This is a genomic window from Arthrobacter sp. AFG20, assembly GCF_002892795.1.
Classification (GTDB): Bacteria; Actinomycetota; Actinomycetes; order Actinomycetales; family Micrococcaceae; genus Arthrobacter.
Genome location: NZ_PJMC01000004.1, coordinates 1 through 56,645 on the forward strand (window position 1 = coordinate 1; position 56,645 = coordinate 56,645).

General features: G+C 67.0%; 48 protein-coding genes, 1 tRNA gene and 1 pseudogene (1 of these 50 running past the window's edge). 24 read left to right on the top strand and 26 right to left on the bottom strand.

Annotation, left to right across the window (positions count from 1 at the left end):
- A pseudogene (locus CXZ05_RS05355) lies at positions 1 to 481 on the bottom strand (pyruvate dehydrogenase (acetyl-transferring), homodimeric type); the annotation flags it as partial.
- 328 nt (positions 482 to 809) lie between these two features.
- Here CXZ05_RS05355 and CXZ05_RS05360 point away from each other — a divergent pair.
- The 5 genes from CXZ05_RS05360 to CXZ05_RS05380 all read left to right on the top strand — a co-directional run bounded on the left by CXZ05_RS05360 (position 810) and on the right by CXZ05_RS05380 (position 6,810).
- Entirely contained in the window at positions 810 to 2,378 is a 1,569-nt protein-coding gene (locus CXZ05_RS05360) for an NCS1 family nucleobase:cation symporter-1 (protein WP_102971600.1), read from the top strand.
- 32 nt (positions 2,379 to 2,410) lie between these two features.
- Positions 2,411 to 3,154: an aspartate/glutamate racemase family protein gene (locus CXZ05_RS05365; protein ID WP_102971601.1), complete on the top strand. Its 744-nt coding sequence runs from the start codon at positions 2,411 to 2,413 to the stop codon at positions 3,152 to 3,154.
- 45 nt (positions 3,155 to 3,199) lie between these two features.
- Positions 3,200 to 3,961 carry an SDR family oxidoreductase gene (locus CXZ05_RS05370; RefSeq protein ID WP_102971602.1) on the top strand — a complete coding sequence of 254 codons (762 nt, stop codon included), beginning with the start codon at positions 3,200 to 3,202 and terminating at the stop codon, positions 3,959 to 3,961.
- Positions 3,962 to 4,127: 166 nt separating this feature from the next.
- Complete coding sequence (locus tag CXZ05_RS23335) at positions 4,128 to 5,141, top strand: endonuclease domain-containing protein (protein WP_258006459.1); 1,014 nt, start codon at positions 4,128 to 4,130, stop codon at positions 5,139 to 5,141.
- Between the two features lie 190 nt (positions 5,142 to 5,331).
- Entirely contained in the window at positions 5,332 to 6,810 is a 1,479-nt protein-coding gene (locus CXZ05_RS05380) for a cation:dicarboxylate symporter family transporter (RefSeq protein WP_102971603.1), read from the top strand.
- A 169-nt stretch (positions 6,811 to 6,979) separates the two neighbouring features.
- Here CXZ05_RS05380 and CXZ05_RS05385 read toward each other — a convergent pair whose 3' ends face one another.
- Genes CXZ05_RS05385 through CXZ05_RS05395 form a run of 3 tightly spaced genes read right to left on the bottom strand, consistent with a single transcriptional unit; the run spans position 6,980 to position 10,020 of the window.
- On the bottom strand, positions 6,980 to 7,372 hold the full coding sequence (locus tag CXZ05_RS05385; RefSeq protein WP_102971604.1) for a sterol carrier family protein: 393 nt from the start codon (positions 7,370 to 7,372) through the stop codon (positions 6,980 to 6,982).
- A gap of 29 nt (positions 7,373 to 7,401) precedes the next feature.
- On the bottom strand, positions 7,402 to 8,418 hold the full coding sequence (locus tag CXZ05_RS05390; protein WP_102971605.1) for an asparaginase: 1,017 nt from the start codon (positions 8,416 to 8,418) through the stop codon (positions 7,402 to 7,404).
- A 24-nt stretch (positions 8,419 to 8,442) separates the two neighbouring features.
- On the bottom strand, positions 8,443 to 10,020 hold the full coding sequence (locus CXZ05_RS05395; protein WP_102971606.1) for a molybdopterin-dependent oxidoreductase: 1,578 nt from the start codon (positions 10,018 to 10,020) through the stop codon (positions 8,443 to 8,445).
- Positions 10,021 to 10,125: 105 nt separating this feature from the next.
- Between CXZ05_RS05395 and purD the strand changes: the two genes are divergently transcribed.
- Positions 10,126 to 11,457 (top strand): phosphoribosylamine--glycine ligase, encoded by a 1,332-nt coding sequence (purD, locus tag CXZ05_RS05400; RefSeq protein WP_102971893.1) that lies wholly within the window; start codon positions 10,126 to 10,128, stop codon positions 11,455 to 11,457.
- 3 nt (positions 11,458 to 11,460) lie between these two features.
- A complete protein-coding gene (locus CXZ05_RS05405; RefSeq protein WP_102971607.1) occupies positions 11,461 to 12,399 on the top strand; it encodes a phosphoribosylaminoimidazolesuccinocarboxamide synthase in 939 nt (312 codons plus the stop codon).
- 78 nt (positions 12,400 to 12,477) lie between these two features.
- Here the strand turns inward: CXZ05_RS05405 and CXZ05_RS05410 are convergent, their stop codons facing one another.
- A complete protein-coding gene (locus tag CXZ05_RS05410; protein WP_102971608.1) occupies positions 12,478 to 13,740 on the bottom strand; it encodes a helix-turn-helix transcriptional regulator in 1,263 nt (420 codons plus the stop codon).
- Between the two features lie 133 nt (positions 13,741 to 13,873).
- On the opposite strand from CXZ05_RS05410, the gene CXZ05_RS05415 reads away from it, so the two are divergent.
- Positions 13,874 to 14,107 (top strand): hypothetical protein, encoded by a 234-nt coding sequence (locus CXZ05_RS05415; RefSeq protein WP_102971609.1) that lies wholly within the window; start codon positions 13,874 to 13,876, stop codon positions 14,105 to 14,107.
- Between the two features lie 134 nt (positions 14,108 to 14,241).
- On the opposite strand, the gene CXZ05_RS05420 is transcribed toward CXZ05_RS05415, so the two are convergent.
- From CXZ05_RS05420 to CXZ05_RS05440, 5 genes are all read right to left on the bottom strand, one after another.
- Positions 14,242 to 14,318 (bottom strand) — tRNA-Pro (locus CXZ05_RS05420).
- A gap of 84 nt (positions 14,319 to 14,402) precedes the next feature.
- Positions 14,403 to 16,280: an ABC transporter ATP-binding protein gene (locus CXZ05_RS05425; protein WP_102971610.1), complete on the bottom strand. Its 1,878-nt coding sequence runs from the start codon at positions 16,278 to 16,280 to the stop codon at positions 14,403 to 14,405.
- Positions 16,277 to 18,094, bottom strand: a complete 1,818-nt coding sequence (locus tag CXZ05_RS05430; RefSeq protein WP_102971611.1) for an ABC transporter ATP-binding protein — start codon at positions 18,092 to 18,094, stop codon at positions 16,277 to 16,279. The genes CXZ05_RS05425 and CXZ05_RS05430 overlap by 4 nt, the downstream gene beginning before the upstream one ends.
- Positions 18,095 to 18,191: 97 nt before the next feature.
- A complete protein-coding gene (locus CXZ05_RS05435; RefSeq protein ID WP_102971612.1) occupies positions 18,192 to 19,139 on the bottom strand; it encodes a metallophosphoesterase in 948 nt (315 codons plus the stop codon).
- Between the two features lie 2 nt (positions 19,140 to 19,141).
- Entirely contained in the window at positions 19,142 to 21,490 is a 2,349-nt protein-coding gene (locus tag CXZ05_RS05440; protein WP_102971613.1) for a transglycosylase domain-containing protein, read from the bottom strand.
- Positions 21,491 to 21,527: 37 nt separating this feature from the next.
- Between CXZ05_RS05440 and CXZ05_RS05445 the strand changes: the two genes are divergently transcribed.
- The 3 genes from CXZ05_RS05445 to CXZ05_RS05455 are packed head-to-tail and all read left to right on the top strand — an operon-like array spanning position 21,528 to position 23,145.
- Positions 21,528 to 21,683 carry a DUF4177 domain-containing protein gene (locus tag CXZ05_RS05445; protein ID WP_003797879.1) on the top strand — a complete coding sequence of 52 codons (156 nt, stop codon included), beginning with the start codon at positions 21,528 to 21,530 and terminating at the stop codon, positions 21,681 to 21,683.
- Position 21,684: 1 nt separating this feature from the next.
- Positions 21,685 to 22,218, top strand: a complete 534-nt coding sequence (locus CXZ05_RS05450; protein WP_102971614.1) for a RidA family protein — start codon at positions 21,685 to 21,687, stop codon at positions 22,216 to 22,218.
- A 15-nt stretch (positions 22,219 to 22,233) separates the two neighbouring features.
- The gene (locus CXZ05_RS05455; protein WP_102971615.1) at positions 22,234 to 23,145 is read left to right on the top strand and encodes an NUDIX hydrolase; all 912 of its coding nucleotides are present in this window, start codon (positions 22,234 to 22,236) and stop codon (positions 23,143 to 23,145) included.
- A 245-nt stretch (positions 23,146 to 23,390) separates the two neighbouring features.
- On the opposite strand, the gene CXZ05_RS05460 is transcribed toward CXZ05_RS05455, so the two are convergent.
- Positions 23,391 to 24,068, bottom strand: coding sequence for a Crp/Fnr family transcriptional regulator (locus CXZ05_RS05460; protein WP_003797871.1), 678 nt, complete (start codon positions 24,066 to 24,068; stop codon positions 23,391 to 23,393).
- 192 nt (positions 24,069 to 24,260) lie between these two features.
- On the opposite strand from CXZ05_RS05460, the gene CXZ05_RS05465 reads away from it, so the two are divergent.
- On the top strand, positions 24,261 to 25,448 hold the full coding sequence (locus tag CXZ05_RS05465; RefSeq protein WP_102971616.1) for a MarP family serine protease: 1,188 nt from the start codon (positions 24,261 to 24,263) through the stop codon (positions 25,446 to 25,448).
- Between the two features lie 56 nt (positions 25,449 to 25,504).
- Here the strand turns inward: CXZ05_RS05465 and CXZ05_RS05470 are convergent, their stop codons facing one another.
- The 6 genes from CXZ05_RS05470 to CXZ05_RS05495 all read right to left on the bottom strand — a co-directional run bounded on the left by CXZ05_RS05470 (position 25,505) and on the right by CXZ05_RS05495 (position 32,886).
- Positions 25,505 to 26,593, bottom strand: coding sequence for a DUF2332 domain-containing protein (locus tag CXZ05_RS05470; protein WP_102971617.1), 1,089 nt, complete (start codon positions 26,591 to 26,593; stop codon positions 25,505 to 25,507).
- A 2-nt stretch (positions 26,594 to 26,595) separates the two neighbouring features.
- Positions 26,596 to 27,072, bottom strand: coding sequence for a type II 3-dehydroquinate dehydratase (gene aroQ / locus CXZ05_RS05475; RefSeq protein WP_102971618.1), 477 nt, complete (start codon positions 27,070 to 27,072; stop codon positions 26,596 to 26,598).
- A 181-nt stretch (positions 27,073 to 27,253) separates the two neighbouring features.
- The gene (locus CXZ05_RS05480) at positions 27,254 to 29,461 is read right to left on the bottom strand and encodes an alpha-galactosidase (protein WP_102971619.1); all 2,208 of its coding nucleotides are present in this window, start codon (positions 29,459 to 29,461) and stop codon (positions 27,254 to 27,256) included.
- Positions 29,462 to 29,594: 133 nt separating this feature from the next.
- Entirely contained in the window at positions 29,595 to 30,935 is a 1,341-nt protein-coding gene (locus CXZ05_RS05485; RefSeq protein ID WP_102971620.1) for a sugar ABC transporter substrate-binding protein, read from the bottom strand.
- A 48-nt stretch (positions 30,936 to 30,983) separates the two neighbouring features.
- On the bottom strand, positions 30,984 to 31,925 hold the full coding sequence (locus CXZ05_RS05490) for a carbohydrate ABC transporter permease (RefSeq protein WP_102971621.1): 942 nt from the start codon (positions 31,923 to 31,925) through the stop codon (positions 30,984 to 30,986).
- Positions 31,926 to 31,935: 10 nt separating this feature from the next.
- Positions 31,936 to 32,886: a carbohydrate ABC transporter permease gene (locus tag CXZ05_RS05495; RefSeq protein ID WP_102971894.1), complete on the bottom strand. Its 951-nt coding sequence runs from the start codon at positions 32,884 to 32,886 to the stop codon at positions 31,936 to 31,938.
- A 214-nt stretch (positions 32,887 to 33,100) separates the two neighbouring features.
- On the opposite strand from CXZ05_RS05495, the gene CXZ05_RS05500 reads away from it, so the two are divergent.
- Positions 33,101 to 34,318 carry a Gfo/Idh/MocA family protein gene (locus tag CXZ05_RS05500; protein ID WP_102971622.1) on the top strand — a complete coding sequence of 406 codons (1,218 nt, stop codon included), beginning with the start codon at positions 33,101 to 33,103 and terminating at the stop codon, positions 34,316 to 34,318.
- A 10-nt stretch (positions 34,319 to 34,328) separates the two neighbouring features.
- Positions 34,329 to 35,348 carry a LacI family DNA-binding transcriptional regulator gene (locus CXZ05_RS05505; protein ID WP_102971623.1) on the top strand — a complete coding sequence of 340 codons (1,020 nt, stop codon included), beginning with the start codon at positions 34,329 to 34,331 and terminating at the stop codon, positions 35,346 to 35,348.
- A gap of 47 nt (positions 35,349 to 35,395) precedes the next feature.
- On the opposite strand, the gene CXZ05_RS05510 is transcribed toward CXZ05_RS05505, so the two are convergent.
- The 5 genes from CXZ05_RS05510 to acs form a co-directional block, all read right to left on the bottom strand.
- A complete protein-coding gene (locus CXZ05_RS05510) occupies positions 35,396 to 36,178 on the bottom strand; it encodes a DeoR/GlpR family DNA-binding transcription regulator (RefSeq protein ID WP_102971624.1) in 783 nt (260 codons plus the stop codon).
- Positions 36,179 to 36,221: 43 nt separating this feature from the next.
- Complete coding sequence (locus CXZ05_RS05515; RefSeq protein WP_102971625.1) at positions 36,222 to 37,133, bottom strand: carbohydrate ABC transporter permease; 912 nt, start codon at positions 37,131 to 37,133, stop codon at positions 36,222 to 36,224.
- Entirely contained in the window at positions 37,130 to 38,101 is a 972-nt protein-coding gene (locus tag CXZ05_RS05520; RefSeq protein ID WP_102971626.1) for a carbohydrate ABC transporter permease, read from the bottom strand. The genes CXZ05_RS05515 and CXZ05_RS05520 overlap by 4 nt, the downstream gene beginning before the upstream one ends.
- Before the next feature lie 16 nt (positions 38,102 to 38,117).
- Positions 38,118 to 39,428 (bottom strand): ABC transporter substrate-binding protein, encoded by a 1,311-nt coding sequence (locus CXZ05_RS05525; protein WP_102971627.1) that lies wholly within the window; start codon positions 39,426 to 39,428, stop codon positions 38,118 to 38,120.
- Positions 39,429 to 39,613: 185 nt separating this feature from the next.
- The gene (gene acs, locus CXZ05_RS05530; RefSeq protein WP_102971895.1) at positions 39,614 to 41,611 is read right to left on the bottom strand and encodes an acetate--CoA ligase; all 1,998 of its coding nucleotides are present in this window, start codon (positions 41,609 to 41,611) and stop codon (positions 39,614 to 39,616) included.
- Positions 41,612 to 42,014: 403 nt separating this feature from the next.
- Here acs and CXZ05_RS05535 point away from each other — a divergent pair, with 403 nt between their 5' ends.
- From CXZ05_RS05535 to CXZ05_RS05545, 3 genes are all read left to right on the top strand, one after another.
- On the top strand, positions 42,015 to 43,535 hold the full coding sequence (locus tag CXZ05_RS05535; RefSeq protein ID WP_102971628.1) for an MFS transporter: 1,521 nt from the start codon (positions 42,015 to 42,017) through the stop codon (positions 43,533 to 43,535).
- Between the two features lie 114 nt (positions 43,536 to 43,649).
- Positions 43,650 to 44,501: an endonuclease III gene (gene nth, locus CXZ05_RS05540; protein WP_258006460.1), complete on the top strand. Its 852-nt coding sequence runs from the start codon at positions 43,650 to 43,652 to the stop codon at positions 44,499 to 44,501.
- Entirely contained in the window at positions 44,498 to 45,175 is a 678-nt protein-coding gene (locus tag CXZ05_RS05545) for a CoA pyrophosphatase (RefSeq protein ID WP_102971629.1), read from the top strand. Before nth ends, CXZ05_RS05545 begins: the two co-directional genes overlap by 4 nt.
- Before the next feature lie 58 nt (positions 45,176 to 45,233).
- On the opposite strand, the gene CXZ05_RS05550 is transcribed toward CXZ05_RS05545, so the two are convergent.
- Both CXZ05_RS05550 and CXZ05_RS05555 read right to left on the bottom strand, forming a co-directional pair.
- Positions 45,234 to 45,368 (bottom strand): DUF1508 domain-containing protein, encoded by a 135-nt coding sequence (locus CXZ05_RS05550; RefSeq protein WP_308410992.1) that lies wholly within the window; start codon positions 45,366 to 45,368, stop codon positions 45,234 to 45,236.
- Positions 45,369 to 45,764: 396 nt separating this feature from the next.
- Positions 45,765 to 47,588 (bottom strand): bifunctional 3'-5' exonuclease/DNA polymerase, encoded by a 1,824-nt coding sequence (locus CXZ05_RS05555; protein WP_102971630.1) that lies wholly within the window; start codon positions 47,586 to 47,588, stop codon positions 45,765 to 45,767.
- A gap of 247 nt (positions 47,589 to 47,835) precedes the next feature.
- On the opposite strand from CXZ05_RS05555, the gene ssd reads away from it, so the two are divergent.
- The 7 genes from ssd to CXZ05_RS05590 all read left to right on the top strand — a co-directional run bounded on the left by ssd (position 47,836) and on the right by CXZ05_RS05590 (position 53,706).
- Positions 47,836 to 49,146, top strand: a complete 1,311-nt coding sequence (gene ssd, locus CXZ05_RS05560) for a septum site-determining protein Ssd (RefSeq protein WP_374754625.1) — start codon at positions 47,836 to 47,838, stop codon at positions 49,144 to 49,146.
- Positions 49,143 to 50,666 (top strand): TadA family conjugal transfer-associated ATPase, encoded by a 1,524-nt coding sequence (locus CXZ05_RS05565; RefSeq protein ID WP_258006461.1) that lies wholly within the window; start codon positions 49,143 to 49,145, stop codon positions 50,664 to 50,666. The genes ssd and CXZ05_RS05565 overlap by 4 nt, the downstream gene beginning before the upstream one ends.
- On the top strand, positions 50,663 to 51,466 hold the full coding sequence (locus tag CXZ05_RS05570) for a hypothetical protein (RefSeq protein WP_102971632.1): 804 nt from the start codon (positions 50,663 to 50,665) through the stop codon (positions 51,464 to 51,466). Before CXZ05_RS05565 ends, CXZ05_RS05570 begins: the two co-directional genes overlap by 4 nt.
- 43 nt (positions 51,467 to 51,509) lie before the next feature.
- Positions 51,510 to 52,124: a type II secretion system F family protein gene (locus CXZ05_RS05575; RefSeq protein WP_102971633.1), complete on the top strand. Its 615-nt coding sequence runs from the start codon at positions 51,510 to 51,512 to the stop codon at positions 52,122 to 52,124.
- Between the two features lie 342 nt (positions 52,125 to 52,466).
- Entirely contained in the window at positions 52,467 to 52,754 is a 288-nt protein-coding gene (locus CXZ05_RS05580; RefSeq protein ID WP_102971634.1) for a DUF4244 domain-containing protein, read from the top strand.
- Complete coding sequence (locus tag CXZ05_RS05585) at positions 52,751 to 53,293, top strand: TadE family type IV pilus minor pilin (protein WP_308410993.1); 543 nt, start codon at positions 52,751 to 52,753, stop codon at positions 53,291 to 53,293. The genes CXZ05_RS05580 and CXZ05_RS05585 overlap by 4 nt, the downstream gene beginning before the upstream one ends.
- A 62-nt stretch (positions 53,294 to 53,355) precedes the next feature.
- Positions 53,356 to 53,706 (top strand): Rv3654c family TadE-like protein, encoded by a 351-nt coding sequence (locus CXZ05_RS05590; RefSeq protein WP_102971636.1) that lies wholly within the window; start codon positions 53,356 to 53,358, stop codon positions 53,704 to 53,706.
- A 38-nt stretch (positions 53,707 to 53,744) separates the two neighbouring features.
- Here CXZ05_RS05590 and CXZ05_RS05595 read toward each other — a convergent pair whose 3' ends face one another.
- Positions 53,745 to 56,141: a DEAD/DEAH box helicase gene (locus tag CXZ05_RS05595; protein WP_102971637.1), complete on the bottom strand. Its 2,397-nt coding sequence runs from the start codon at positions 56,139 to 56,141 to the stop codon at positions 53,745 to 53,747.
- A gap of 105 nt (positions 56,142 to 56,246) precedes the next feature.
- Positions 56,247 to 56,645 carry the 3' portion of a GNAT family N-acetyltransferase gene (locus CXZ05_RS05600; RefSeq protein ID WP_102971638.1) on the bottom strand. It continues 294 nt past the right edge of the window, so 399 of the gene's 693 nt are visible here — the last part of the coding sequence; its start codon lies beyond the right edge, outside the window — the gene reads right to left on this strand; it ends in the stop codon at positions 56,247 to 56,249.

Below are 56,645 nucleotides of genomic sequence, written 5' to 3' on the forward strand. Positions count from 1 at the left end.
CGTACATGCCCGGGGACGCGTGGCCCTGGAAGAACACCTGGTCCCCGCCGCCGGGGTGGTCCTTGCCGCGGAAGAAGTGGTTGAACCCGACCTCGTACAACGTCGCGGCGCCGGCGTAGGTGGAGATGTGCCCGCCCACCCCGATCTCGGGCCGCTGCGCCCGGTGCACCATCACGGCCGCGTTCCAGCGCATGTACGCCCGGTACCGGCGCTCGTACTCCTCGTTGCCCGGGAATTCCGCTTCCTGGTCCACCGGGATCGTGTTCACGTAATCCGTGGTGGTCACCATCGGAACCCCGACGCTCTGCGCGCCGGCACGCTGCAGGAGACTGCGCATGATGTATTGGGCACGCTCCGTGCCCTGTTCCCTGATCAGCGCATCCAGGGACTCAACCCACTCGGCAGTCTCTTCCGGATCACGATCAGGCAGCTGGTTAGTCAACCCGCTGAGGATATGGGAGGTATCTTCTCCTGCAGCCACGGCAGCCTCGTTTCATCTTTGAGTGTTGGGCTCATGTTTTCGTATTGTGAGAAAACATTCTTGCTGTTCGAGATTATCTGGCCGGCTGAACCATGGTCAAACTGCGTGCACCCCCGCGGCGCACTCCCGTCCGACGGCGAGCATCGGACGGATTGTGACCACGGACCCACCAGTGGCAGCCTTGACCGGAAGGTGATGCAGGTCATAACCTTATTTCACTATTCAACAAGTTTATTTCGCGATGTGGAATAACAGCAGTGATCGTTCGACCCATAGTCATCCGATCGAGGGCTCACCACCGCGGAAATCCCAGAAACTGGAGATCCAGATGCATACGACTCCACCGGTCGGCGTCGAACCGGCTCCTGCCCTGACAGCGTCGTCGGGCCAGCCCGTTCACCAGACCACTGCGACCGACGCCCTGTGCGAAGCGGCTAGCGCCGCAGCCGGCCGCGACATCAGCCCCAGCCTCTACAACACTGACCTCGCACCGACCAAGCGGCAAGGGCGCCGCTGGACGGGGTACAGCATCTTCACCCTCTGGGCGAACGACGTTCACAGCCTCGGGAACTACGCGTTCGCCGTCGGACTCTTTTCCCTTGGCCTCGGGGGCTGGCAGATCCTGACCGCCCTGGCCATCGGGGCGGCCCTCCTCTTCGTCCTGCTCAGCTTCTCCGGTTTCATGGGCCAGAAAACGGGCGTTCCGTTTCCCGTCATGAGCCGCATCAGTTTCGGCATCCGCGGCGCCCAGCTCGCCAGCCTGCTGCGCGGGGCGGTGGCGGTGGCGTGGTTCGGCATCCAGACGTTCCTCGCCTCGGTGGTGCTCCGCGTCATGCTGGTGGCCATGGTTCCGTCCCTTCATGACCTGGACACCAACTCCATCCTCGGCCTGTCCACTCTGGGTTGGATCTCCTTCGTGGGGCTGTGGATCGTGCAGCTCGTGATCGTCAGCTTCGGCATGGAGATGATCCGCAAGTACGAGGCCTTCGCCGGTCCGGTCATCCTGCTGACGATGGTCCTGCTTGCTGTCTGGGTCTTCACCGAGGCGCACGGCTCCATCCAGTGGACCGGCATCCGGGGCCTCGAGGGCGGCGAGATGTGGCGGACCATTTTCGCCGGCGGCGCCCTCTGGGTCTCCATCTACGGAACGTTCGTCCTGAACTTCTGCGACTTCACCCGCTCCGCGGTGTCCAAGAAGTCCATCGTGCGCGGCAACTTCTGGGGTATCCCCATCAACATGCTCCTCTTCGGCGCCATCGTGGTGGTCCTCGCCGGCGGACAGTACAAGATCAACGGGACCATCATCGAAACGCCGTCGGACATCGTCCAAAGCATCCCCAACACCCTGTTCCTGGTGCTTGCCTGCCTTGCGATCCTCATCCTGACCATCGCGGTCAACCTCATGGCCAACTTCGTCGCTCCCGTGTATGCCCTCACCAACCTTTTCCCCAAGCGGCTCAACTTCCGCCGCGCAGCGTGGGTGAGCGGCACCATCGGCCTGGTCATCCTGCCGTGGAACCTCTACAACAACCCGCTCGTGATCGTCTACTTCCTGGGCGGGCTGGGCGCACTGCTCGGACCCCTGTTCGGCGTCGTCATGGCCGACTACTGGCTGCTCCGCCGCGGTAAGGTCAACGTCCCCGAGCTCTACACCGAAAACCCTGACGGTGCCTACTTCTACAAGCGGGGCGTCAATCCGCGGGCCATCATCGCGCTGGTGCCGGCAGCCGTCCTGGCCATCCTCGTCGCCTTCCTCCCGGCCTTTGAGGCGGCCGCCCCGTTTGCCTGGTTCTTCGGTGCCGGCGTCGCTGCTCTCAGCTACTACGTGATCGCCGACCGCAGGCAGCGCTTCGAGGACGTCGACGGCGAAGCCATCGCCGTCGCCAGCACCCACTAACAGCCACCGACGGCCATCCCCCAGGAGGAACCATGCGCATACTCGTTGCGAACGTCAACACCACCCAGTCCATGACGGACTCCATCGCCGCTCAGGCGCGCAGCATCGCGGCGCCCGGCACCGAGATCGTCGGGATCACGCCGCGCTTCGGGGCCGACTCCTGCGAAGGCAACTTTGAGAGCTACCTGGCCGCGATCGCCGTGATGGACCGGGTGGTCAACTACCCCGAACCCTTCGACGCCGTTATCCAGGCCGGCTACGGTGAGCACGGCCGGGAGGGGCTGCAGGAGCTGCTGGACGTGCCCGTCGTCGACATCACCGAGGCGGCGGCCAGCACGGCCATGTTCCTTGGGCACAAGTACTCCGTGGTAACCACCCTGGACCGTGCCGTGCCGCTCATCGAGGACCGGCTGAAGCTGGCCGGCCTCGATGCGCGCTGTGCTTCGGTGCGGGCCAGCGGGATGGCCGTGCTTGAACTGGAGGAGGAACCGGAGCGGGCGGTTGAGGCAATCATCAGCCAGGCGCTGCTCGCGGTCCGGGAGGACAAGGCCGAGGTGATCGTGCTGGGCTGCGGCGGCATGGCGGGCCTGGACGAACAGATCCGGCAGCGGGCCGGAGTGCCCGTCGTCGACGGCGTGGCGGCCGCCGTGACCATCGCGGAGTCCCTGGTCCGGATGCAGCTCTCCACGTCCAAGGTGCGGACGTACGCCACGCCGCGGCCCAAGACCGTCATAGGCTGGCCGCTGGTGGTGAACGACGTTGCCGCCACCGCCTAGGGTTCCAGCAACCGCCCAGGTTCCAACAATTCCAGGAGAAGCAGCATGACCGTTCCACCCACACTGGGACGCGTTGCCGTCGTTACCGGCGCCGGTTCGGGCATCGGGCGCGCGGTTGCCCGGCAAATGCTGGCGGACGGTTACCGGGTGGCCCTGGCGGGCCGCCGCGAGCAGCAGCTCCTGGAAACGGCGGACGGGCACGCGGACGCGCTTGCGGTGCCATGTGATGTCACCGTGCCCGACGACGTCGAACGCCTTTTCGCTGCAGTCCTCCGGCGCTGGGGCCGGGTGGACGTCCTGTTCAACAACGCCGGCGTCTTCGGCCCGGCGGCGTCCGTGGATGAGATCAGCCTTGCGGACTGGGAGGCCACGGTGGCCGTGAACCTGACCGGCTCGGTGCTGTGCGCCGGGGCGGCCGTCCGGGCGATGAAGGCGCAGTCGCCGCAGGGCGGGCGGATCATCAACAACGGCTCGATCTCCGCGCATTCACCACGTCCGCGCACTGTTGCCTACGCCGTCACCAAGCACGCCATGACGGGCCTGACCAAGAGCATCGAGCTGGACGGCCGGGAGTTCGGCATCACCTGTGGGCAGATCGACATCGGCAACACCGCCACGGAAATCATGGACACCATCGGGGTTGGCTCGGGCGCGCTCCAGGCCGACGGCAGCCGCAGGGTGGAACCGATGTTTCCGGTGGACGACGCGGCCCGCGCAGTGCTGATGATGGCCGGGATGCCGCCGTCGGCCAGCGTGGGCTCGGTGGTGATTACGGCCGCCGGAATGCCCTTCATCGGCCGCGGCTGACCCTTTCTCCCTTCCGAGCGACCTTCCTCCCCTCCTCCCGGGTTTTTGTCCACATATCGCGACTTAGACGGCCCTCAGCGGCCAATATCTGTACAAAAACTCGCGGCCTCGAAGTTCGGCCTGTGGATAACGTCACGCCGGCCTCCTTGAGGTGCCTCAATGGAGCATGACCAGATTGTCACCGCTGCCCGAGGAAATCGGTAGCCGGCCCTTCGCCGTTTCCGATGCGGCCCGCGCCGGAGTCCCCGCCGGCAGGCTCTTTGCCCGCGACATGCACCGCCCAAGCAGGGGCATCCGCGTGCCCCGGTCCTGCGGTCCCGACCTGCCCGCGCTCGTCCGCTCGCACACCGCACTTGATGCGGACATCTTCGCCAGCCTGGTCACCGCGGCGGAAGTCCACGGCATTCCGCTGCCCCCATGGGCGGAGTTCAGGCCCGACGACGGCGGGCCGGTGACCGCCGTCGTCGAACCGGTGCCGTGGGGCAAGAAAAGCGGACCGCATTTCCGGGAGCCCGGACGGTTCCTTCATCTCTCCAGAGAGAATGGCGGCACGCTTCCGCGCCGGCGCGGCATCGCCGGGCACCGGCTCAAGCTCCGCGAGGGCGACCTCGTGGAGATCGGCGGGCTGAGGCTGACGTCCGTGGCCCGGACCTGGGTGGACCTTGGCTCTGTCCTGCCCATCGACGACCTTGTGGTGGCGGGCGACGCCATCGTCAGCGAGCATGCCAGGCACTTCGGGCCGCCGAAGGTCGCCATGGTTCCGCTGGCAGAGCTGCGGAAGTTCGTGGAAAGTGCCAATGGCATCCACGGGGTGCGGAAGGCGCGGCTTGCGCTCGATCTGCTGAGGGTCGGCGTCGACTCGCCGCCGGAAAGCAAGCTCCGCCTGCTGCTGGACGACGCTGGCCTTCCCGAGTTCACGCCGAATTGCCGCGTGGACGATGTGCTCAACAGGCCGGTCTGGACGGACCTGGGCTGCCCGAGGTTCCGGACGTGCATCGAGTACGAGGGGCTCCATCACCTGACCCCCGAACAGCAGGCGCTGGACTCCTACCGGGACCAGCGCGTAGCAGATGCGGGCTGGCGCCAGGTCAAGATCAACAGCATCGACATGAGCCATGGGCCGGAATGGGTGGTCTCGCGGGTGAGGCAGGCGCTACGCAAGCAGGGCTGGCAAAGGTGAGAGTTTTTGTCCAGATATCGGCCGCTGGTGGGGCACTAACTCCCAATAGATGGACAAAAACTCAATTGTGACTGGTGTATTTACTTCCGCATTGTGAAAACTGAATTTCCTCTTGCGGAATAGTGTGACCGGGGTTACGTTGGAGACAGACCCCGATCCGGGGCAGTTCCCAATTGATAGGTACAGATCAATGAAGATCCCAGATTCCTCGGCGCTGAAGGCGAGTTCGGTGCCGTCGAAGAAGAAGCCCCTGTATAGGTCGCTCTTCTTCCAAATTCTGATCGCCGTCGTGGCAGGTGTTCTCATAGGGCATTTCTGGCCGGACCTAGGCGCTCAACTGAGGCCGCTCGGTGACGGCTTCATCCAGCTCATCAAAATGATCATCGCGCCGCTGATCTTCCTCGTGATCGTTACGGGAATTTCGGCCGTCGGCGACGTCAAGGCGGTCGGAAGGGTAGGAGTCAAGGCTCTTCTCTACTTCACTGCGGCCACGCTTTTCGCCCTGGTCTTCGGCCTGATTGTCGGCAACATCGTCCAGCCCGGAGCGGGCCTGAATATCGATCCGAGCACACTGTCCCAGGAGGCTCTCGACGCCAAGACCGGCCACGCCGTGCCGAAGGACGCCGCGGCGTTCATCCTGGACGTCATCCCCACCAGCGTCATCGGCGCCTTCGCCAACAACAGCCTGCTGCAGGTCCTGTTCTTCTCTGTGTTCTTCGGTGCTGCGATCGTCGTCATCGGCCGCGAGCGGTGCCTGCCGGTGGTCAGCCTCATGGAGACGGTCCTGGAACTCGTTTTCAAGATCATGTCCTGGATCATGAAGGTCGCGCCGATCGGTGCCTTCGGGGCCATGGCCTTCATCATCGGCCAGTACGGGCTGGACACCCTCGGCACCTACGCGATGCTGATTGCCGCCTGCTACGGCGCGGCTGTTATCTTCATCGGCCTCCTGTTCGTCGTGGCCTGGAGCTTCGCCCGCGTTCCGCTGTGGCAGTTCCTCAAGTACACCCGCGAGGAATTCCTGCTGGCCCTGGGCACCGCCTCCACGGAAGCCGTGATGCCGCGCATCATGACCAAGCTGACGAATGCCGGATGCTCCCGGGCCACCACCGGCTTGGTGGTGCCCACGGGCTACTCGTTCAACCTGGACGGTGCGGCGATTTACCTGTCCATCTCCCTGCTGTTCCTCGCCCAGGCCTTCGGCCACCACCTGGACCTCGGCCAGCAGCTGGCGGCCCTCGGTGTCCTGCTGCTTACCTCGAAGGGCATGGCCGGCGTTCCCGGCTCGTCCTTCCTGGCACTGTCCGCCACGGCAGCCGCGCTCGGAATCTTCCCGGTGGCCGGCGTCGCCCTGCTCCTCGGGGCCGACAGGCTCATGGACTCCATGCGCGTGGTGGTCAACCTGCTGGGCAACTGCGTGGCAACCTTCGTGGTCTCCAAGTGGGAGGGCCAGTTCGACCGCAGCGTCATGGTCCGGGCGTTCCGCGGCGAGATCACTAACCACGATTCGGCCGTCATGCTCGGCGTGGAGGAGGACTTCCAGGAGCAGGAACTGGAGCGGATCAGCGGGGGCGGGGAGGCTTCGCCGAAGTTCCGCGGCGGCCCTAACCCCGGTGCGATGCCCGAGTTCCAGATGAGCAGGCCGTCGGCGGCCATCAACCACGAATAACGCACGGAGTTTTTGTCCAGATATCGTCCGCTGAAGGTCATTAAAGTCGCGATATCTGGACAAAAACTCCAGAGGATTGAAGGCAGGATCCCGTCCCCGGCTGAGCAGTTCGGTCTTGGGCGGGGTCCTGTCCCGTTAAGCCGGGTGCTGCTGCGCTAAGTCGTGCCGGTCAGAGGGGGAGCAGTGCCGACAGGTCCGCGCGTAGGCCGGAGGCAGCCACGCGACCGGCGCTGACGGCGTCCGCCCAGCTCAGCCGTCCCGTCACCATTGCTAGCCAGGTGGCGGCGTCGCACTCGATGACGTTCGGGGGAGTGCCGCGCGTGTGCCGAGGGCCCTCCACGCACTGGGTGACGCCGAACGGGGGCACCCGCACCTCCACTGAATTCCCGGGCGCGCGGGCGGTGACCTCCTCGAGCGAGTAGCGCACCGCCGTCGCAATCACCGAACGGGGCACCGCCGGCGCCGTCGGAGCAGCATCCGACGGCGGGACGGCACCCGCTGCCCATTCGTTCAGGGCCGCTGTGCCGTCGGCCGGGTCAATTCTGCGGCGCGCAACTGCCACCGGTGCCTCCTTGAAAAGCTAAAAGTACGTTAATCCAGCAGGGCCGAGACAGCATGGCCGAGGCGGATCTTGCCCACGGGGCGGCCGCCGCCGAGGACCGGCTCCACCACCTTCTCGAGCACGCTGGACACGCCAGGGATGTCGACCGCTCCGCAGGCGGCCAGCAGCGTCAGCCCGACCAGCGAGGTGGCCCGCAGGTTGCCGTCGAGCATCTTGAGTGCCACGGAGACCCCCTGGGACGTGGCCATGACCAGGATGCCCTCGGCGCCGATCTTGGCGATGACGTCGAGCTCCTCCATCACGATGGTGTTGGCTTCGCCCCTGCCCTGGACCGCCCACGGGTAGTCCAGCATGGAGGTGGCGATGGTGGCGGCGCGCGCGTTGGCGGATTTGTCGGACGGCGCCTTGGCGAGCAGGGAGTATGCGCGGGCCAGACCGGTCAGCGAGATGGCGGCCACCGGTGCGCCGCAGCCGTCGATGCCCAGGTGCGCGATCTGTTCACCGGAGTACTCCTCGATCACCGTGCGGATGCGCTGCTGCAGCGGGTGGTTGGGTTCCAGGTAGCTGTGCGTGTCCCAGCCGTTTTCGGTGCAGGCCCACAGGAAAGCCGCGTGCTTCCCCGAGCAGTTGAAGGCCAGCCGGGACTTGCCCCGCTCAGACTGGGTCAGCCAGGTGCGTGCCGTCTCGTCCTGCGGCCAGGCGGCGGGGCACTGCAGCTGGTCCTCCTTGACGCCCGCGGCCTTGAGCATGCCTTCGACGACGTCCATGTGGTCGAGCGATCCGGTGTGGCTGGCGCAGGCGAGGGCCACCTGGGCGCCCCGCAGCGGAACACCGGACTGCATGGCCGCCAGCGCCTGCAGGGGCTTGAGCGTGGACCGGGCCAGGATGGGGGTGGTGATGTCACCCAGTTGGGTGACAACGTGGCCGTCCGCGGCGAGCACCACGGCCGCCCCGATGTGGCGGGACTCCACGAATCCGCTTCGTTCAACCACGGCGAGTTCGACGGCGGAATCCACAGTGAACGTGGCGTGCGAAGTTAGGGCCATGGGCCCAGTCTATGGTGCCGGCCCCTACTCAACCGTGACCATGACCGACTGCCAGCCGGAGGCGCCGTCCGGCACGGGATCGGCGCGCTTCTCCGTCTGCACCTCGCCGGTCCCGTCCGTGGCGCGCACCTTGATGTAGTGCGCGCCGGGTGTGGCGTCCCAGGCGAAGGACCACTGCCGCCAGGTATCCACGGAAGCCTCCTCCGAGAGCACTGCCTCGGTCCAGTCACCGCCGTCGATCTGCACCTCCACCTTGGTGATGCCCCGGGTCTGCGCCCAGGCGGTGCCGCCGATGGCCACCTTCCCGGCCTTCACCACGGCGAAGGATTTGGGCACTTCCACCCGGGCCATCGTCTTGATGGGACCGCGCTCTGACCAGCCTCGCTGGGTCCAGTAGGCCTTGCTGTCGGCGAAGCGGGTCACCTCCAGGTCCACCACCCATTTCGTGGCGGACACGAACCCGTACAGTCCCGGCACCACCATGCGCACGGGATAGCCGTGTTCCAGCGGCAGCGGCTCGCCGTTCATGCCGATCGCAAGCATGGCGTCGCGGTCGTCCTGCAGGACCTCCAGGGGCGTGGAGGCGCTGAACCCGTCGATGGAGGTGGAGAGCACCATGTCAGCGCCGGCGGTGGGCCTGGCCCTCTTGAGCACCTCGCGGATGGGCAGCCCCAGCCACTTGGCGTTACCGGCGAGGTTGCCGCCCACGGGATTGGAGACGCAGGTGAGGGTTACATGGGACTCGATCAAATCGGCGTCGAGCAGGTCCTGGAAGGTGAGCCGGACCTCCTGCTCCACCAGCCCGTGCACGCGCAGTTCCCACTCCTCCGCCTTGATCTCCGGGACGCTGAGGGCGGTGTCAATCCGGTAGAAGTCCTTGGCGGGCGTGAGCCACGGCGTCACGCCGGGCGTAGCCGACTGCACGCCGGCGGGCACCGCGGCTGCGGGCCGGGCAGCCGCCGGCAGCCGGAGGGACTCGCGCGCCTGCGCCACATTGCTGCGCGCGGCGCTGAGCAGCCGGCCCCCGGTGGCGGCGATGCCCGCGGCGGCTGCCGTGAAGCCGGTCGCCGCGAAGAAGGCCCGCCGGGAGGTGGCCGGGCCCTCCGGTGCTTTGGCCGCAACGTTGGCCGGAGCATCCGGAAATGCCTGCAGCCGCCACAGCCGTGACACCAGCAGCCGCAGCACGATCAGCCCGGCCACGGTTCCGAGGAGCGAGGGCACGGCGTCCAGCGGCCTGACGCCCGCGCGGGTCACCACGCTGGCCACGATCACCGCGCCCATGAACAGCACGCCGGCCGCGCCCAGCGCCCATCTCCGGTACGCCACCACTCCCAGCGCGCACGCCAAAACGAAGATCGTCAGACCCATCCCGGCGAAAAGCGCGGCCTTGTCATTGGTGCCGAACGTCGCAATCGCGAAGTCCTTCAGCCGTGGCGGCGTGAAGTCGATGAACGTCGAGCCCAGGGCAAACAGGGGAGTGGCACGGGCGGTAAAGAACGCCCCCGCCAGTTCCGCAACGGAAAGTACGACGGCGGCGGCAGCCACCCCTGCCAGGGCCGCCAACGCGGTCGGTCCCCTGAACCACCTCATGAGCTTCTTCATGCCATTGGTTCGTAGCGGCGGGCCACCCGGATTGTCCGCCGGCCATAACGGTGAACCGGTCACAGCTTAGGAGCCAGCAGGGTGCACAAAGTACCCTTGGAGACTGTGAAGGTACTCGTCATTGGCCCCGGTGGCCGCGAACACGCCATTGTCCGCTCCCTCCTTGCCGACCCCAACGTTTCCGAAGTCCACGCGGCTCCGGGCAACGCCGGCATCAGCAAGCTCGTCCCCACGCACGCCATCAACGGGAACGATCCGGACGCGGTGGCGGCGCTCGCCACGCGGCTCGACGTTGACCTGGTGGTGGTTGGCCCCGAAGCTCCCCTTGCGGCCGGTGTGTCCGACGCCGTGCGCGACGCCGGCATCCCGGTGTTCGGGCCCAGCAAGGACGCCGCCCAGCTCGAGGCCTCCAAGGCATACGCGAAGCAGGTCATGGCCGAAGCGGGCGTTCCCACCGCCATGGCTCTGGTGGCTGCCAATGCAGATGAGGCAGCCGCGGCGCTCGACACCTTCGGCGCCCCCTACGTCGTCAAGGATGACGGCCTGGCCGCAGGCAAGGGCGTGGTGGTTACCAACGACCGGGACGACGCCCTGGCCCACGCCCAGAGCTGCTTCGACGCCGGCGGAACCGTGGTCATCGAGGAGTTCCTGGACGGCCCCGAGGTCTCGGTGTTCGTCCTGTGCGACGGCCGCAACACCGTGGCGCTGTCCCCGGCGCAGGACTTCAAGCGCATCTACGACAACGACGAAGGCCCCAACACCGGCGGCATGGGTGCCTACACCCCGCTCGACTGGGCTCCTGACGGCCTTGTCCAGGAGGTCATCGACCGCATCGCCCAGCCCACCGTGGACGAGATGGCCCGCCGCGGCACCCCGTTCGTGGGCGTGCTGTTCGTCGGCCTGGCGCTGACCAAGCGCGGCACGCGCGTCATCGAATTCAACGTCCGCTTCGGCGACCCCGAAACCCAGGCTGTGCTCGCCCGGCTTAAGACGCCCCTCGGTTCCCTGCTCCTCTCAGCCGCGAAGGGCGAGCTGGACCAGGCAGAAGAGCTGCGCTGGTCCAAGGACACGGCAGTCGCCGTCGTGGTCGCCTCTGAAAACTACCCCGACAGCCCGCGCACGGGTGACCGCATCCGCGGCCTCAAGAAGGTGGACGAGCTGGACGGTGTCCACGTGATCCACGCCGGAACCAAGCTCGACGGTGAGGGCAAGGTGGTCTCCGCCGGCGGCCGCGTGCTGGCCGTGGTGGCGCTCGGCTCCGACCTCGTCGAGGCCCGGGAAAGGGCGTACGACGGCGTGGAGCTGGTTCAGCTGGAAGGCGCCCAGTTCCGCACGGACATAGCCGGCAAGGCCGCACGCGGCGAAATCAAGGTGTCGTCCGCCGTCGCCGCCCCGTCGGCTGCCCAGGCCGGCTCCGCTTCGGAAGAAAAGGCGTAACCGGTGGCTGAACAGGAAAACACCCGCGGACTGGACACCGCCCACGCGGAGCTGCCCGGCTGGAAGCACGTCTACTCGGGCAAGGTCCGCGACCTGTACGTCCCGGCCAGCGACTCCATCAACGAGCAGTTCGGTCAGGAATGCGTGCTGGTGGTCGCCAGTGACCGCATCAGCGCGTACGACCACGTGCTCAGCAGCGAAATCCCGGACAAGGGACGCATCCTGACCCAGCTGAGCCTTTGGTGGTTCGACCAGTTGGACGTGGAACACCACGTCCTGGCGTCCACGGTGGAGGACGGCGTGCCGGCAGCGGTCGAGGGCCGCGCCATGATCTGCAAGAAGCTGGAAATGTTCCCGGTCGAATGCATCGCCCGCGGCTACCTCACCGGCTCCGGCCTCGTGGAATACCGGCAGTCCGGCACCGTCTGCGAGATCCCGCTGCCGGAAGGCCTGGTGGACGGCTCCCGCCTGGAGCACGCCATCTTCACCCCGTCGGCCAAGGCCGAGGTGGGGGAGCACGACGAAAACATCTCCTACGACGCCGTCGTGTCCATCGTGGGCGACGACATCGCCGCGCGCCTGAGCGAACTGACGCTGAGCATCTACACCAAGGCGGAGGGGATCGCCCGTGAACGGGGCATCATCCTGGCCGACACCAAGGTGGAGTTCGGCTACGACGTCGTGAACGGGGCCATCACCCTGGGCGACGAGGTCCTGACGCCGGACTCGTCCCGGTTCTGGGACGCCGCCACGTACGAGCCCGGCAAGGCGCAGCCCTCCTACGACAAGCAGTTCGTCCGGGACTGGCTGACATCCGCCGAATCCGGCTGGGACAAGGCCTCCGACACGCCGCCGCCGGCCCTGCCCGCGGAGATCGTGGACCGCACCAGGGCCCGCTACGTCGAGGCCTACGAGAAGCTGACCGGCCGCACGTTCAGCTAGGCGATCTGCGCCAACGACAAACGTCAGGCGCCCCCGGGACCAGTCCCGGGGGCGCCTGGCGTTTTTGCGCTGTGCCTGCTAGCTGGCTTCGGCCGCTGCCGCACGGCGCTGGGCGAGCCGGATCTCCAGCACGGCATCGAGGGCCTGCTGGACCCGGTCCTGCGCGCCGGCGGCACTGAATTCCTTCTGCGCCTCCTCCAGATGCACAAGCGCCTCATCCCCTTCGCCCGCAGCCTTCAGCGATTTGCCGAGAAGCAGCGAGACCTCGCCGGCCGTGTGCTTGGCCAGGTCCGTCCGTTCGGCGTGGATGTCGCGGAGCTTCTGGACGGCAGCCACGATGTCGCCGGTGAGGTAGAGCCAGCGGGCGCGGATGAAGGCGACTTCCAGCTGGTCCGTCTTGTTCCCGCCGACGATGGACAGCGCGAGTTCGGCGCGTTCAATGGCGGACAAGGTCTCCGGCTCAACGATTCCGGAGGAGAGGCGGACGGCAGCTGACGCCTTGTTGAAGCGGGCCCACAGCTCGATGTCGTTGGCGGGGGAGAGCAGCTTCGCCGCCCGCTCGTGGTGCTTGATGCCCTCCGGGTAGTCGTGCCGCATGAACGCGACATTGCCGATCACCCATGCCACCTCGCCCGCGAGCTGGGACATTGAATGCTCATCCATCTGCTCATTCATGTCCTCGCAGTACTTCCACGCCTCGTCGAGCCGGCCGCTCTCGGCCAGTGCTCCGATCAGCGCCCGGAGCGCCCCGATGATGAGTGTTGAGCCCTTGGGCAGCTGGGCGCACAGCTCCACGGCCTTCTCGGCGTGTTCGACGGCGGTGCCCAGCTGGCCCTGCCCGTGGCACAGGGCGGCGAGCATCTGGCGCGCCCGGACACCCAGACCGGCCGATTCCGTGGCCATGGGATGCTCGGACAGGTGCTCCATGATCTTCTGGCATTCCTTGAGGTGGCCCTGCTTCATGAGGCATTCGGCCTGCATGTAGGTCATGTTCCACCAGGCGCTGGTGTTTTTGCCGTCGAGGGCGATCCGGGCGGCATTGGCGGCGTGTTCGGCCGCGAGGGCGTAGTCACGCAGATCCCAAGCCTGCCGGGCATAGAGGCCAGCCAGCACGTATTCGGCGTCGCTGACCGAAATGGGCTGGCTCCACGCTTCGAGCGCCTTGGGCGCGAGCTCCAGCCTGCGGGCGAGCTCTTCGATGACGTCGGCTGTGGGTTCCCGCCGGCCGGTTTCCAGCAGGGAAATGTAGCTGGGGGAGTACAGGTCCCTGCCCAGTTCGGCCTGGGTCAATCCGCGTTCCAGCCGCTCAGCGCGGAGCTTTTCCCCGAATCCGTTACCCACTGGGGTTCCTCCTATTCCGGACAGCCTTTGTACAGAATGCTTGACACCCTCTGTGGAAAACATTTTACAATGTATGTCAACAAGGACTGTGCTGACTTGGTAACGAATCCAACTCGTATTGAGGAACCCTCACATGTTAAAGAAGATAGCAGCCGCTGCCGTTCTGGCGGGGGCCCTCGCATTTTCTGCTGCGGCTCCCGCCGTTCTGTCTGCAGGCTCGATCGCGGACAACGCGGGCACCTCGGTTGCCATTGGCAACTGGCCGGATCCGATGCGGGTCAAGGACGTGAACACGACCACTATCGGCAATTGGCCTGATCCCATGGTGTCAGAGACCACCATTGGCAACTGGCCCGATCCTATGTAAACAGCTTCCATGGGGAAAACGGCTCCGGAACATGCGCACATCATGTTCCGGGGCCGTTTTTCGTTCCCAAATGTTTTCTTGGAGTAGCCGAAGAAACAGAAAGAGGGCCTCCCTGGGGAGACCCTCTATCCTTTTGGTCGGGATGACAGGATTTGAACCTGCGACCTCTTCGTCCCGAACGAAGCGCGCTACCAAGCTGCGCTACATCCCGATCCGCTGCTGTGAAAGCAACTGAACAAGAATATCCGATACTGGGCCAACATGTGAAATCGGGGTCCGGACGAGCCGCTGCGGCTCAGACCAGCGAGTCCTTCCAGGCGGTGTGCAGCCGGGCGAAACGGCCGTTGCCACCGATCAGTTCGTCCGGGGTTCCGTCCTCCACCACCTGTCCGTCATGGACCACGAGCACCCTGTCCGCCGTCTCCACGGTCGATAGCCGGTGCGCGATGATCAGCGCCGTGCGCGCGGTTCCGCGGGCCGTTCCGTCCGCGGCCGGCGTTCCGTGCGTTGCGTCGCCGGCCCCGTCCGTTCCGCGCAGGAGCCCGGCGAGGCCGCTCTGCACGAGCCGCTCGGAGGGGATGTCCAGCGAGGATGTGGCCTCGTCCAGGATTAGGACCGCCGGCCGGGCAAGGAACGCGCGCGCGAAGCTGATCAGTTGGCGCTGGCCCGCGGAGACCCGGCCGCCGCGTTTGTTGACGTCGGTGTCGTATCCCTCGGGGAGCTCCATGATGAACTCGTGCGCACCCACGGCCTTCGCGGCCGCCTCGATCTCCTCACGCGGAGCCTCCGGCCGGCCCAGGGCGATGTTGTCCGCCACCGAGCCGCTGAACAGGAAGGCCTCCTGAGTCACCATCACAATGTTCCGCCGCAGGTCCGCGGTGGCCAGTTGCCGGACGTCCACGCCGTCGAGCGTCACAGAACCGGCAGACACGTCATAGAAGCGGGCAATCAGCTTGGCCAGCGTGGACTTGCCGGCCCCGGTCTGGCCCACCAGCGCCACGGTCTGGCCCGCCGGAATGCTGAGGTTCAGCGTGGGGATGATGAGTGGTCCGGTGCCGTAGCGGAACTCAACGTTCCGGAATTCGACGGCGCCGCGGGCGTCGCGGAGTTCCACCGCGTTCCGCGGCGGGCGCACTGTGGGCACCTCCTCGAGCAGGCCCGAGACCTTCTCCAGCGCGGCCTGGGCGCTTTGGAAGGAGTTGTAGAACATGGCCATCTGGTCCACCGGCTGGAAGAAGCGCTTCGTGGAGAGCATCAGGGCCAGCAGCACGCCCACGGCCAGATCACCGCTCAGCACCCGGAAGCCACCGAGCAGCAGCACGGCGGCCACACAGACATTGCCGATCAGCACCAGGCCGGGCTGGAAGACGCCGTTCAGGTTGATGGAGCGGACGGTCGCCTGCCGGTAGTCCTCGGCGAGTTCGCCGTAGCGGCCGGCGTTCTCGCGCTCTTTGCGGAAGGCTTTGACCGCGCGGATGCCGGTCATGGTCTCGATGAAGTGCACGATGAGCCGGGCCGAGACCACCCGGGACTGGCGGAACGCCATCTGTGAGTGCTTCTGGTACCAGCGGGCCAGGAAGAACATCGGCACGGCCGCGGCCAGCACCACCAGTCCGCTGCGCCAGTCGAGGGCGAAGATGGTGGCGGCGGTGAACACCATGAACAGCGCGCCCGAGGTGAGCGAGCTGACTCCCGAGTCCAGGAGTTCGCGCAGCGCTTCGAGATCCGAAGTTTGCCGCGCGATAATCCGCCCCGAGGTGTACCTCTCGTGGAATTCGAGGCTGAGCCGCTGGGTGTGGCGGAACACCCACAAGCGAAGGTCCAGGAGCATGGCCTGGCTAAGTTTCGCCGTCGACGTCACGTACAGGGCCGTCAGCCCGGCGGCGGCCAGTGCTGTGGCGAGGTACGCGACGCCGGTCAGCACCAGCGGGAGGCTGTTGCCGGCGCGGAGGGAAGGCAGCGCGTGGTCGATGCCGAAGGCGATCAGCGCCGGGCCGGCCACCCGGGCCGCCTGTGACAGGACCACCGTGGCGATCGTGAGCCAGAACCGCAGCCGCACGGGCCGGATCAGCGACCCCAGCAAGGCGAGCGACCGGCGCCGTACTGCTTTGCTGTCGCTCTTGCTCAGATTGGCGTTGTCCTCATTGGCGGTGCCGAACGCTGTGGTGCTCACCGGCTGACCTCCTCGGCGTCGTCGAGGGCCGACAGCTCGGAGTCCAGGTCGCGGGGCTCCGCCTCCAGGCTCGCGATGACGTAACGGTAATGGCTGTTGCCGGCCAGCAGTTCGGTATGGGTTCCGACGGCGGCGATGCGGCCGTCCTCCAGCAGCGCGACCCGATCGGCCAGCGCCACGGTGGACGGGCGGTGGGCGACGATCAGCGTCGTGGTGCCGGCCAGCACCTCCCGCAGCCGGTTTTCCACGAGCTCCTCCGTGTTCACGTCCAGGGCGGAGAGGGGATCGTCCAGGACCAGCACAGCGGGTGCGGCTGCAATGGCCCGGGCCAGGGCGAGACGCTGGCGCTGGCCGCCGGACAGGCTGAGGCCCTCCTCGCCGATGAGGGTGTCCAGGCCCTCAGGCAGCGAGTAGGCGAAGTGCGCCTGTGCCGTGTCCAGGGCCTCCGCGAGGATCTTTTCGCGGGTGTCGGTGTCTCCGGACTGGACGCCGAGCAGTACGTTGTCGCGCACCGAGCTGGAGAACAGGGTGGTGTCCTCGAAGGCCACAGCCACCAGGGTGCGGAGCTCCTCGACGCTGAAGTCCCGAAGGTCGACGCCGTCGAGCGTGATGGAACCCGCCGTGACGTCGTAGAGCCGGGGCACCAGCTGCAGCAGGGCACTCTTGCCGCTGCCGGTGATGCCCACAAGCGCCATGGTTTCGCCCGGGCAGATGTCCAGCCGGACGTCCGTCAGCACCGGCTTGTCCGGGGCGTCGTCGAACGCGAACGTTACGTTGTTGAAGCTCAGTGAGCCTTTGACGTCGGCGGGGCTGCGGGGTTGCGCCGCGTCCGTGATGGTGTTTTGCGAATCCATGACCTCGAAGTGCCGGTCCAGCGCGGTTTTCGCCGTTAGGGCCATGGCCAGCAGCATGCCGGAGAACTCGACGGGTGCGGCGATGACGGCGGCGGTGGCGAAGAAGGCCACAAGGGAACCGATGCTGAGCTGGCCATTGGCTGCGAGCATGATTCCAGTGACCAGGCCCGCGCCCAGCGCCAGCTCCGGCAGGAGCGTCACCACCATGCTGAAGACGGCCTGATGCCGGGCCTTGGCAATCTCCGTCTGGCGCAGTTCCTCGGCCTGGCCGTTGAAGGTTTCCAGAGCTTCGCGGCTGCGGCCGAAGGCCTTCAGGACACGAATGCCGTGGACGGACTCTTCAACCGTGGTGGCGAGGTCGCCGGCCTGGTCCTGGCTGCGCCGGGCAACCTTGCTGAAGCGGGTCCGGAACCGGAAACCGTAGACCATCACGGGTCCTGCTGCGGCCAGGAAGATCAGGGCCAGCTGCCAGCTCATGGTGAACATGACGACGACGCCGATCACCACCGTCAGGGTGGTCACCACCAGCATGATGGCCCCGAATGCCATCCAGCGCCGGATGAAGTTGAGGTCCGTCATGGCGCGGGAAAGCAGTTGGCCGGAGCCCCAGCGGTCATGAAAGGAGACGGGGAGGTCCTGCAGGTGGCCGTAGAGCGAGACCCGCATCCGGGTCTCCACGGTGGTGGCCGGGTTGATCACGAAGGTGCGGCGCAGGGCAACCAGCACGGCTTCGGCGACGCCCAGGGCAAGGATGAGGCCGGCCGAGCTCCACACGGCGTCCGCGGTGGCGCCGGGGCGGAGGGAATCGTTGATGAGCACGCGCAGCACCTGCGGGATGGTCAGGGCAACCACGCTGGCCAGGAGCGCCGACAGCAGGCCCATAAAGAGGCGCGGCAGGACCGGCTTCACGTGCGGATAGAGACGGCTGACGGATCGAAAAAATGAACTCTGCTTGGCCATGCCCGCTTCTTGAACTCAACTGTGTGAAATCAACCGTGGTGTAGTTTCCCGTAGCAACTACCCTATGCCATGGGTGGCACCCTTCACAGGTTGCTCGTCAGGCGCGCGGCGTGAGCGTCAGCAGGACGGCCTCGGGCTTGCAGGCGATACGGACCGGCGCAAAGCGCGAGGTGCCGATTCCGCCTGAGACGTTGACCGGCGTCGTACGCCCGTTGCTGCTCCAGCCGTTGAGGCCCTTGGCCCGCCAGGTGGGGATGTCGCAGTTCGCGACGACGGCGCCGTACCCCGGGATGCACAGCTGGCCGCCATGCGTGTGGCCGGCCAGGAGAAGGTCCGCGCCGTCCTCGGTGAAGTGGTCCAGGACCCGCTGGTAGGGGGCATGGATGACGGCGACGCGCAGGTGGTCCTTGGCGTTCTGGCCTCGGGTGCCGCGGGGCCAGCCGGCGTACCGTTCGCGGTTGAGGTGCGGATCATCCACGCCCGAGAAATCGAACCGCATGCCGTTGAGGACGATGGACTGGTGCCGGTTGGTCAGGTCGATCCAGCCGCCCATTCCGAAGCCGGACCGCAGGCGGGGCCAGTCAAGTTCCTCCCGGTCGGGTGCTGCCTTGGAGGGGCCCAGCAGGTAGCGGGCGGGGTTTTTCAGCTTCGGCGCGTAATAGTCATTGGAGCCCGGAACAAACACCCCCGGGAACTCCATGAGCGGTGCCAGCGCGTTGAGCAGCGGATCCACGGCCTTGGCGTGGCTGAGGTTGTCACCCGTGTTCACCACAAGATCGGGCCTGAGCGCCGCGAGCGACTGCAGCCACTCCGCCTTGGCCTTCTGGCCCGGCACGAAGTGGATGTCGCTCAGGTGCAGGATCCGGAATGGGGCCCTGCCCGCAGGAAGGATCGGGACGGTCTCCTGGCGGAGGACGAACTGGTTCTTTTCCCAGAGCCCGTAGGCCGTGGCGGCGAGGGCGGCCGCGGTCCCGGCGCCGGCGGTGACGGCAAAGCCGCGCCCGATGCTACGGACGCGGCTTGCCACCTGTGAAAGGTCAGTCACGGTCAGCCGTTCCCCTTGTTGCTGTTGCCGTTTCCATTGCTTTTGTTGTCGTTGTTGTTGCCCGTGCTCCCGGTGTTACCACCGCTGTTGCCAGTGTCCGTGTTTCCGCCGGTGTTTCCGCCCTGGGGCGGGATGTTCGGAATGTTCGGGACCGTGGGCACGAACTGCGGGGTGCCGTAGAGCAGGTTCGACGGCGGTTCCGGGAAGGGGTCGGTGCCGTAGCCGGGCGCGATCTGGGACATGAAGTTGGAGAACATTGGCCCGGCGATCATGTAACCGTCGATGCCGGTGTAGAACTTGCCGTTGACCGTCACGTTCTGGCCGGCTCGTTGCTGGGATCCGAGCGGATCGCCGAACCAGGCCGCCGTCGCGAGGCCCATGGTGTGGCCGACGACCCAGGTGGAGCCGTTGTTGTTGGACGTACCGGTCTTGGCAGCGATCGGGAAGTTGGTCTCGGTGGAGATCCTGGGCTGGATGAGTGAACCGGATCCCTCGTTGAGTACCTTCTGCAGCGCGTAGTTCACGCCACGCGCCACCTCGGGCTTGAGGGCGTCCCGGCAGGCAGGGGTCTGCGCCGGCAGCTGGGCGCCGGTCTGGTCGGTCACCGACGTGATGGCGATCGGGGCGCAGTACTTGCCGTCATTCGCGAACGTGGCAAAGGCCGTGGCCATGGTCAGCGGGGCCGTCTGCCGGGAGCCCAGCAGGTTGCCGATGGTGGTCATGGTGATCTTCGGGTTCGGATCCACCACCGCGTTGGTTTCCTTGTCGCGGGTCGGCAGGCCTTCGTGCAGTCCGACAGCGTCCACAACCTTCTGGATGCCGCACAGGTCAACCTGCGAGGCCGAGGCGAACGTTGCGGTGTTGATGGAGTTCTTCAGGCCGTCCAGCACGGTCATGGGCCGGTAGTAGCCATCTTCGGCGTTCTGCAGGTCCTCGGTGCCGTTGGTGCTGTCATACCAGCCCACGGTGGGGGTTTCGCAGGTGTTCGTCCACGGGAAATCCTGCGGGTAGCGGCGCTGGGAGGCATTGACGATGGTGTTCATCGACTTGCCCTCGTTCAGCCACTCGGCAAACGTGAACGGCTTCATCGTGGAGCCGGGCTGCGCGCCGCCGAGGCCGTTGAGGTCGTTGCCCTGCTCGTCGTACTGGTCAACGCTGAAGTTGATCTGGGAATCGAATTTGCCCTTGCCTCCAAACCAGGAAGTGTTCTGGGCCATGTTGGTGATCTTGCCGGTGCCCGGTTCAACGGAAACCATCGCGGCACCCCACTTGTCCGGGTTCGATCCGGCAGCGGCGTTCACCTGGTCCTGCGCGGCCTTCTGCGCCTTCGGGTCCAGGGTGGTCTTGATGGTCAGGCCGCCGCGGAACACCTTCTTCTCGCGTTCGGTGGCGTCCGCCCCGTAGGCCGGGTTGTTGAGCAGGAGGTGCAGGACGTAGTCGCAGAAGTACGGGGCGGTGGGCGAGTAGGCGCAGCCCTGCCGTGCCGGGGTCACCTTCGGCGCCACAGGGGTGGCAACGGCGGCGGTGTACTGGGCCTTGGTGATCTTGCGGTGCGTGAGCATTGCACTCAGCACCAGGTCCCTGCGCTTCTTGGCGTTATCCGGATTGGTGATCGGATCAAAGGCCGAAGGGCTGTTGACCAAGCCGGCAAGCAGTGCGGCCTGGGGGAGCGTGAGGTTCTTCGCGGTGGTGCTGAAGAAGAACTTGGAGGCGGCCTCGATACCGTACGCGTCACGGTTGAAGAAGACGATGTTCAGGTAGCCCTCAAGGATCTGCTCCTTGCTGAATTTCTTCTCCAAAGCAATCGCGAGCTTCATTTCGCGGAGCTTGTCGCCCACGCCCTTGTTAACGCCGTTGAGCTTAATCGCGTCGGAGTTGCCTTCGGCTTCAAGGTTGGCGTTGAGGACGTTGTTGACGTACTGCTGCGTGATGGTGGAGGCACCCTGTTTGTTGCCCCGCGCCGTGCTGACCAGGGCGCGGAGGATGCCTGTGGTGTCCACGCCGCCGTGCTCGTAGAACCGGCTGTCCTCAATGGCGATCACCGCGTCCTTCATGTACGGGGAGATCTGGTCCAGCGGAACGCGGGTGCGGTTTTCCGCGTACAGGTTGGCGATCAGGCTCCCGTCGGCGGCCAGGACCTTGGTGGACTGGCTGGGCGGGTCCACCTGGAGTTCAGCGGGCAGGGTGTCAAAGAATTCGATCGAGCCGCTGGCTGTGCTGCCCGAGACGGCGGCTGCGGGAACCAGCAGGCCGGCCACGAGGACACCACAAATAGCGCTCACGCCAAGGAAACCAAAAATCTTTCCGAGGGTGGTGGCCGTGTCGAATATGGGGTTCTTACGAGTCGCCATGTTCTCCAGTTTACCGGCAACGATTAGGCTTTATTTCATGACCAAATGGGAGTACGCCACGATTCCGCTCATCATCCACGCCACGAAGCAGATTCTGGACCAGTGGGGAGACGACGGCTGGGAGCTTGTCCAGGTAGTCCCGGGACCCGACGGCAACGGCCTTGTCGCCTACCTTAAGAGGGAGAAGCAGTAGCATGACCACCCCCCAGGAAACCGCTTCCAGCGCTGATCTGACGCCGTCGTCCGCCGTCGAACAGCGTCTTTCCGAGCTCGGACTGACCCTCCCGGAAGTTGCCGCCCCCGTCGCCGCCTACGTGCCGGCGGTCGTCTCCGGCAACCACGTCTACACCTCCGGACAGCTGCCGTTTATTAACGGCAAACTCGAAGCTACGGGCAAGGTGTCCGCCGGCACCGAGGGCGCCTCGGACGAACCGACTGTGTCCCCGGAAGACGCCAAGGCATACGCCGCCGTCTGTGCCGTGAACGCCCTGGCCGCCGTGAAGAGCGTCATCGGCGACCTCGACCGCATCACGCGCATCGTCAAGGTAGTGGGCTTCGTCTCCTCCGACCCGTCCTTCACCGGCCAGCCCGGTGTCATCAACGGCGCCTCCGAGCTCCTGGGCCGGGTCTTCGGTGACGCGGGCCAGCACGCCCGTTCCGCCGTCGGCGTTTCAGTCCTGCCGCTCGACTCTCCCGTGGAAGTCGAACTGATCGCCGAATTCAGCTAGGAGCAGTAGGTTCCTTTGCCCCAACTAGCACGCCGGCTCTTTGTTCTTCCCCCCGACCTTGAAGGGGCGGCACAAAGCTGGCTCGAACACGGCGAACGGACTCCGCGCAAACCGCGTTTCGCGTCCTCCGTGGTACTCCTCCGGGATTCGCCCACCGGCCTGGAAACCTGGCTCGGGTACCGTCCCGGCTCGTCGCCACTGGGCGTCCTCGCCTTCCCGGGCGGCTCCTTGGACGCTTCCGACGACGACGCCGTGGGCTGGCTGGGGCCCTCGCCCCAGCATTGGGCTGAGCAAATGGGAACGGACGACGTCGGCCTGGCCCGCCGCCACGTGGTGGGTGCAGTCCGTGAGCTGTTCGAGGAGACCGGCGTGCTGCTGGCAGGCCCGGACCTGTCCTCCACCGTGGAGGCAACGTCCACGGTGGACTGGATGAAGGCCCGCGAAGCGGTTGCGTCGCAGGAGAAGTCGTTCACCGCGGAGCTGGCCAAGCGCGGCCTGTCCCTGCGCACCGACCTGCTCAAGCCGCTCGTGAACTGGCTGAGCCCGGACTTCGCGCACCGGCGCTTCAACACCCGGTATTTCGCCGCCACCGTCCCCATGAACCAGCAGCCCTCCATCCTGGAGAGCAAAGGCGTCTGGGGCCGGTGGGTGTGCGCCACCAAGGCGATCGCCGAGCGTGACACGACCGTACTGGGTGACGAGGTGGGCCAGGAGAACACCGTCGGCCTTACCCTCGGCCAGCTCATGGTCCCCGGCTCCGAAATCATGCTGGAGAAGATGGCCAAAGCCAACGGCTGCATCGCGTACCTCAGCTACAAGCGCACCCCGCACGTGTACCAGCCCAAGCTGGTCGACGAAAACGGGACACTCATGCTCGAAGTAGAGGCAGCCAAAACCGTCGCGGGCGAGCCCCAGCGCGAGCGCTAAGCCGCTTCCCTTCCGGTTCCGTCCGCCGGGCGGCGGCCGTTAGCGAACCAACGCATCCTCAGATCTTGTCGCCTTTCTCCCGACGCTTCCTCTGGTCCTGCCGGATTCTCCCCAACGCGTCCTCAGATCTTGCCGCCTTTCTCCCGACGCTCCCTCAGGTCCCGTCGCCTTTCTCCTGACGGTGAGTGAGTTAAAACCAAAAGCCGCCCCGAACGAGCAGGGGCGGCTTTTGCTGCTAGTGAGACTTAGCGGGAGCGCTGGCGGAGGCGCTGCATGTCCAAAATCACGACGGCGCGGGCTTCGAGTCGCAGCCAACCGCGCTGGACAAACTCGGCCAGTGCCTTGTTGACGGTTTCGCGGGACGCGCCGACGAGCTGGGCCAGCTCTTCCTGGGTGAGCTCGTGTGCCACGAGAACGCCGTCGGTTGCGGGGCGGCCGAAGCGGTCGGCGAGGTCCAGGAGGGCCTTGGCCACGCGGCCGGGCACGTCGGAGAAGACCAGGTCGGAGAGAGAGTCGTTGGTGCGGCGGAGGCGGCGGGCCAGCGCCTGCAGCAGCTGGGCCGAGACCTCGGGACGGGTCCGCAGCAGGGAGTTCAGGCTCTCGTTCTTGAGGCCGGCCAGGCGGGTCTCCGAGACGGCGGTGGCCGTGGCGGTGCGCGGACTCGGGTCGAACAGGGCCATCTCGCCGAAGAGCTCACCCGGGCCGAGGATGGCCAGCAGGGATTCGCGGCCGTCGGGGGAGGTGCGGCCGAGCTTCACCTTGCCGGAGACGATGAAGTAGAGCTGGTCACCCTGGTCGCCCTCGCGGAAGACGGATGCGCCGCGGGACAGGTCGACTTCGGTCAGTTCGTCCGTCAGCAGGCGGAACGCGTCGTCGTCCAGCGTGGCGAAAAGGGGTGCGCGTCGCAATACCTCGATGTCCATGAATTCTCCTGTGTAAAAGTGTCGTCTGGGGCGCTTGTGCCATTGTTTCAGAATTTTCAACGTTCTGTGACGTACTTGGCAGCTGAAACGCCCTAAAAGACGCCGCGAGACCAGCGCAGGCGCCGTGCATCCACGGCAATTTGTCAGACTTCGCCAGTAGAATCGGGGCTTAGCTGCTTGTGAGGAGACCCGGTGTTTGGCCTGACCGTTCTGGACCTTGCGTTGATACTCACGCTTTTGTCCTATCTGATCTACGGCCTGCGCAACGGCTTCCTGGTGACCGTCGGTGGCCTGGCCGGCTTCACGGCGGGCGCCGTGGCCGCATTCCTCTCCGTTCCGCTGGTCAGTGACTTCGTTGAGGACAGTGGGTGGCGCCTGACCGCCATCATCGGCACAGCCGTCCTTCTGGTGGTCCTCGGCAACGCGCTCGGAACCATGATCGGGCGCAGTATCCGCAGCGCCGTTCGCATGCGGCCGCTGCGGGCTATGGACAGACTCATTGGCGGGGCCGTCAATCTGGTCGTGTCCGCGTTGGTCATGTCCATGCTGGCATTCAGTATCAGCGCACTTGGTGTGCCCTTCGTTTCGCAGCAGCTGGCCGAGTCCAAGGTGATCCGTTTCATAGACGGACTGACGCCCAACCCGGTCAAATCCGCGATGGCGCAGCTGCGCTCCGCGGTTATGGGCGACGGCATCCCCACGCTCATTGAGGGCATTGGCCAGGACCAGCAGCAGGTTCCCGTTCCGGACGCCAGCACGGACACACCGGCCCTGAACAGGGCAGCCGGTTCGGTCCTGAAGATCGCGGGGACCGCGTTCCAGTGCGGGCAGAACCAGACCGGAACAGGCTTCGTGGTGTCATCCGGACGCGTGGTGACCAACGCGCACGTCGTTGCGGGGGTGTCGCAGCCTGTTGTGGAGGTCCCCGGAGGCGGTGCCATGCCCGGCAGGGTGGTGTACTTCGACAGCAAGCGCGACCTCGCAGTCCTGGCCGTGGACGGACTGCCCACTGAGGCGCTGCCGCTGAGCTCTGACCTGCCCGCGGGAACCGCCGCCGCATTTGCCGGCTATCCGCACGGCGGCCCCTACCAGTCCAAGCCGGCCACTGTGCAGGGCATTTCCACAGTGCTGGTGCCGGACATCTATGGCAACAACCCGGTTCCGGACGAGGTGTACAAGCTTGCCGGCGACGTCCAGCCCGGCAACTCCGGCGGGCCGCTGCTCACCACCAATGGAGAGGTGGCAGGCGTCATCTTCGCAAAGACAACATCCAACGCCGCCCTGGGGTTCGCGATTCCGATGATCGACCTCCGGCCCGTGGCCGCAGAGGCGCCGAGCCTGTCCAGCCCCGTGTCGTCGGGACAGTGCATCCAGCAGTAGCGGCATCCAGCGGTAGCGGCGACTGGCAATGGGCATCCAGCGAAAGGATCAGCCGGTTACAGCCAGTCCAGGCTCTGGCCGTGCGGGCCGGTTATGGCCACCGGCTGGCCGTTGTGCAGCAGCAGGAAGTTGCCGCGGAGCCGAGCGGGATCCATCTCCGGGACAACCACCGAGCCGTCCTCCTGGATGATCACGGTCTCGCCCTCGTTGGACAGCCAGTGGCAACCCCGGTCCCGCGCCAGGCTCTGCATGCTGGCCCGGAACCTGGAGCGCCCCCCAGCGCTGACGTAACCCATGACGGCACTGTGAAACACCACCAACGCGGCGTCGGGAGGGGCCTGGCCGGCCAGTGACAGCAGCTGTTCGTTGAGGTCGCCGGCTACGAGTAAAGGCGGATCGTGGCGCGCAACGGCAATGGCCCGGCGCAGCCGGTCCCGGCGGAACTCCTGCTCCGGCCAGATCAGCGCTTCAAGCCACGCGACGTCGTCGGGATTCCGTACGTCCAAGGGATTAAGGTCGATCCCGGCCCGCCACACCACAGAAGGCAAGCTGTCCGGCAGGGGAACCGGGCCCGCTGTCCTGCAGCGCAGGACGGGGGGCTCCGGTCGATGGCCGGAACCGGCTGGCGGTAGGCCGGAACCGGCTGGCGGTAGGCCGGAACGGGCTGACGGCAGGCCGGAAGTGCCGGGACCCAGCCGGGTGACGGTCGCGCCGTCGTCGAACTCGTAGCTGTAGCGGTCCGGGAACAGGGCAAGGCCGGCGGAAGCGCCCACCTCGATCAGCGCAAGCGGCCGGCCCTCGGCGGCCGCGATGGCCGCGAGCGACGGAAGCAGGGTTGCGCAGCGGCCCACCTCGTTTGTCTGGGTGGCGCGGGACATGACGGTGCGCGAGATCTCGGCCCAGTGCTCGTCCAGGAAGGCCCGGAACTCCGGGTACGGGGAGACCCCGGCGCCGAGGAAACGGGCGGCGGCCAGCATCAGCAGGGGCTGGCGCTTGTTGTATGGCCAGCGGTCGATCCGGGCGATCAGCCCGGGATCCTCGGCGATGTGCAGCGACCAGTCGGCGTAGCAGGGCGAGGAACCGGGGGCATCAACCGTGCCGAAATGCCGGTACCACTCTGCGGTGCCGAGGGCCGCCGCCGGCATGGTCAGGCCTTGCCGGCATTCAGGTCGGCGAGGTACTCCACGGCGAACCGGTAGCCCAGAACCCCGGCACCGGCGATCACGGCCTTGCTGATGTCGGAGAGGTAAGAGTGGTGGCGGAATTCCTCGCGGGCGTGCACGTTGGTGATGTGGACTTCCACTGCGGGGACCTGGACCGCGGAGATGGCGTCCCGGATGGCCACCGAGGTGTGGGTGTAGGCCCCGGCGTTCAGCACGATGCCGATGGCCTTGCCGCGGGCGGCGTGGATGGCGTCCACCAGCGCACCCTCATGGTTGGACTGGAAGCACTCGACGTCGAGCCCGTGCGCGGCGGCGGTGTCCTTGGCGAGCTGCTCGACGTCGGCCAGCGTGGCTGTGCCGTACTTTTCCGGCTCGCGGGTGCCGAGGAGGTTCAGGTTGGGGCCGTTGAGGACGAGGATGGTGCCGCGGCCGGCTTCGGTGGCGGAGGGGGCTTCAGTCATGCCTGCAAATCTATCGCGTCGGGTTGCCGGGCTCCGAGGGCGAGGCTTTCGTTACGGAATACTGAGGCGTCCCGCACCGCCGGCTGGAGGGCCGGCGGTGCGGGACGGGGATGGGCGGGACGGAGAACGACGGCGGGAGGCAGCGCCCGCGGGCCGCGCAGCTCAGAGAGAGCAGCTCCGCTCAGATGGCCGTGACCTTCAGGACCAGCGCGTGCTCCGGGTTGAGGCTGGGCATCGGGAGCCCCACCTCGGCCAGGAAGCGGCCGCTGGCCTCCGCGCCGGAAGCCAGCCATGCCGGCGGCTGGACCTGGGTGAAGGTGTGGCCGTAATCGGCGTCCACCGGGGCCGGGAAGATGGCCTCCACCCGGTAGCGGCAATCCGCCTCGAGCCCGGGCAGGGCGACCCGTCCCAGCTGCTCGGCGAACGACGTGCGCGTGCTCACCAGGGCGAACAGGGCCGCCGTCGTTCCCGCAGCAACGGAACCTGAGCCGGAACCGGAACGAGCAGCGGAAACGGCCACCACGCCGTGGAGCATGAGCGAGTCGTCGGGCACGTCGGCCCGGACCATCCGGCCGCTGTGGATGAGCCCGCGGTGCTCCTTGTACAGCTCGATGAAGCGCTTGAGCTCCTGACGCTGCTCGCCCTGGACCTCCCGGACATCCCATTCCATCCCGAAGTGACCGAACAGGGCGGTGATGGCACGGAAGGACAGGTCGTGGGTGCGGGCGGTGGTGTGCGAGGTGGTGGGGCCGATATGGCCGCCCACCAGTTCGGGCGGAACCACGACGCCGGTCCACCGCTGGATGGTCTGCCGCTCCAGGGCGTCGTTGCAGTCCGAACCCCAGATGCGGTCCGTGCGGTCGAGGATGCCGAGGTCCACACGCGCCCCGCCCGAGGAGCAGCTTTCAATTTCGACGCCGGGATGGGCCTTCCGGAGCTCATCGAACAGGCGGTAGGCGGCGAGGGTCTGCTCGTGCACGGAGGAGCGTCCGGCGTGCCCGTGTTCGGTGAGGTCCCGGTTCTGGTCCCACTTCAGGTAGCTGATGTTGTTTTCGCGCAGGAGGGCGTCTATCCGGTCAAAGATGTACTCCCATGCCTCCGGGTTCACCAGGTCGATGACGTGCTGGTTCCGCCAGGCCAGCGGCAGGCGTCCGCCGTCCTTGTGCGAGGCGGCGGCCGGTCCCACGATCCAGTCCGGGTGCGCGCGGGCCACGTCCGAGTTGAGGTTGATCATCTCGGGTTCCACCCACAGGCCGAACTCCATGCCCCGGGACGTAACGGCGTCGATGAGCGGCGTCAGGCCGTCCGGCCAGAGCGTCTCGTCCACGAACCAGTCGCCCAGGCCGGCCGTGTCGTCGCGGCGGCCGCGGAACCAGCCGTCGTCGAGGACGAATCGCTCCACGCCGAGGTCGGCGGCCGAGTCCGCGAGTTCGATCAGGGTGTCCAGGTTGTGGTCGAAGTAGACGGCCTCCCAGGTGTTGAGCACCACGGGGCGCGGCTTTCCGCCGCCCGCGGCCGGGAGCACGTGGTGCGGGCGCGAGCGGAACCAGCTGTAAAACGCCTCGCTGATGCCGTCCAGTCCGCGGTCGGAGTAGGCGGCGAAGAGCTTGGGCGTGGTGTAGCTGGCGCCGGGCCCGAGAACCACCTCGGCGGGGCCCAGCAGTTCCGAGCCGCCGATCATGGTGCGCCCGTCCGCGAGGGTGTCCGCGAACTGTTCGTGGTTGCCGCTCCAGGCCAGGTGGGTGGCCCAGACCCGGCCGTGCCGGTTGCCGAAGCCGGCGGTGCCGGCCGCGAACAGCAGCGAGGAGTCGTGTCCGGTGCGGCCGTGCCGGCCGGTCCGCACCCAGGTGCCCTGCTGGATGGGGCGGCGCTGCGGGTGCCGCTCCCGGCACCAGCGCCCGGTCAGGTCGAGGAGTTCGACGGCGTCCGGAGCCACCGGGAGAACGGCGGCCAGTTCGTCGAGCTGGAACGGCGTGGTTCCGGTGTTCGAGACGGTGTGCTGCAGTTCCAGCAGGCCGCCGTCGTGCAGGGTGAGCGTGGATTCCACGGTGATGCCGGCGTCGGCGTCCTGCTGGACGATGGCGGCGGAGCGGCCGTTGACTGTGGCGCGCACGGCGCGCAGTCGAACGGAGAAGTCGAGTCCGGAGGCGTCGTCGGCAATCCGGTGCCCGCGCAGGCCCGGCCGCCCGCGCCAGCTGGAGGACGCCTGGGGGAGCAGTCCCGCCGAGACGGTGGCGTCGACAGCTGAGTTGGGGATCGCCTCCGTGAGGATGGACAGGTCCGGGAGTTCGCTGCCAAGATCGGCACCCCAGTGGATGACCTCGGCCTCCCCGCTGTCGAAGCTGATCGCCAGGCTGGTGCCGGCGGAACGGAGGTGCAGGGGATCCATAGGTGAGTCTCTTTCGTGATGAGCAGATAGGTATGTGGGGTGCTGCGGGGCCGGCGCGGTACGTGCGGTTTCCGGCCCCGCAGGTGTGGTGCTGTGTGGATGCCTGGACTTTGATTTTCGCCCAGTTGCCGCCCTACTTGAAGAGGGCGTTGACCTGGTTGTTGGCTTCGGTCAGCGAACTGGCGGGCTGCTTGCCGGATACCACGGCGTCCATCGCGGGTTCCATGATGCCCTTGACCTTGGCGGTGTTGTCAGTGATGGGGTACAGGAACGTGGTCTTGTTCTTCACCTGCTCGGTGAAGGCTGTGACGTCAACGCCCTTGGCCTTGAACGCTGCAGAGGCCTTGTCGGAGGAGGCCTTGAGGGCCGGGAAGACTACAGCCTTGGACGCAACGACGTCCTGGCACGGTGCCGAGGCGAGGTATTCCACCCACTTGATGGCTGCATCCTTCTTCTTGGTTCCTGCCCAGATCGAGTCGGCCAGGCCGTTGAACATCGACGCGCGCTTGCCCTCCGGTCCCGTCGGAGTCGGGGCGATGCCCACCTCGATGCCCTTGTAGCCCGTGTACTGGCCGATCATCCATGAGCCGTGGGCATTGATGGCTGACTTGCCGGCAGCGAAGGTATCGGCCATGGCTGCGCCGACGGTGGACTCGAGCTTGGGCATGTAGCCCTTCTTGACCAGGCCGGCGAACCAGTCGATGGAGGACTGGAACTTGGGGTCGTCGTAGTTGTAGTGCGTGCCCCACGGGTTCTTGTCCGTGTGGGACCAGCCTGTGGTGTTGGCGAAGTAGCTCCACTCCGTCTGGCCTGAGGAGTCGCCGCCGCCGTTGAGTCCGAGGCCGTAGACGGCAACGTTGTTCTTGTCGAAACCTGCTTCGTCCCCCCGCTTGCCGCTCTTGTCCACGGTCAGGTGGGCGATGACTTTCTCGTACGTTCCGCCGTCCTGCGGGTTCCAGGTCAGGTTCTTCATCTGGTCCTCGGAGATGCCGGCCTTGGTGAGCATGGCCTTGTTGTAGAAGAGCCCGATGGTGTCCCAGTCCTTCGGCAGGCCGTAGCGCTTGCCGTCCTGGCCCACCCACAGGTCCGCGAGGCCCTCGTTGTAGGCGGCCAGGTCAACGTTGTCCTTCTTGACGGCGTCATCGATGGGCAGCAGCTGCTTGTTCTCCGCGAGTTCGCCGTAGCGCCCGAGGTGGTTGGTGAAGACGTCGGGGGCCGTGCCGCCGACAAATCCGTTGGTGAGGGTGCTCCAGTAGTCGTCCCACCCGCGCTGGGTAATCTTGACCTTGATGTCGGGGTTGGCCTTGGTGAAGTCGTCGGCGCACTGCTGGTACGCGGGAAGCTGGTTGGCGTCCCAGAGCCAGTAGCTGACCTCGCCCTTGGCCGATTCTGCAGAGGATCCTGAGCCGCCGCAGGCGGAGAGGGAGAGGGCCATGGCTGCGGCGACGGCGACGGTGCCGAGGGATTTCTTCATTGTTTTCTTTCCGTTCGGGATGGGAGTGAAGGGAGGCGGAGAGGGGGCTTACTTGATTCCGGAGAATCCGATGGAGTTGACGATCTTTTTGCCGAAGGCGGCGAAGAGGACCAGGACAGGCAGTGCCGAGACCAGGGTGGCGGCCATGAGGCCGGACCAGTCCGGTGCCCCCTGCGGGGACTGCGACTTGAAGACGCCCAGGCCCACCTGAAGGACGCGTACCTCGTCCTGGGATCCGACCAGCAGGGGCCAGAAGTACTCGTTCCACTGGCCGATAAACGTCAGCAGGGCAAGGGTGGCGATGGGTGCTGCTGCGTTGGGGAGAACGATCTGGAAGAAGATGCGCAGGTGCTTGGCGCCGTCGAGCATGGCTGCCTCCTCGACTTCACGGGACATGTTCAGGAAGAACTGCCGGAGGAAGAAGATGGCGAAGGGAGTCATAAAGACGTACGGCAGGACCATCCCGAGCATCGTGTTGAGCAGGTCCAGGTTCTTGATCAGGAGGAAGTTGGGCAGGGCGGTGAAGATCGGCGGGACCAGCATGGTGCCCAGGAACAGGCTGAATACAGCGTTCCGGCCCTTCCAGCGAAGCCGGGCAAAGGCGTAGGCAGCCATCGCGCTGAAGAACACGGCCCCGGCGGTGGTGATGGAGGAAAAGACGATCGAGTTGCGCAGGTACAGCCAGAAGTCGATCGCGGCACCGGAACCGCCCTCCGCGACGGCGTCGGCGGGGCTCTGCAGCCCGAAGACGCGCATGAACGCGCCAACGGTGAAGTCTGCCGGAAGCAGGCTTGCCGATTGCGTGGCCAGCGCTCCGTTGGTGGACAGCGCGGTGCGGAACACCCAGAGGAACGGGAGCACAGAGACGGCGACGGCGAGGGCCAGCAGGACCCAGGCGCCCGCGCGGCGGGCGTTGAATGGGCGACGGCGGGGGGTTGCCGGGCGGCGTGCGGCGGCCGGCTGCGGTGCGCGGCTGGTGGTGGTGGTCATGCGGGACTCCTTAGTCCAGGTCCGACTCGTTGCCCTTGAGGAACTTCATTTGGATGAAGGCAACGAGGGCGAGGATGAGGAAGAGGATGACGGCGATGGCGGATCCGTAGCCGAAGTCCGACTCGGTGAAGGCGCGCTGGTAGATGTAGTACTGGATGACGCGGGTGGCGTTGACCGGTCCGCCCTGCGTGGTCACGGCCACGGTGTCGAAGACCTGGAAGGAACCGATGACGGTGACGACGAGCACCAGGACCAGGACCGGGCGAAGCAGCGGCATGGTGATCTTGCGGAAGGTCTGGAACGGTGACGCGCCGTCCAGTTTGGCCACCTCGTAGAGGTGCTGCGGGATGGCCTGGAGGCCGGCGAAGATCAGCAGGGCGGTGTAGCCCATGTGCCGCCACGTGTTGATCAGTGCCTGGGTGGGAATGGCCCACTCCTCACTGCCGAAGAATGCGACGCGGGGGAGGCCGGCCCATTCGATGAACTGGTTCACGATGCCGATCTGGTAGTCCAGCATCCAGAACCAGAGCAGGGCCGCGATGACGTTGGACATCAGGTAGGGCAGGAGCAGGGCGCCGCGGACCAGGGTGGACTTGGCCACCCTGTCCATCAGGAGGGCCAGGCCGAGGGCCAGTGCCGTCTGGAGGACGATGTTCATGAGGACGTACTGCCCTGTGACGGCCAGGGAATTCCAGAACAGCGGATCTTTGGCGATCGCCGCGTAGTTGTCCAGGCCCACCCACTCCGGGTCGCCGAGGATGTTGTACTCCGTGAAGCTCAGGTAGATCCCCCGGATGGTGGGTACCACGTAGAAGAGGACGAAGCCGATCATTGCCGGGGCGATGAAGAAGAGGGCGATCTTGAGGTCGCCGTACCGCCGGAGGCTGCCTCGGCGGATCCTGCCGGACCGCACCGCACGCTGATCGCTCCTGGCTGCAGGGTTCTTAGTAAGGGTGGTCATCATCGACCCTTCCTGGGTGTGTGATGGAACTAACAATCGGGCATCAATCTACACGAGTAGATATCGGAGCGCAACGTTTAAGTTTGCTGGATTGCAGGTTCGAATTTCTCCAACGCTGCATGCGTTGACTCGAGTAGATCCGGATGTAAGACTGTGGCGCAAACGTGTGCGCACCGGAACGTCGGTGCCGCCTAGGCCTAGGAAGGCAGGAACAATGACGTTTTCAATTGGTGTAGTCGGGGTGGGACAGTTCGGCGGCCAGTTCGCCCATCTTTTCAACCTCCACCCCGGGGTCAGCGAGGTCTTCGTCGTTGACGAGCGGGCGGACCGGGCGGCCGAGGCAGTCGCGCAACATGGCCTTGCCGGGTCCATTGGCACCTTCGATGAGCTGCTGGCGTCCAACGTCGACGCCGTCGCCATCTTCACGCAGAGGTGGACCCACGGACCACTTGTGGAGCGGGCCCTCCTGGCCGGAAAGCACGTCTACTCGGCCGTGCCCATGGCCGTCACCGAGGCCGAGATCGCGAAGATCATCGACGCCGTCCGTGAGACCGGCAACGTCTACATGATGGGTGAGACCAGCTACTACAACCCGGCCACCGTGTATGCGCGCCAGCAGCACGCGGCCGGCCGGTTCGGACGGGTGTTCTATTCCGAAGGCGACTACGTCCACGACATGGATCTGGGCTTCTACGACGCCTACCAGTACAGCGGCGGGGAGCGCTGGAAGGAAACCGCCAGCTACCCGCCCATGCTGTACCCGACCCACGCGATTGGCGGCGTCCTCGGTGCCCTGCCGGCACACGCAGTGAGCGTCAGCTGCGTCGGCGTGAAGGACGACCGCGGGGACGGGGTGTTCGACAAGGACATCAGCATGTTCGGGAATGACTTCTCCAACGCCACGGCCCTCTTCGAGCTGAACGACGGCGGTGCCATGCGGACCAACGAGATGCGCCGGGTGGGCTACCCCTCGCACATCCGTGAGTCCCGGTTCCGGTTCTTCGGCACCGAGGCCAGCTTTGAGCAGCTGGCCAAGGTGACGGTGTGGCAGGACAAGACCAACGTCCACGACATCTCAGAGCAGATGGAGTCACGGCCCAGCGTGCCCCTGGACGACCCGTCGCTGGCCAATGTGGCGCCGGAACTGCGGGACGCCTTTGTGTCCGGGCTGGCGCCGGTGCATGACAGCGACAGGCTGCCGGAGGAGTTCCGCGGTGCCCCCAACGGCCACGAAGGCAGCCACCAGTTTCTCGTGGACGACTTTGTCACGGCCGTGAACACCGGCTCGCTGCCGCCGGTCAACGCATGGACGGCCGCAAGGTTCACCCTGCCCGGCATCGTGGCCCATGAATCCGCCCGGCGGGGCGGCGAACGCCTCCCCATCCGCGACTTCGGCGATGCTCCGGCCACGCTCCAGGCGTGCTGTAGCTAGCATGGACACTATGACCATTCCGGCAGTGCCCGCCCCGCGGACCCAGGTGACCCGCAAGGATGTTGCCCGGTACGCCGGGGTGAGCACCGCCGTCGTCAGCTACGTGGTGAACGGCGGGCCGAAGAAGGTGGCACCTGCCACCGAGGCGAAGGTCCAGGAAGCCATCCGGCAGCTGGGCTACCGCCCCAACGCGGCTGCGCGGGCCCTGAAACTGGGCTCCAGCGAAACGATCGGTTTGGTCATTCCGGACAACAGCAACCCGTTCTTCTCGATGCTGGCCCACGCCGTGGAGGACGCGGCGGGGGCGCTCGGGTACGCCCTGGTGCTGACGAATTCGGATGGCAACCTGGCCAAGGAGCGCCGGAACATCCGGAATCTCGCAGCCCGGCAGGTGGACGGCGTGGTGCTGGCCAGTGTCCTGTTCGAACCTGAGCTGGCCGACCTGGAAGCCGCGGAGATCCCGTCCGTGCTCCTGAGCCACAGCGGGAGCTCGGCTGGCGTCACCACGGTGGGCGTCGACCTGGCCAAGGGTGCCCGCACTGCCGTCGAGCACTTGATCGGGCATGGCCACACCAACATCGGCCTGGCCATGGGCACCACCACCGGAAACGAAGCGGACGCCCGCGAAGAGGGCTGGGTGCGGGCACTCAGGGACGCCGGGCTGCCGGAAGGCCCCATTGCCCGCAGCGCCTTTACCCGGGTGGGCGGCTACGCGGCTGGGCGGCGGCTCCTGGCGTCGGGGCACCGGCCCACTGCCATCTTCGCCAGCTCCGACATGCAGGCCATTGGCATCCTCCGCGCGCTCCACGAGGCGGGCCTCTCCGTCCCAGGGGACATAGCGCTGGTCTCGTTCGACGGTTCGGAGGACGCCGAATACTCCTGGCCGACGCTGACCACGGTGGAGCAGCCCGTGCGCGACATGGCGGAGGCAGCGGTCCGGGCACTGGTCGGGGCAGACCGCGGCGAGCCCGCACAGCACCGCGTCTTTCCTACGAAGCTCCTGGTTCGGCAGTCCTGCGGCTGCCCGTAAAGCTGTCCGGAACTACGGGGGCCCTGCTGGCTTAGAGCAGCCGGCGCCTAAACCAGCCTCAGCCGGCCCACCCGGTCGCGGAGGATCCGCTGCGCGTCGGGGGACAGGCCGGAATCGCAGATCACCTCGTCGGCTTCCTCGAGCTTGGCGATGGTGCTGATTCCCTGGGTGCCCCATTTGGTGTGGTCCGCCAGGACCACCACCTTGCGGGAGGCGGCGATGAATGCGCGGTTGGTTTCCGCCTCCAGCAGGTTCGGCGTGGTGTAGCCGGCCTCCGCGTCCATGCCGTGAACCCCGAGGAACAGCAGGTCCAGATGGAGCTGGCGGAGCGCCGCCGTCGCGATGGGACCCACCAGGGCGTCCGACGGCGTGCGCTCGCCGCCGATGAGGATCACCGTGGAGGCATGGCGCCCGGACCCCGAGGCGGAGGCATGGTGGAAGAGGTCGGCGATCTTCACGGAGTTGGTCACCGCGGTGATCCGTGGGCCGTTGGCAAGTTCCTTGGCCAAGGCCCAGGTGGTGGTGCCCGCGCTCAGCGCCACCGCCATTCCCTCATGGACGAGGGCGGCGGCCTCCAGGGCGATGGCGCGTTTCTGGGCGGTCAACTGGGTGGACTTCAGTTCGAACCCCGGCTCATGCGTGCTGGCATCACCGGGCAGCTTGGCACCCCCGTGGATCCGTTCCACCTGGCCGCTCTCCTCCAGCATCTCGATGTCGCGGCGCACCGTCATCAGGGACACGCCCAGCTGCTGCGCGAGGTCCGACACGCGGACCACCCGCTCGCGCCGGACGGCGTCCACTATGGACTGGTGGCGGGCCGCGGGAAGCATCGGGATCCTTTCAGTGGATGAAACCTACACTGCCCATCATCGCCTAGCCCTTGCTGGAACCAAGAGTCAGGCCCGCAACAAACTGCCGCTGCAGGAGCAGGTAAACGATCAGGGTGGGAATTACCGTAATGACGGCGCCGGCCGCCAGCAGGTTGTAGTTGTTCAGGAACTCGCCCTGGAGGTTATTGATCGCGGTGGTGACGGGCAGCCGGTCGCCGCTCTGGATGAACAGCAGAGGCCAGAAGAAATCGTTGTAGATGAAGATGACTTCCAAGGTTGCAAGGGCGGCGAAGGCCGGGCGGCACAGCGGCATGATGATTTCCCGGTACTGGCGCCAGATCCCGGCACCGTCCACGAGTGCGGCCTCGGTCAGGTCCGCGGAGAGCGCCTTCATGTAGTTGGAAAGCACGAAGGTGCAGAACCCCATCTGGAACGCCATGTTCACCGCGATGACGATGATGTACGTGTTCAGCATGTTGCCGGAGTCGCTGAAGGAGTAGGGCACCTGGAGGTGCTTGGCCATCTCGAACAGCGGCGCCGCCAGTACCTGGGGCGGCAGCAGGTTCCCCGCCGTGAACATGATGAGCAGCGTGATGTTGAACTTCCAGCTGACCCGGCTGACGGCGAACGCCATCATGGAAGCGAAAAAGAGCACCAGCAGTACCGCGGGGACGCAGATGATCACCGAGTTCCAGAGGTATTTGGCGAAGCCGCCCTGGGACCAGGCCTGGATGAAGTTGTCCAAGTTGAAGTCACCGGCCAGGCTGAAGTAGCCGTGCTCGTTGGTGGAGGCGATCGGCCGCAGGGCCGTGAACACGGCCCAGATCAGGGGGATTAGCCACATGACTGCCATGGCCGTCAGGAAGATATGCGTGCCGTAGTGCCGCTTCGGCCTGCTGCCGGAGCGGGTTGCCGGCCGGCTCGTGGCCGTGCTGGGGGAGGCCGCAGCGCTCATGACCTGTTCTCCTTGCCGAAGGTGCGGCTGAGGTAGAACACAATGGGCACGAGCGAGATGACCAGCAGGACCACGGCAAGGGCGGAGCCGACGCCGATCACCTGGCCTTCGCCCACGAGGTTCTGGATCACCAGGGCGCTGAGGAGCTCCAGGCCGTTGGTTCCGCGGTTGATGACGTAGACGACGTCGAACGCCCGCAGCGACTCGATGATGGTGATGACGACGATGACAATGTTGATGGGCCGCATGGCCGGGAACACCACGCGGAAAAAGGTCTGGACCGCGTTGGCCCCGTCGATGGCGGCGGCTTCCTTCAGGCTTGGGTCCACGCCCTTGAGGCCCGCCAGGTACAGCAGCATGACGTAGCCCGCGTGGCGCCACGTGGCGGCGATCATGGCTGCCCAGATGTTTACCGAGGAATCCCCGAACCAGTCAACGGCCTGCGGCGTTCCCGAGGTTCCGAGCAGGAAGTTCAGCAGGCCGTTGTCACGCTGGTAGAACAGCTGCCAGATGATGCCGATCAGTGCCAGCGACAGCATTACCGGTGTGAAGAAAATGCTCTGGTAAATCCGGCTGCCGCGGATCTGCTGGTCCAGCAGCACTGCCAGCAGCAGGCCCAGCGGGGTGGCCACCAGGGCCAGGAACGCCAACCACAGCATGTTGTGCTGGATGGCGGGCCAGAACGGCGGGTAGTCCTGCGAGATGTACTGATAATTGTCGGCGCCTGCCGGCCTGATGTCGGTCAGTGCCAGCCCGTTCCAGCGCGTGAAGCTCAACCCGACGGACATCACCGTGGGCAGCCAGATAAAAACCAACTGGATCAGGGTGGGAAGGCCCACCATGAGGGACAGAACCACCTTGTCCCGTCTGGAGAGCCGGCGGACCTTTCCGCTGCGGACCCGTTTCGCCGGCGCCCCGGACGGAGCCCGGGACTCCGGCGGGACCAGGTCTCTTGCTGTAGCGCTCATGGGAGTCCCCGGACTGCTACTGGGCCGCGTACAGTGTCTTGGCCTGCGCCTCAAGATTCTTGACGTCCATCTTGCCGTCCTTGAGGAAGGTCTGCAGGGCCGGGATCATGACGTTGTTGGCCATGGCGGGCAGGGCGTCACGGTCGAAGAACTGGCTGATCGACTTCGCCTGCGCGATGGTGTCCGCGCATTTCTTGTTCAGCGGCGTGAACTTGGAAGTGTCCGCGCCCTTGGCCGTGACGATGTTGGAGGCGTCCACCGAGGCATAGGCGTCCTGGCCCTCGGGGGTGCCGATGAATTCCATGAACTGGTGCGCGGCCGCGTTCCCGCCGCCTTTGGTGGACAGCAGCAGCCCGTCGATGGGTGCCTCCACCGCATCCCGCCCCTCGGTAGCGATCTCCGGGAACGCGAAGAAATCGATGTCCTTCAAGACCGCCGGATCGGTGAACTGCTGCGTGACGAACGAGCCGAGCAGGTACATGCCTGTCTTTTTGGCAGCCAGCGCCCTTGCCGCGTCCTGCCAGGTCTGGCCTAGTGCCGCAGGATCCTGGAAGGGCAGCAGGGCGGACCAGGTGTCGAAGACGTCTGTCACCTTCTTCTGGTCCCAGGACTCCTTGTGGGCACATAGATCCACGTGGAATTGGTAGCCGTTGAGGCGCATGTTGATGTAGTCGAACGTGCCCATGGCGGGCCAGCCGTCCTTGTCCGCAAAACCGATCGGGATGATGCCGTCGGCCTTCATCCTGGCCGCCAGGACCTTAAGGGCGTCGAAGGTTTCCGGCACCTCGTAACCCTTATCGGCCCACACGCTCTTCCGGTAGAAGAAACCCCACGGATAGTTGTAATTGGGGACGAAGTACATCTTCCCGTCCGGGCCGGTGGACGCCTTCTTCAGGGCGTCCGAGAAGTTGCTCCCGATCTTGGCCCAGACGTCATCAACGGGTGCCAGAAGCCCCTTGCTGGCATAGAACTGCATCCTGTAGCCGGCGAACCAGGTAAAGGCGTCGTCCGGCGAGCCCTGCAGGTAGGAGTTGATCTTGTTCTGGAAATCGTTGTGCGGCACCACGTTGGTGCGGACCGTCTTGCCCGTCTTCTGGGTGAAGGCATCGGTGACTGCCTGGTACGCCTTCTTGGGAACTTCGTCGGAGGAACCTGAACCGAACGACAGGCCGGAGGATTCCGAGCCTCCGGCGGACGGTCCGCTGCCTCCGGTGCACGCCGTCAACAGGGGCACGCCCGCCAGGCCGGCGGCACTCACGCCAATAGTTTTGAGGAATGTCCGCCGGACCGGCCCGGCGCTGGTGGACGCTTCCGGATGCGCTGCCATGATCTCTCCCGGGATGGAGTCTTGTGACATCTGTCACATATCACTGACTATAACCTCGCAAAAGGGAACAGGAAAGATCGATAAATAACACCTTGGGGTTCGGTCCGTGGGACCCCGGCAGGACAGCAAAAAGCAGGGCCCGCCCGGCGCTGAACCGCGCTCCGGACAGGCCCTGCCTGGCTCCGCTACTTCTTCAGGGATGCGGCGATCTGCTGCATGACGGTGTTGTCGGCGAGGGTGGTGGCGTCTCCGACGTCGCGTCCTTCGGCGACGTCCTTGAGGAGGCGGCGCATGATCTTGCCGGAGCGGGTCTTGGGCAGTTCGGGCACCACCAGGATGGTCTTGGGCTTGGCGATCGGGCCGATTTCCTTGCCCACATGGTTGCGGAGGTCCTGGACGATCTCGTCCCCGGAGTCCACGGCATCGCCGCGGAGGATAACGAATGCGACGACGGCCTGGCCGGTGGTTTCGTCGGTGGCGCCCACGACGGCGGCCTCGGCCACGGCCGGGTGGCTCACCAGGGCGGACTCGATTTCCGTCGTGGAGAGCCGGTGTCCGGAGACGTTCATGACGTCGTCCACCCGGCCCAAAAGCCAGACGTCGCCGTCCTCGTCCTTCTTGGCGCCGTCGCCGGCGAAGTACATGGTTTCGAAGCGGGACCAGTAGGTGTCTTTGAACCGTTCCGGGTCTCCCCAGATGCCGCGCAGCATCGCCGGCCACGGTTCGCGGATCACCAGGAAGCCGCCGTGCCCGTCCGGCACCGAGGCGCCGTTCTCGTCCACGACGTCCACGGCGATGCCGGGCAGCGGCACCTGCGCGGAGCCGGGCTTGGTGGCGGTCACGCCGGGCAGCGGGGCGATCATCTGGGCGCCGGTTTCGGTCTGCCACCACGTGTCCACGATCGGGGCTTTGTTGCCGCCGATGACGTCGCGGTACCACATCCAGGCCTCGGGGTTGATGGGTTCGCCCACGGAGCCCAGGACCCGGATGGAGGAGAGGTCGTACTTGTCCGGGATGTCCCGGCCCCACTTCATGAACGTGCGGATCGCGGTGGGGGCGGTGTAGAGGATGGAGACCTTGTACTTTTCCACGATCTCCCACCAGCGGCCCTGGTGCGGGGAGTCCGGGGTGCCTTCGTACATGACCTGGGTGGCGCCGTTGATGAGCGGGGCGTAGGCGACGTACGAGTGCCCGGTGACCCAGCCGACGTCGGCCGTGCACCAGTACACGTCCGTTTCGGGGTGCAGGTCAAAGACCGCCTTGTGCGTGTAGGCGGTCTGGGTGAGGAACCCGCCAGTGGTGTGCAGGATGCCCTTGGGCTTTCCGGTGGTGCCCGAGGTGTAGAGGATGAACAGCGGGTGTTCGGAGTCGTGCCCGACGGCGGTGTGCTCGGCGGATGCTGTCCCGACGGTGTCCGCCCACCAGTGGTCCCGGCCCTCGCGCCAGTCCACGTCCTGGCCGTTGCGTTTGACCACCACGACGTTCTGCACGGTGTGGCCCTCCTGCTCGAGGGCGGCGTCGACTGCGGTTTTCAGCGCGCTGGGCTTGCCCCTCCGGTAGGTGCCGTCCGCGGTGACCACAAGCTTGGCTTCGGCGTCCTCGATCCGGGACCTGAGCGCGTCGGCGGAGAACCCGCCGAACACCACCGAGTGCACCGCGCCGATCCGGGCGCAGGCCAGCAGCGTGATGACCGCTTCGGGGATCATCGGCAGGTAGACGGCCACCCGGTCGCCCTTGGCCACGCCCAGGGACTCGAAGGCGTTGGCGGCCTTCTTCACCTCGTCGGTGAGTTCCGCGTAGGTGTAGGAGCGGGAATCGCCCGGCTCGCCCTCGAAGTAGATGGCTACCCGGTCGCCCAGGCCGTTCTCCACGTGCCGGTCCAGCGCGTTGTAGGCCGCGTTGACCTCACCGCCCACGAACCACTTCGCAAACGGCGGGTTGGACCAGTCAAGGGCCTCGGTGAAGTCCTTGTTCCAGGTCAGCAGTTCGCGGGCCTGCTTGGCCCAGAACGCGGGCCGGTCGGCTGCTGCCTCTGCGTAGACGTCGGCGCCCACGACGGCGTTGGCGGCGAACTCCTCGGAAGGGGCAAACTTGCGGTTCTCATGCAGCAGGTTTTCAAGGGCATCGCCCTGCTGGCTGGGGGTGGCAGAGGTGGCCGTCGAGCCGGGGGTGTCCTGGGACATGGTGAACCTCATCATTCATCGATCTTTCCTGCGCGGTGCGCCGGTCCAGGCCATTGCCCCGCCGCTGCACGGCGTCGGGCAACGGCCCGTCACGGATAAACCGCAAAGAGCTGTTCCGAGACCAGACTAGCGCGTCAGGCATCCGCGCGTGGGCGGCGTCACATGAGGAGCCGTGAGCGGTGCCCATTTAGCGGTGAATGGTTCTTTGGGAGACCTGTGCCGCTTCTGTGAGCGCGTCGCACCGCGGCCAGTCAGCTAGTGAAGCACCCTCCACTTGGCTAGGCTGAGATGGACTCGTGACAGGGGCCGGAGGCAGCCAGACCGCTTGTGGTCAGGCTCCGGCCGTAGGGCGGAACCACGCAGCGGACACCCGTCCGGGCGCCGCCACGCTAAGGAGAACAGAATGAATCAGCAAAGCCAGCCCCAGCAGGGCTCGGCCCAGCCGGGCCAAGGCCAGGTACCGCTTGGGGCGGGACCGTCCGGGCGGCCGGAAGCGCACACTGCGGCCCCGAATTTCATGAAGCAGCAGGGTGTGCGGAATGAGGCCGTTGCCGGACCTTTCACCGTCCGGGACCTGACCGTCTTCGCGGCCACCCTAGTCCTCTTTATCGCATCACTGATTCCCATGTTCGCTGTGCGCTACAACCTGTGGAACCTCGGAAGCCTGTTCTTCCTGGGGCTCGGCGTGGTGCTGCCGCTCATTGTTGCGGCGTTGTTTGTGGCCCGCCGGCTTGCCCCCGAAACTAAGGTCCGCATCGGATCCCTCTCGGTGGACCAGTTCGGTTCTGTGGTGGCCTCGTTTGCGGTGGCCTTCTTCTTCCTGTCCGTTGCCGGCGCCTACGCGCCCAGCCTGCTCGTGGGCCTGATCGGCTCCCTCGTGCTGCTGGGCGCCACAGTGCTGGCCCGGTTCATCCCGTTCTTCGCCGGCGACTTCCTGGGCCGCCCCGACGTCCCGGCCCACATCATGGCGCGTGACTCGGCCGTTCCCGTGCGCAAGCCTAAAGCGCCGAAGGAACCGAAGGCTGCCTCTTCTACGCCGGCCGCTGCCACGCCCGGTGCTGCTTCTTCCACTAAGGGCGCTGTTTCGGCGGGTGCGGTGGCTGGCAGCGCAGTGGCCGGCGGTGCTGCGCCTAAGGGTCCTGAATCCCGCGGTCCTGTATCCCACGGTGCGACGGCGGTCGGCCAGCCGGGGCACGGTGCAGCCCAGGCCGCAACCGCTGCTGCCGGTGCCGGAACCGCTGGTGCCGGAGCCGCCGGCGCAGCGCCGGCCACGGGGATGTGGCCCGCCGCTAACGTGGCGAGCAGTGCCGCAGCGTCGCCGGAAACGGGACAGGCCGCCGTCGTGCCCTCCGCGCAGACCGCTGACGCCGCCGTTCAGGCGGGCACAGTACCGTCCGCCAAAGCTGACGCGGCCGCCGCGCAGCGGGCCGCCGCGGAGGCCGAGCAGACCCAACTGGACGGAGCCACGGCCGCCCCGGCGGCTGCCGAAGGAGCTCCGGCAGTGGAAGCGGCGGCCACGGAGGCGCCCGCAGCGGAAGCCCCGGTCACGGAGGGCAAGTCCGACGCTGCCGTGCGTGAAGCTGCGGAAGAGGCCGCGCGGGCTGCCTCGGCCACGCCTGCCACCGCCGTCCACCCGAGGGTGGACGTGCAGCAGCAGGTGCGGTCGCAGGAACCGATCGGTGCCACCGTCGACCCGGCAAGCCGGCCGGAGGAGTCCGAACATGAGCAGGTCCACGAGGCCTTCTGGTTCGCCGTGGCCCAGCACCGCACTGCCGTTGATGAGCGCACCGGCGCGCCGCTGTTCGGTATCGAACCCGGAGGCTGGGTTCTGGCACTGGAGGACCGCGGGGACGAATTCCTGGTCCAGCACACGGACGGCCGGGTGGGCGTCCTGCGCGATCTCAGCAACATCGAGCGCGGCTAGCCGGCCGCCGTGGCCGATTCCGCTTCGCGCCGGCGCGGCACGCCGGACATGCCGGCGGCACCTGCTTCCGGTGAGGCTCCGGCGGACATGCCTGCCGGGGAGGTTCCCGCTGACATGCCCGGGGGCCCTCCCTCGGATACCCTCCCCGCCGAAAGCGGGCCTGCGGCCAGCCCGCCGGCCCGCTCCGGCGAGTCGCCCCTGGCCCTGAAGCGCCGGGCGCGCAGGATCAACCGGGCCCTCGCCGAGCAGTACCCGTACGCTCACGCCGAGCTCGACTTCCGGAACCCCTTCGAGCTCCTCGTGGCCACGGTGCTCTCCGCGCAGACCACGGACGTGACGGTCAACCTGATCACGCCGAGGCTCTTCTCCCGCTTTCCCGACGCCCGCGCCATGGCGGAAGCGGACACCGCGGAGCTGGAAGCGATCATCAAGCCGACGGGTTTTTTCCGCGCCAAGACGCGGAACCTCCTCGCGCTGGCCAACCGGGTGGTGGACGAGTACGACGGCGTGGTGCCCGGGCGGCTGGAAGACCTGGTGACGCTGCCGGGCGTCGGACGGAAAACTGCGAACGTGGTGCTGGGCAATGCGTTCGGCATTCCCGGAATCACGGTGGACACCCACTTCGGCCGCCTGGCCCGGCGCTTCGGCTGGACCGACTCGGACGACCCGGTCCGGATAGAGTCCGACGTGGCGGAACTGTTTGAGCCCAGGGACTGGACCATGCTGTCCCACCGGGTGGTCTTTCATGGCCGGAGGGTGTGCCATGCCCGCAAGCCGGCCTGTGGGGCGTGCGCCGTGGCCAACTGGTGCCCCAGCTTTGGTTCGGGCGAGACGAACCCCGCCAAGGCTGCGAAACTGCTCAAGTACGAACTGGCGCCCGGAAGCGAGGAGCTTTTGGCCAGGCTGCGGGCCGAGACCCACCGCGCCGCCGAGATCCGGATGGAATCGCAGCGGAGGACTTCATGACGGCACGCCAGGACCTGGTGGACCTCGTTGAATCAATCAGGGCGGGCACGGGTCCTGCCCGGAATCCCTATTGGCGCAAGCTGACCGTTGACGAGTCCGTTGCCCGCAAGGCGGCCGTCCTGATCCTTTTCGGCGCCCTGGACGATGTGCCTGCAGCCTCCGGCAAGCCGCTCGTTGCTGCCGACTTGGACGTCCTGCTCCTGGAACGCGCCCACACCCTCGATGACCATCCAGGCCAGGTGGCCTTTCCCGGCGGCGGCATCCACCTGGGGGAGACTCCTGTGGAGGCCGCGCTTCGGGAAGCGGAGGAGGAAACCGGCGTGGATCCGTCAGGCGTCGAAGTGCTGGGTGCCCTGCCGGAACTGGCCCTCCCGCGCGGAAACTTTCTGGTGACCCCGGTCCTGGCCTGGTGGGCCTCGCCGTCGCCGGTCCGGGTGGTGGACTACGGAGAGTCCGCCCAGGTCTTCCGGGTGCCGGTCCGCGACCTGCTGGACCCCGAGAACCGCACCATGGCTGCCGTGACCCGCATGAACCAGACCTTCCAGAGCCCGGCCTTCAATGTGAACAGCCTGGTGGTCTGGGGTTTCACGGGCATGATCCTGAACGAACTGTTCGACCAGCTCGGCTGGGCTGTCCCCTGGGACAGGACCAGGCTTCACCCGCTGGACCTGTAGGCGGTACTGCTGGCTGGCAGTACCGCGGCCGGTGTTTCGGCCGGCTATCCTGCCAGTGTCAGTGCTGCGATTTCCGCAGATCCACCACCAGGCCGGTGGCGGCGTTTTCGCGCAATGCGTTGATGCCGGCAACTACTCCCGAGACGCTCTTGAACCGCGGCGACTCTGCCACGATGTTTCCGTCCCCATCCATGAGACGGAATTTGTAAGACTGATCGCTGTCCTGGTGAACTTCAAACTTGCCCGCCATTGGCGTGGAAACCCCCTGCTGATGCTTCGTTGCACGTGCCGGGCCAACTTATTGCCACTGCCCGGCCACCATAGACCTTAGTGGTCCACACCACACGAAGCGAACTACTGGCCGGTACATTACTCAGTACAAGCGCATGTTCCCTCTGTGGCGGATGTGACTTTTGCTTCTGGTGGGAAGGGACTACTCTCCTGCCGCCACACGGCCGTACGCGCCAGGCGGTGCCGTCCTGGGGCACTTTGGCGGTCCCGCCGTCGTGAATTACGACGGCGGCCGGCGCGTCGGGTGCCAAGTGCCCCATCCCGGGTTGGCCGCTTCTCCGGGCCTGGGTGTCTGCGGCTACTTCGCGTTGTCGTAGGAGTCGACGACGGCCACGCTCACCGGGAACTCGACCGGAATGGGGCCGAAGAGCAGCTCCTTGGCGGCGTTGGCTGCTTCTTCGATGGCCCGGATGCAGGCGTCCACGGCGGCGTCCGGGGCGTGGACCATGACCTCGTCGTGCAGGAAAAACACGAGTTCCCCGGTTGCTGAACCGTCGGCACGCATGGTGCGTAGCCGCCGTCGTAATTCAGCCAGCCAGCAGGCGGCCCAGTCGGCAGCCGAACCTTGCACGACGAAGTTGCGCGTGAAACGTCCGCGGGAACGCGCGATGGAGTCCGCGCGGCGCTGCTCCTCCGCCGAGGTGGACCGCTGGCTGAGGAACCACCGTTCCGACGGCGGCGGGCTGCTGCGACCCAGACGCGAGGTGACTGTCCTGCCGGCTTCGCCGTCCCGGGCCGCCCGCTCGACGAAGCCCACCGCACGCGGATAGGTCTTGGCCAGCTGCGGCATCAGGCGGCCTGCCTCGCCGGAGGTGGCCCCGTACATCGCACCCAGCAGGGCCATCTTCGTCTTGGCCCGATCGCCGCCGAAGCCCTTGGCAGCGATGCCCGCGTAGAGATCCTGGTCCCGGGCGGCCTCGGCCATGGTGGAATCCTGCGCGAGGGCGGCGAGAACACGGGGCTCCAGCTGGGATGCGTCGGCCACGATGAGCTTGTGCCCCGGGTCTGCGTGCACGGCGCCCCGGACCTGGCGCGGGATCTGCAGTGCCCCGCCCCCGCGTGACGCCCAGCGGCCCGACACCACTCCGCCCACCACGTATTCGGGCCGGAACCGGCCGTGCCGCACCCAGGCGTCCAGCCAAGCCCAGCCGTTGGCGGTGTGCAGCCGTGACAGTTTCTTGTAGGCCAGCAGGGGCGTGATGGCCGGATGGCTGGATCCCTTCAGCTCCCATTGCCGGGTTGATTTCACCTCGATGCCGTTGCGGTGCAGGGCGCGCATCAGCTCCTGCGGCGAATCCGGATTCAGTGACGGCGCGTTCAGCAGGCCCCGGAGTTCGGTGTTCAGGGCCTCGAGTTTGGCGGGGCGGTGGCCAAGCGGCGGCCGCGGGCCCAGGTGCTCGGCCAGGATGTGCTCGTGCAGCTCCTCCCGCCAGGGCACGCCGGCATGCTGCATCTCGGCCGCGACCAGGGCGCTGGCCGATTCGGCGGCGAGGAGGAGCTGGAGCCGCTGCTTCCGGTTGCCGTCACCCGCGGCGTCTGCTCCTGCGGCGGCCGGTCCTGCGGCCGGTCCTGCGGCTGCTGCGAGGGCCTCCTGCTGGACCGCATATTCCGCGCGCAGCTCGGCCAGGGTCTGCCGCGGTTGGGTTGCCGTGTCCGGGGCGTCGAAGAGGGCGCCCTGGTCCGCGGGCGGAGGGGGCGGCTGGAGCATCCGGGGCGGCTGCAGCTCGTCGTCCTGGGTGAGTTTCTCGGCGTTTTTGGCGTACGTCGTGTGGGCCGTGAACTCGGAATGGGCCAGGATGGCGCCGCACAGCGAGAGGTCGTAGCAGCGTTCCACGTCCACGCCCGCCGCCAGCAGCGCCGGGTACCAGTCCTGGGTGCGGTGCCAGATCCAGCGCGGGCGCCGCTTCTCGAGCTCGCGTACGACGGCGGCGAGCCCGTTGCCGTTGCCTGGTGCGGTTGGGGGTGCGGTCTGGGACGCCGCGGGTGGGCGGGCTTCCTGGTGGGCTCCCGTCGGGGTCAGCCGGACGATCCGTGGTTGCGGATTGGCGGGGTGGGGGAGACCCGCCGCCGTGAGTTCCTGGATGGCTGCGCCGTCGGGGTGGGCGGCGAGCAACAGATACATATGTCCAATTCTGCCTTGCTGCCACGCTGCCTTGCTGCCTTGCTGCCACTCTGTCTGGCGTCGTGGCCAGCCTCCCGTGCCCCACCGGATTGTCCGCAAGGTCCCGCCGCTCCTGTCCTTTGCCGTAAGTCCTCTGCCTCTTGTCCCCCACGGGAGGTGGGCTTTCCTCACTTGAGGCGGCGGCCGGTTTTCCACATACACTCATTCGTCTCTGACGGGCGGCCGGTCCTTTGGGCACAGTTGCTGCATGAGCACGCACCACGCCCGGAACCGGCGACTCCCATCAGACCCGGACACTGTGCTGCCGGGCACTGTGCCGCCGGAAGCCAAGCCGCCCGGTACTGCGGCGCCTGGTGCCGGCGGTCCTTGGGCAGATCCGGTGGGCGGTTTCCCGGATGGACCCTCACCGGCGCCTCGGAGCAGCCGGCGGCCGGCGGCCCAGCCCAGGCCGGCGCTGGTGGGGCCACTGACCGGTTCTGAACCCGGAACCTGGCTCCCCGGTGACGGCGGTGACGTCCTGCTCGTCACGGGCTTTGAGTTCCTGCGGGGGGAAGTGGAGCGGATTGTCGCGGCCGCCGGCGGACGGCTCCGGGTGGTCGACGACGTGGCGGAGGCCGCGCCATTCTGGGATTCCGCCGCCGACGTCCTGGTCGGCAGCGATGTCCGTGAACTGCCGCCCCGGCGCCGTGCCCCGGCCGTTCTCGTCGGGCTGAGCGGGGAAGGCGATACCCTCTGGCACCTGGGCGCTGCCTTGGGGGCACAACGGGTAGCCGTTCTTCCCGACGCCGCCGCGTGGCTGGCCGAGTACCTCAGCCGGTCACGTTCACCGGAGGCCGGAGGCCTGGTGCTCGGCATCACCGGGGGCTGCGGAGGGGCAGGTGCCACCACCGCGGCGGCGTGGCTCGCGCAGGCCGCAGCTGAACTCGGTGCCCGGGTCTTGCTCGTCGACGCCGATCCTTGGGGCGGCGGACTGGAACTGGCCCTGGCCGCGGAGGAATCTCCAGGTCTCCGCTGGCCGGACCTGGCCGACGCCAGTGGCAGCATTGACCCGCAGCAGCTCGCGGACGCCTTACCCGTCGCTGGCGGGTTCTCATTTCTGTCCTGGCCCGGAAGCAGGGAACGGCCGCCGCTCGTGGACCCGGTTACGGTTGGAAACGTCCTCGACGCCGCACGGCGGGGCTACGAGGTGGTGATTGTCGATATCGGCCGCAACGCCGAGCCGCTGCGCACGTTCGCCTGGGACTGCGACCGCCTCCTCGTCGTCGTACCGGCACAGCTGAAGGCTGCAGTCGCCGCCGCCCGGCTGCTGCAGGAGCTTCCGCCGGTGGAGTCGGCCCTGGTCATCAGGGGAAAGGCCGGGGTTGCTCTGGATGCCGCGCTGGTCGCCGAATCCGTGGGGCTCCCCCTGCACGGAGTGATGCCCGAAGTTCGGGGGACGGCCTCGGCCACCGAGCTGGGCCGCCTGCTCGACCAGGGCAGGCGGAAGAATGTCCGGCGTTTCGCCTCGTCGGTGCTGGGCCTCCTCGCCGGCGACCTGCAGGCCGGGGAGCTCCGGTGAGTGCTCATCTGGGAGTGCCCGGGCCCGGCGCCGATACCGGCGGCCGCGCCGCCCCAGGGTTTCCGGGTGTACCTGCCTCCCGCGCCGCGCTCGCGGAGACTGCCGGCCGCCGTCGTGCCGCCCGGGTCCTGGACGCCGGGCTTCTCGAAACCGTCCGCGAGTCGGTCATGGCCGACGCCGGGCCGGTGACCCCGTCGCGGGTGGCGGCCGCGGTGCAGGCCACCGGGAAGCTGCTCGGCACAGCCGGTTCCCTCGCCGCCGCTGAACGCATCAGCGCTGAGCTCAATGGCCTCGGGCCGCTGCAGCACCTGGTCAGGGACCCGTCTGTCACCGACATCTTCGTGAACGCCCCGGACTCCGTCTGGCTGGACAGGGGCCGCGGCATCGAACGGACATCCGTGACCTTCGCGGGGGAAGCCCAGCTCAGGGCCCTTGCCGCCAGGCTGGTGGCATCGGGCGGCAGGCGGCTGGACGACGGATCGCCATGCGTGGATGTGCGGCTCGAGGGCGGCTACCGGGTCCATGCCGTCCTGCCGCCCATCTCGGCGGCTGGCACACTGCTCAGCATCAGGATCCGGCGGGAACAGGTCTTCACCATGGACGAGCTCCGGGACGGGGGCATGTTTGGGCCGCTGGTTCAATGCGTTCTGGAACGCATGGTGGAGCAGCGGCTGAGCTTCCTGGTCAGTGGAGCCACCGGCTCCGGAAAAACGACCCTCCTGTCCACGCTGCTGGGGCTCTGCCATCCGGGGGAGCGGCTGGTCCTGATTGAGGATGCCTCAGAGCTGAACCCGGTGCACCCGCACGTGGTCTCGCTGGAGTCGCGGCACGGCAACCTCGAGGGAGGCGGCGCCGTGGACCTCGGCGAACTCGTTCGCCAGGCCCTGAGGATGCGTCCGGACCGCCTGATTGTGGGAGAGTGCCGGGGTGCCGAGGTGCGTGAGCTCCTGACGGCCATGAACACGGGCCACACCGGAGGCGGCGGCACCATCCACGCCAACGCCGCCGGCGCGGTTCCGGCCCGGCTCACCGCTCTCGGAGCCCTGGCTGGGCTTGGGCAGGATGCGGTCCGGCTGCAGGTGGCCAGTGCCCTTGACGTGGTGGTGCATGTGGCCAGGTCGCGTCATGGACGTTACGTCGCGTGCATCGGCGTCCTGGCTGAGCGGGCAGGTGGCCTCGACGTCGCCGTGGCCTTGGACCATTCGGCCGCCGGCCCGGTTCCCGGGCCGGCGTGGGAAATCCTAGCCAAGCGCCTGGCCCTTGATCCGGGCTTAGCCCTGAATCCGCGCCTTGCCCTGGATGCAGGCACTGTCCCCGCAGCAAGCGGTGCCTCCGACGCTGGCCACGTACGCGGCTCCATCCCTGCCAGCGACTCCGACCCCGCCCCCAATGCCCGCTTGGCAGGGCCCGCGGCTTTCGGTCCGGCGCAGTCGCCGCCGCGTGCGGAAGCAGTCTCATCGGGTCAGGACCGTCCGGGAATCACGGGTGAAAAACGCGGAGCCCGCAGGGCAGCAGCATGACCGCGGTCTTTGTTGGCGTACTGGCCCTTGCGGCGTGGCTGCTCCTGAGCGCGTCGCGTGGGCCACTTCGGCGGGCACGCAGCACCTTCGGCCCGCGTGGCGCAACCGGCGGCCGTGTCCGCCGCAGCGGCGGACCTGGCACGACGGGCCGGGGCGGGTTGGGCCTCGCCCGGGGCCGCCGCAAGGAGACCGCCGTGTCCCTAACGGTAGTGGCTCAGCAGCTGGCTGCCCTGCTGAAGGGTGGTCGGTCTCCTTCGCGCCTGTGGGATGAACTGTGGCAGCTCTACGTGGAGCAGGGGTCCGCGGATGACGACGCCCGCCAACCACGGCTCAGCGCCGGATCGGCAGCAGTACTGTCAGCCGCCCGGGGAGCGGCCCTGCGGGGAGCACCGGTGGCGGACGCAATACGATCAGCAGGTCTGCCCTCGCGTCCTGGAGTCGGTGGCCGAGAGCCGCGGATCTGGGCTGAGCTGGCAGCCTGCTTCGACATAGCAGCCGCCAGCGGCTGCCCGCTGGCTGACGTCCTGACGCGCTTCGCGGCTCAGCTGGAGGTTGAGGACGACGCTGAAGCAGCCCGGCAGACGGCGCTTGCCGGACCGAAGGCGACGGTGGCACTGCTGACCTGGCTCCCCCTGCTGGGACTGGGACTGGGTGTCTGCCTAGGCGTGGACCCGCTGGCGATGTTGCTGGGCACGCCGTTCGGGCTGGCTGCGCTGGTCGCGGGCATCGGACTGACCGTTGCTGGCCGCATTTGGTCCGCGCGGCTCGTCCGGGCAGCGGCCGGCGAGGCTGCGCCATGAAGACCAGCCACCCGGGCCGCCGCTGCATGACCGGACCGGGCCAATGAGCGGATCGGTTCTGGCGGCTGCCCTTATCTCCCTGGCACTCGCTGCCGCCGCAGGCCTGGCTTTCAGTCGAACCGCTCACGGGAGATCAGGCCTCCTCCGCCAGCGCGGCGGGGCGGCGGGCAACGGCATTGCGGATAAGGACGAGGACTCTCAGCATCGGGCAGCGCAGTCCCCAGGATTGCGCGATGTCGCCATGATGCTCGAACTGATTGCCGCCATGCTCCATGCAGGTGCGGGTATCGGACGAGCCCTGGAACTGGTGGCCGCCGCGGCCGCACCCGAGTACGGCCGCGCCCTGCGGCCGGTCGTGGGAGCCATGGCCATTGGCGCCGACTGGGAGACGGCCTGGCGGAGTTCAGACGTGCGCTCGCCGGAGATACTCGCACTGCGGGATGCCTTGGGCTTCGCCGCGCTGACTGGTGCGCCGTCATCGTCCATCCTTTATGCCCAGGCCGCCAGAATGAGGCGGGAACGCTTCCGGGCCGCGGAGAAGCGCGCGGCCTCCCTTGGAGTCAAGCTGGTGGTTCCGCTGGGGCTATGTTCACTGCCGGCCTTCATATGCCTCGGAGTCGTTCCAGTGCTGCTCGCCCTGGTCCCTTCGGGCAGCTGAGTCCCCTCAGGCAGCTGAGTCTTTTCGCGCAGCGAAGCACGGTTGGTGCGTGAGGCCGCGCCGCAATCTCTTGCGCTTTTTTCCCCGTCAAGCTGACGCCACAAACCGTTTTGCACTGCCACGTATGTAGCGCTGCCATGCATTACCGCTCCCTCGTATTTCGACGTTGCCGCCCGGGCAGACTGCCCGTGCGGCCGCCGCGGATACACAGGTACTCTCCCTCCACATGCGGCCGATCTGCCCGCTTTTCCACTTAGGGAAGGTCAAGTCTTACCGGTCCGGGCGGCGGACGGGAGAGTCGAATGCACCGGCAACTCGCCGGGACTCCAGAAAGGAAAATTCATGTCCCTCAACCACCACACCTCGGGTGAAGCTGCCCGGCCCTTGCACCAGGAATCCGAAGATGCCGATGTGCTGGAGATCTACCCGGGAGCCAGCATGGCACCACGGGTGAAGCCAGGGCCACGCAGGCGTCTCATGGGCTCGGAAGCCGGCATGGCGACTGCCGAATATGCCATCGCCACGCTGGCGGCGGTAGGCTTCGCCGGGATCCTGGTGTTCATCCTGCGAAGCGACGAAGTCCGTGGCTTCCTGCTCAACCTGATCCGTACGGCGCTGGCCCTGCCGTGACACCCGCTCCGCAGACCCCGGAGACGGCCGGACTTGTGTCCTGCCGGCAGCACAGGAACGCAACAGAAGATGAGGCCGGCAGCCGCGGACAGGGGAAGGCCAGCGCCGCCCAGAGCGACGACGGGAACAGCCGCGGTGCGGTGACCGCTGAGTTTGCGGTCGCTCTTCCGGCGGTCCTGCTGCTTCTGGCGATGCTGCTGGCGGGGTCTGCGGCGGGGATCACCCAGCTGAGGCTGGAGGATGCGGCGCGGGCTGGCGCCAGGGCCCTCGCCAGGGGCGAGGACCCCGCCGCCGTCGACGGTATTGTGCGGAAGCTGGCAGGTCCTTCGGCGTCGTCGGCAGTGATGCCCGGCGGCGAATGGATGAGCGTCACAGTGTCCGACCGGGCGGCGGGACCCGTGGGACGCATGGTGCCTTGGACTCTGACCGCCAGGGCCGAGGCGCGCAGCGAAACGGCAGCATCGGCCCCGCCTCCGGGGACGGTGCGGGCGGCACCGGCCGGGCTTGGTCACGGCGTTCCTGCCGGGCGGCCCCTGTGAACCGGCGGCACAAACAGCCCCTTGAGCAGCACCAACGGCCCCTTGGGCGGCTCAGGAATCGGGTGCTGGGAGTCGGCTCCGAACGCGGATCAGGCACTGTGCTGGCGGCGGGGCTCGGCATGGTGGTTGTCATGGTCATGTCCCTGCTCCTGCTGCTGGCGCAGGCGTCGGCAGCAGCGTCCAGGGCCGCCGCCGCGGCCGACCTCGCCGCGTTGGCCGCGGCTGACGCGCTCCGCGGTGTTTCAGCGGGGGAGCCCTGCCTCGTGGCTGCCGCGGTGGCTGCCCGCCACAAAGCAACGCTCACCAGCTGCACCGCGGGAGGCGACCAGTCCGTCGAAGTCAGCACAGAGCTGCCTGCCGGGCCCCTCCTGGGCGTCGCCACCGGCCGTGCCAGGGCGGGACCGCCGCCCTGACAGAGGCGCTGTTCGCCACCCGGACCGTGTTCGTTTCCCTAGACCGCGTTCGGCGCCGCCGCGTCCGCCCTGGATTCCTGTGGCGCTGCCGCGTCCCGCGCGTCCTTCAGCAGGACATCAATCAGCGTGACGGCTGCGTCCTTGTCCAACGGGTTGTTTTTGTTGCCGCATTTCGGCGACTGGACACAGGAGGGGCATCCGGATTCGCACTCGCAGGCCTCGATCGCGTCCCGCGTGGCCGACAGCCACACCTTGGCTTTCTCGAAGCCCCGCTCGGCAAAGCCAGCGCCGCCTGGGTGCCCGTCGTACACGAAAATGGTCGGCACACCGGTGTCGGCATGGATTGCCGTCGAAACCCCGCCGATGTCCCAGCGGTCGCTCGAGGCAACCAGCGGCAGCAGTCCGATGGCGGCGTGCTCGGCCGCGTGAAGGGCTCCCGGGAACTGCGCTTCGATGAGTCCGGCGCCTGTGAGCGACCGGTTCTCCACCACAAACCACACGGCCTTCGTAAACAGGTCCCTGGCTCCCAGTTCGAGGGGTTCCTCGCCCAGGACTTCGTTGGATATCAGGGCCTTCCGCTGAAAGGAGACCACTTGCGTTGTGACCTTGACGTCCCCGAAGTGCACCGCAACATCACCCCACTGTTCCGTCCGCTGGGTCTCGAGCACCTCGATCTGCGTGATGTCCCGGGCAGTCGTGTAGTAGTCGGGGTTGGCCCGGCGTACCACCACGCAGTGATCGTCCTCGTTCAGGTCCTCCACCACGTAGCTGGCGCCCTGGTGGACGTACACGGCCCCCGTGTGGGCCTGGTAGTGCGTCTGCGGCGAATCCATGGTTCCCAGCAGCGAACCCGTGTCGGCATCCACGATGCTCACCGGCCCGCCGCCGTCGGCCCGCAGGTTCACCATGGCGGCCGCGCTTTGCGGGTGGGTCCAGAACCAGCCGGCCGGGCGCCGCCGCAGGTACCCCTGTGCCACCAGCTGCCCGAGGAGTTTCTCGGCTGTGGCTCCGAACAACGGCAGCTCGGCCACGCCGAGCGGGAGCTCAGCCGCCGCGGCACAGAGGTGCGGCCCCAGTACATAGGGGTTGGACGGATCAAACACAGTCGCCTCAACGGACACATCGAAGATGGCTTCCGGATGATTGACCAGGTAAGTGTCCAGCGGATCATCGCTGGCCACGAAGGTGGCAATGGCGTCCTGTCCGGCGCGGCCCGCCCGGCCGATCTGCTGGAAAAGGGAGGCCCTGGTGCCGGGCCAGCCCGCCACCAGCACGGCGTCGAGCCCTGAGATGTCGATGCCCAGTTCGAGGGCCGAAGTACTCGAAATGCCCAGCAACTGCCCGGTCCGCAACGCCCTTTCCAAGGCTCGGCGTTCCTCCGGGAGGTATCCGGAGCGGTAGGCCGCCACCCGTTGCGGCAGGCTTGGGTCGACTTCGTCCAGGAGCCGCTTGGTGATGGAAGAGATGGTTTCGGCGCCGCGCCTGGACTTGATGAAGGCGATGGTCCGGACCCGAGACGAGACAAGGTTCGCGAGAAGGTCGGCGGTCTCGGCCACTGCGGTCCGGCGTTCCTTGGCCCCGTTTTCGCCGCGCACTTCGCTGAGCGCGGGTTCCCAGAACGCCACTGTCGTGGACCCGTGCGGCGATGAGTCTTCCGAGACTGCCTGGACGGGGGCGCCAATGAGCCGGCCAAAGGACTTTTCCGGTTCGGAAGCGGTGGCGGACGCCGCGATGAACACCGGTCCGGCGGAGCTGCCATCGGCCGCGTAGTAAGCGCAGATGCGCCGCAGCCGGCGCATCAGGTTGGCCACGTGGGAGCCGAAGACACCACGGTAGCTGTGCGCCTCGTCCACGATCACGTAGCGCAGGCGGCGGAAGAACCCCGCCCACCAGGCATGGTTCGGCAGGATGCCGAAGTGCAACATGTCGGGGTTAGCCAGAATGAAGTTCGCGTGGTCGCGGATCCAGCGGCGGGAGGCCTGGTCGGTGTCGCCGTCGTAGGTTTCAGCCCGGACGGTAGGCAGGTTCAGGGACCGGATCGCCGCGAGCTGGTCAGCAGCCAGGGCCTTGGTGGGGGAGAGGTAGAGCGTCACCGCGCCGTCGTCGTGGATTTTTCCGGGGTCCGACAGGACGCGTAGCTCGGACCGGTGAATCGCATCCAGCGCCGGCAGTTGGTAGGCCAGGGATTTCCCGGACGCCGTCCCGGTTGCAATCACGACGTGTCCGCCGCCGTGGGCAATGTCCGCCGCCCGGATCTGATGCCGGTAGGGCTGATGGATGCCGAGTTTGCCGTAGGCCGCGACAAGGTCCGGGTGTGCCCAGGCCGGCCACGGTTCGTGCACGGCGTTGCGGGCCGGAATGGTCCGCACATGCCGAAGCTGCTCCGGGTCCGGGCCACGGCCCAGCAACGGAATCAGCGAGTCATGGGGGTTCACCCCAACATTGTTTCATCCGGGCAAAAATCGCCGGCACGGAACGGCGAACGGCGCAGACGAGCCGCCCGCTACGGAACCCGGTATGGAGGACGATGCGGCGGAGGGTCAGACCACGGAGAGGTCGGAGCCCTCATCGGAAGCGGAGAGCATCAGGACGTGGCACACCGAGGACCAGCCCAGATGTGAATACAGCTTCTGCCCGTCCAGGGATGCCAGCAGGAGACCGTCCTCCACATCGTGCGAAAACGCCTGCGCTGCCAGCGCCTTCATGATGAAGCTGCCCAGGCCCCGGCGCTGGAAGGAGGGTTCGGTGACGATCTTGTCGAACACCGCGGTGCCGTTGATGACCACCACGCGGCCGCTCACGGCCAGCGTGTCGCCGGATCGTACTTCGGCAAAGTGGACACCGTCAGACTCCCACGTTTTCAGGGACAGATCGTCGTCCGAAAGCCACGGGTCCTCTGAGTCCTGGGTTTCCATGTCCACCACCATCATGGTCTGGGA

What these genes read in the sequence shown, in the direction of transcription:
- CXZ05_RS05515 (WP_102971625.1), bottom strand. Translation starts at nt 37,133, where the DNA reads ATGAGCGCTGCGGCCTCCCCCAGCACGGCCACGAGCCGGCCGGCAACC.
- CXZ05_RS05505 (WP_102971623.1), top strand. Translation starts at nt 34,329, where the DNA reads ATGACCATTCCGGCAGTGCCCGCCCCGCGGACCCAGGTGACCCGCAAG.
- CXZ05_RS05510 (WP_102971624.1), bottom strand. Translation starts at nt 36,178, where the DNA reads ATGCTTCCCGCGGCCCGCCACCAGTCCATAGTGGACGCCGTCCGGCGC.
- CXZ05_RS05470 (WP_102971617.1), bottom strand. Translation starts at nt 26,593, where the DNA reads ATGCCGGCGGCGGCCCTCGGCACCGCAGAGTGGTACCGGCATTTCGGC.
- CXZ05_RS05545 (WP_102971629.1), top strand. Translation starts at nt 44,498, where the DNA reads ATGACGGCACGCCAGGACCTGGTGGACCTCGTTGAATCAATCAGGGCG.
- CXZ05_RS05415 (WP_102971609.1), top strand. Translation starts at nt 13,874, where the DNA reads ATGTTAAAGAAGATAGCAGCCGCTGCCGTTCTGGCGGGGGCCCTCGCA.
- CXZ05_RS05370 (WP_102971602.1), top strand. Translation starts at nt 3,200, where the DNA reads ATGACCGTTCCACCCACACTGGGACGCGTTGCCGTCGTTACCGGCGCC.
- CXZ05_RS05480 (WP_102971619.1), bottom strand. Translation starts at nt 29,461, where the DNA reads ATGGATCCCCTGCACCTCCGTTCCGCCGGCACCAGCCTGGCGATCAGC.
- CXZ05_RS05570 (WP_102971632.1), top strand. Translation starts at nt 50,663, where the DNA reads ATGACCGCGGTCTTTGTTGGCGTACTGGCCCTTGCGGCGTGGCTGCTC.
- CXZ05_RS05485 (WP_102971620.1), bottom strand. Translation starts at nt 30,935, where the DNA reads ATGAAGAAATCCCTCGGCACCGTCGCCGTCGCCGCAGCCATGGCCCTC.
- CXZ05_RS05575 (WP_102971633.1), top strand. Translation starts at nt 51,510, where the DNA reads ATGAGCGGATCGGTTCTGGCGGCTGCCCTTATCTCCCTGGCACTCGCT.
- acs (WP_102971895.1), bottom strand. Translation starts at nt 41,611, where the DNA reads ATGTCCCAGGACACCCCCGGCTCGACGGCCACCTCTGCCACCCCCAGC.
- CXZ05_RS05395 (WP_102971606.1), bottom strand. Translation starts at nt 10,020, where the DNA reads ATGAAGAAGCTCATGAGGTGGTTCAGGGGACCGACCGCGTTGGCGGCC.
- CXZ05_RS05380 (WP_102971603.1), top strand. Translation starts at nt 5,332, where the DNA reads ATGAAGATCCCAGATTCCTCGGCGCTGAAGGCGAGTTCGGTGCCGTCG.
- CXZ05_RS05525 (WP_102971627.1), bottom strand. Translation starts at nt 39,428, where the DNA reads ATGGCAGCGCATCCGGAAGCGTCCACCAGCGCCGGGCCGGTCCGGCGG.
- ssd (WP_374754625.1), top strand. Translation starts at nt 47,836, where the DNA reads ATGAGCACGCACCACGCCCGGAACCGGCGACTCCCATCAGACCCGGAC.
- CXZ05_RS05365 (WP_102971601.1), top strand. Translation starts at nt 2,411, where the DNA reads ATGCGCATACTCGTTGCGAACGTCAACACCACCCAGTCCATGACGGAC.
- aroQ (WP_102971618.1), bottom strand. Translation starts at nt 27,072, where the DNA reads ATGACTGAAGCCCCCTCCGCCACCGAAGCCGGCCGCGGCACCATCCTC.
- CXZ05_RS05450 (WP_102971614.1), top strand. Translation starts at nt 21,685, where the DNA reads ATGACCACCCCCCAGGAAACCGCTTCCAGCGCTGATCTGACGCCGTCG.
- CXZ05_RS05490 (WP_102971621.1), bottom strand. Translation starts at nt 31,925, where the DNA reads ATGACCACCACCACCAGCCGCGCACCGCAGCCGGCCGCCGCACGCCGC.
- CXZ05_RS05550 (WP_308410992.1), bottom strand. Translation starts at nt 45,368, where the DNA reads ATGGATGGGGACGGAAACATCGTGGCAGAGTCGCCGCGGTTCAAGAGC.
- CXZ05_RS05445 (WP_003797879.1), top strand. Translation starts at nt 21,528, where the DNA reads ATGACCAAATGGGAGTACGCCACGATTCCGCTCATCATCCACGCCACG.
- CXZ05_RS05580 (WP_102971634.1), top strand. Translation starts at nt 52,467, where the DNA reads ATGTCCCTCAACCACCACACCTCGGGTGAAGCTGCCCGGCCCTTGCAC.
- CXZ05_RS05535 (WP_102971628.1), top strand. Translation starts at nt 42,015, where the DNA reads ATGAATCAGCAAAGCCAGCCCCAGCAGGGCTCGGCCCAGCCGGGCCAA.
- CXZ05_RS05460 (WP_003797871.1), bottom strand. Translation starts at nt 24,068, where the DNA reads ATGGACATCGAGGTATTGCGACGCGCACCCCTTTTCGCCACGCTGGAC.
- CXZ05_RS05390 (WP_102971605.1), bottom strand. Translation starts at nt 8,418, where the DNA reads ATGGCCCTAACTTCGCACGCCACGTTCACTGTGGATTCCGCCGTCGAA.
- CXZ05_RS05360 (WP_102971600.1), top strand. Translation starts at nt 810, where the DNA reads ATGCATACGACTCCACCGGTCGGCGTCGAACCGGCTCCTGCCCTGACA.
- CXZ05_RS05495 (WP_102971894.1), bottom strand. Translation starts at nt 32,886, where the DNA reads ATGACCACCCTTACTAAGAACCCTGCAGCCAGGAGCGATCAGCGTGCG.
- CXZ05_RS05500 (WP_102971622.1), top strand. Translation starts at nt 33,101, where the DNA reads ATGACGTTTTCAATTGGTGTAGTCGGGGTGGGACAGTTCGGCGGCCAG.
- nth (WP_258006460.1), top strand. Translation starts at nt 43,650, where the DNA reads ATGCCCGGGGGCCCTCCCTCGGATACCCTCCCCGCCGAAAGCGGGCCT.
- CXZ05_RS05520 (WP_102971626.1), bottom strand. Translation starts at nt 38,101, where the DNA reads ATGAGCGCTACAGCAAGAGACCTGGTCCCGCCGGAGTCCCGGGCTCCG.
- CXZ05_RS05555 (WP_102971630.1), bottom strand. Translation starts at nt 47,588, where the DNA reads ATGTATCTGTTGCTCGCCGCCCACCCCGACGGCGCAGCCATCCAGGAA.
- CXZ05_RS05440 (WP_102971613.1), bottom strand. Translation starts at nt 21,490, where the DNA reads ATGGCGACTCGTAAGAACCCCATATTCGACACGGCCACCACCCTCGGA.
- CXZ05_RS23335 (WP_258006459.1), top strand. Translation starts at nt 4,128, where the DNA reads ATGACCAGATTGTCACCGCTGCCCGAGGAAATCGGTAGCCGGCCCTTC.
- CXZ05_RS05430 (WP_102971611.1), bottom strand. Translation starts at nt 18,094, where the DNA reads ATGGCCAAGCAGAGTTCATTTTTTCGATCCGTCAGCCGTCTCTATCCG.